Below are 57016 nucleotides of genomic sequence, written 5' to 3' on the forward strand. Positions count from 1 at the left end.
TCCAGGCGCACAATGCCTCGGTGCGTTTGCCGGTGAGTTTGCCGTCATGCTGCATGGTCCGCGGTTGGCGTCAGCGGTCGACGCGATCGAGCGGACTGCCGATGATGTGCTCAATCCTCTCGTTGGCACCACGCTCCGTTCCGCGATCGCGGTGCAGCCGCGTATCGACGGCGTCGAACTCGTCGGAACTGGACTCGCGTTCTCGACGATCAAGGAGAGCGAGGACGGTCAGTGGTTGGTGCTCCGTTGCGTGAATGTCCGCGACGATGAGGTGAGCGGCCTGTGGCGGTTGCCATTCGAGATTCGCCAGGCGCGATCAGCGAGGCTCGACGAAACGATCGTGAACGAGCTGAGCGTCACGGGTCGAGAGTTGGCATTCGTGGCTACACAACGCGCCGTCGTGACGCTGCTCGTGCGCTCCTAGGCCTCAGGCGCGGTCGCGAAGAGTCGAGTCCTGCTCTCCGGCCAAACGGTCGCGGAGGGCGTCGCCGAGCAGTGTGCAGGCCAGCACGGTTGCGACGAGCGCGAGTCCCGGAGCGATCGCCACCCACGGTGCGGCGACAATCAGATCTCGCCCGCCCGCGATCATGTTCCCCCAACTCGGCTGCGGTGGCTGAATACCCAGGCCGAGAAATGAGAGACCGCTCTCGAGCAGAATCGCATTGCCAACGCCGAGCGTCGTCGCGACGATCGCGGGCCCGAGTGCATTGGGAAGCGCGTGTCGCCACAGCACACGCGCCGACGATGCGCCCAGCGACGTTGCCGCGTCGACGAACGGTTGTGCTTTGACGCCGAGCAGTTCGGCGCGCACGAGACGCGCTACACCCATCCATCCAGTGGCAATCAATACGGCAACCACGGTGGACAGGCCCGGACGCCACAGCGCCGCACACACGAGCAGCAGCACGAGTCGTGGTAGGGCGAGCAATGCATCGCTGATCGCCATGAGCGTTGCGTCGACTGCGCCTCCAACCCATGCGGCGACCGCGCCGATGATTGTTCCCACAGCACTCGCGAGCAAGGAGCCGACCAACCCAACAGCGAGTGAGATCCGTCCGGCGAGCATCATTCGAACGAACAAGTCGCGGCCGAAGCGATCGGTGCCGAGCAAGTGAAAGTTGCCATGAACGTCGCGCGTCCACGGAGGAAGCAGGCGTAACGCGAGAACGTCGCCGATGCCGAGCGGGTCCTGGCTCGACAGCATCGGAACGAAGATCACCGCGAGCGTCAACGCGGCGAGAATTCCTAGTGCGACGGCGTCGATGCGGCGGAGCGATCGGAGAAATCTCATGCTCGTCGCCGCGGATCCACGAGCGGGAGTGCGATATCGCCAGCGAGATTCGCCAGCAGCACGAGAGCGGCGTAGATGGCTGCCGCACCCATGACGAGCGGGTAGTCGCGCGCCACGATCGCGTTCACCATCAGCCGCCCCATCCCGGGCCAGGCGAACACGGCCTCGACGAAGATCGATCCGGCAACCAGTCCGGGAAGGGAAAGTGCAAACAGAACGACGAGCGCTGGAAGCACCGTCGCCAACACATGCCGAAAATACACGCGCGCGGGGGACGCGCCCTTCGCGTGAGCCGTGCGCACGAAATCGCGCGACAGTACGTCGGCAATGCTCGATCGCGCGTACCGGGCAATTCCGGCGGCGCCAACCGCTGTGAGAATCGTTACGGGGAGAATGGCGTGGCGAATGAGATCGAGGAGGGCGGGGATGCCGTGTAGATCCGCGTCGGGAGACCGCATCGCGAATGCCGGAAGTCGTAGCGCCGGCGGCAGTCCCCACGCTGCGGCGCCGTAGGTGAACACAGCCACGAGCGCGAGCGCCAACCAGAAACTCGGTGCCGCGTACACAACGGTGGTTGCAACCGTGAGCACGTGATCGAGTGGACGTCCGCGCCGAATTGCCTGCAGCATTCCGATCGGGACGCCAATCAGGAAGGTCAAAATCAGCGAAGATGCACCGAGTCCGAGCGAGACGGGGAGCGTTTGCGCAAGCGCAGTCACGACGGGCTGTCGCAGCGAGAAGCTTTCGCCGAGGTCGCCGTGAAGCAGGCCCAGACCCCATCGTGCATATTGAACGGCGACGGATTGGTCGAGGCCGAGCTCGGTTCGCAGTCGAGCGACTTCGGCCGCGGACGCAGAGGGCGGTACCAGGAACACGGCAGCATCACCCGGAGCAAGTCGGATGAGCGCGAACGTGATTGTGAGCACCAGCCACAGAAGCAGCAGCGCGCCGGCAAGTCGGCGGAGCACAGCGGGAGGATGCACGCGTTGAAGCTGCACTCGCAGCGTCGCGTGTCAACTCTTGCGCTGCTCGCGATGGCCGTCGCGGTGTCGTGCACGCCGTCGCGAACGCCGAACGTCGTCGTCTATGCGTCGGGCACCGATCTCGAGTCGGGCAATCCGCTCGTCACGGTTCACTCCCTGTCGCGACAGATCCAACGCTTCGCCCTCTTTGTCACGCTCGCACAGTACGACTCTGCGCTCACGCCGGTTCCGTACGCCGCGCGCAGCTGGGAGTGGACGCCGGATCGGCGGGCGCTCGTCCTTCATCTCGACCCAAGGCTTCGCTGGCACGACGATTCGCTGACTACGGCGCGCGACGTCGCGTTCACGATCGACGCGGCGCGAGATCCTGCGACTGGCTATTGGCGCGCCACAGATCTCGCAATCGTCGACAGCGTCGTCGCGCGAAACGACTCCACCGCGGCCATTCACTTTGCTTCCCCGCAGGCAGAGTTTCCGCTCGTGTTCTGTGAGTTGCCGATCCTTCCCAAGCACTTGCTGGGCTCAGTCGCCCATACCGAGATGAAACGCGCGGCCTTCAACACGAACCCGGTCGGCAACGGGCCGTTTCGCTTCGTTGAGCGACGTCCCGGTGAGCGATGGGTGTTCCGCCGCAACGAGCAATTTCCATCGGGGCTCGGTGGACCGCCGCGACTATCCGGGCTCGTCGTGAGCGTCGTCGACGAGCCGACGACCAAGTTCGCCGGCCTCGCGAGCGGTGATCTCGACGTCGCCGGAATTGCGCCGAGCATGGCGTCGCTTGCCGCGCGCGATCGATCGCTGCGCGTTTTGGACTATCCAATTCTCTTCACAACGGGCTTGGTCTTCAACGTTCATAAAGCGCCATTCGATGATGCGCGCGTTCGACGCGCCATCTCGCTGTCGATCGACCGGTCGCGAATCGTGCAGGCCGCGTTGGCCGGTTACGGAACGCCAGCCGCGGGACCGGTGCCACCGGAAAGCCCTTTGGCCTTCGAGGCGAAACCCGTTCGTGATACTGCGCTTGCCGATTCGCTCCTCGACGCTGCTGGCTGGCGTCGGTCTGCTGGCCGCACACGTAGCCGCAATGGAAAGACTTTCGAGTTCGATCTTCTCACCGTCGGCAGCGGCGACAACGCGCTCGAGCAACTCGTGCAAGCCGACCTCGGCGCTCGAGGAATCGTCGTTCATTTGCGGCAAGTGGAACTCGGCACGTTTCTGACCGAAGCCCGTGCATCGACGAAGCAGTTCGACGTTCTTGTTTCCGGCTTTCCTGGTGATGTGGCGCTGGGCTTTCTCAGCGCGATGTTCGAATCGCGACAATCGGGCGGGGCATTGGACTACACAGGCTTTCATTCGCCAAAGCTCGATTCGTTGTTTGCGTCCACGCGCACCGCTCGCACAGAGTCTGAGCGCATCGCCGCCTGGGCTGCCGTTCAGCAATTGCTCGCCGAGCAAGCGCCGGTTGCATGGATCTACCACTCTCGCGGCCTGCAGGGACTGTCAGCGCGCCTACGCAATGTCGTGATGGACCTTCGCGGCGAGATGGTCACGTTGTCGCGTTGGGAAACAGGTCCGCTGCCATGAGCCTCATTCTCACGTCGGGCGCTCTTTCCGAGCGGGCAGCCGTCGTTGCCGGCCCGCTTCGATCGCTGGCCTCGTCTCTTGCGACCGATCTCGAACCGCTGTTCACGCACGAGCTGTATTTCCCAACGAGCAAGGCGCTGCTGTCGCGAGAGGGCGGCCGGTGCGCGCGCGACGGGACGCTCCTGGAGTTCGATCCATTCAAACCACGCGAGCATCAGTGCCCCGTTTGCGGCGAGATCTATCGCGGCGAAATGCACGACCGCTTCTGGATCTATTGGTATCAGCTGTGGCTCGCTGAGCGCGCGGTTCACGCGGCAGCACTCTTTCGCCTGGGCGTGGACAATCGATTCGCGAATTTGGCGACGTCGATTCTCGAAGGATATGTCGATCGGTACTCGAGCTATCCGAACATCGACAACGTGCTTGGACCCACGCGACTGTTCTTCAGCACGTACCTCGAGTCGATCTGGCTGCTGCAGATCTGTGTCGCCGCCGATCTGCTCGACACAACGCATCCCGCGCTCACAGCGAGGGTTCGCGAGCAAATCATCGAGCCGAGTCGCGCGATCATTGGCGAGTATGACGAGGGTTCGTCGAACCGTCAGGTGTGGAACGACGTCGCATTGCTTGCGAGCAGCCGACTGCTCGGTGACGAGCGTGGCGTCGAGGATGCCATCTTCGGACCGTCGGGGATCGTGTTGCACATCGGCGGCGGATTGCTGGCCGACGGCACGTGGTTCGAGGGCGAGAACTATCATCTGTTCACGCACCGTGGCCTGTGGTACGGCGTGACGATGGCTGAGCAATCCGGGATCGAGTTTCCCGCGGATCTGGTCGATCGCTTTCAACGCGGCTTCTCGGCGCCGTTCGCAACGGCGTTGCCCGATCTCACCTTTCCCGCGCGCCGCGACTCGCAGTTCGCCGTGTCGCTGCGGCAGTGGCGAATTGCCGAGCACTGTGAATTGGGCTACGCGCGTCGCGCGGATCCCGATCTTGCCGCCGCGCTCAGCCGCCTCTATCGCGATGACATTCCGCGACGCGACACGCGCCGCGCGACGTCGTCGGCCGACGCCGAACGCAATGGACCTCCGTCGTCGCTCACGCGAGCGGACTTGAGCTGGCGCGCGTTGCTCTGCGCGCTGCCGACGTTGCCAGAACTCGAAGCGGGCGGTCCACGGTCGGCTTTGCTGGACGGGCAGGGGATCGCGGTGTTTCGTCGCAACGAAGGGCGAACGTACGTCGCGCTGGACTACGGCCACTCAGGCGGCGGCCATGGTCATCCAGATCGACTCAACCTGCTGCTCGCGGATGGCGATGCGCGTTGGCTCGACGATGCTGGCACCGGCTCGTATGTCGATCCGTCGTTGCACTGGTATCGAAGCACGTTGGCGCACAACGCTCCGCTCGTGAATGGCGTGTCGCAGGCGCGAGTGAACGGAACGATCGACGCCTACGATGAACGAGGCGCAGCAGGTTGGATCGTCGCGAGCAGCGATGGCATTGCGCCGCCGACGCGACTCGTGCGCACCGTCGTTGCGATGTCGTCGTATCTCATCGACGAGCTCGTGTGGTCGAGCAACGCCGACGTGACCGTCGACCTGCCGATGCACGCTGACGTCTCGCTGAGCGGAGTGCATTCGATCGAGGCAGCCGAATTGAAGGGCAGCCAGGGCCTCGAAGATGGATTCCGTTTCCTTCGTGACACGATGCGTCAGCGGATCGCGGCAGGATCTGTCGTGCGTGGCGCGGCGTCGCTGCCGTCGGGGAGCCTCTCGGTCTGGGCACAGAGCGACCACGACACCGATTGGTGGCGTGCTACGGCGCTTGGGCCGCCGGGTACGGGCGACCGCGCGTTTCGTATTCTTCGAGCTCACGGGCCGGCCGGTCGTCATCGTTTTCTCATGACGTGGTCCAGCGACATCGTCGACGTCGAGTTTGGCGACGACATACGCGTGACGCTCGGCGACGGCACCACGCATATCCATCGGCCGACGAATGGCGGTTGGCAGATCGAGTTGCATGCGGGCGGGGCACGTAGCAGCATCGACCTCGGCGGACGAGTCGAACGCACTGAGGAAATCGCTCTTGTCGGTGCGGACCGCATGACGCCCGATGCGCTGTCGCTGTCGCGCGGCGGCCGTTCGGTGGTACAGCTCGGCGAGCACAGCTATCGGCGCTCCGAACAACACTGGCGCCACGCGGGTGAACCGGCCGGTTCTGTCGCGTTGGAGCGCGTTGGGGACGCGCTGCGCATCGTCATCGAAGTTGCCGTGAGCGAGCTGACGTTCGCGCCGGCGGACTCCACGAACCCCTACGACAATGAGCCGGCAGACGTCAACGGCGATAGCGTCCAGCTGTACCTGCGCGGCCAGCGAGGCCTGAGCGCCTGGATGCTCGTTCCGACGCTCGAATCGTTGGAGGTTCGCCAGCGCATCATCGAGGGCTGGGCTGCTCCATACCCGATCCGCGCCTCGTGGGAACGCACCGCGACCGGTTATCGTATCGTCGTCGAGCTCGATGAGATTCCGGAAGCGCTCGACGTGATCGTGAACGAGATGCCGCGCGGCCGCGAACGGCGGCGGGGGCAACTCGTGATGAGTGGCGCGCAGGGAGAGTTCGTCTACCTGCGCGGCGACCGACACGAACCCGGCCGACTCATTCCTCTTCGCCTTGTCGATGACTGATTGCTGATGACCGATACGCTCCTGTCGTCCGTTGTCGTTGTGATGTATGAACCCCAGAACCCGATCAACATCGCGGCGACGATCCGTGCGATGAAGAACATGGGCATTGGGCGGATTCGATTGATTCGCCCCGTGGAATACGAGGTAATTCGTCTCGAGGGCATTGCGCACGGGACGATGGATCTCATCGAACGGATCGAGCAGTACGACTCGTTCGACGCCGCGGTCGCGGACTGTGTGTGGGTGTTGGGATTCACCGCTCGCCGCCGCGCGGCCAAGTTGCGCGTCATCGATCCCAAGCAGGCGGCCGCGGAACTCCTCGAGCACGGGGTTGACGGGCCGGTCGCGCTCGTCTTCGGCCGCGAGGATAGCGGCTTGCCGAACGAGATCCTCGATCGCGTACATGGAACGGTGACGATTCCCACCACCGACCACGCATCGCTCAACTTGGCGCAGGCGGCGTTGATCGGGTTCTACGAATTGCACCTCGCAGCAGCCGACGCGACTCGGACAATCCCGCCACCGCGCAAGGACGCGCCTCCGCCAACGAACGAACAGTTCGAAATGTTCTTCGGCGACGCCGAGCGGTCGCTGATGGCGATCGAGTTCTTCAAGACGCGCTTTCCTGAGCACATCATGCGGACGCTTCGGTCGCTCACCTTTCGCGCGGCCCCTAATGCGCGAGAGCTGTCTCTACTGCGGGCGATGGTCATCGAGGTGACGAACTACTTGCAACGCAAGCTGAAGTAGTATCTTCTCGCATGCCATTTCGCCGATTCTTCGATCGCGGCGCGAAGGAAGCGCCTGCCCCTGCGGCTGATGCTGCGACTCCGTCTTCCGACGACGTCGAGTCGGGCGAGGGAGAGCCCGAGGCGATAGTCGACACCGAGCGCGACGACGTTGACTGGCGCACGCGTGCGCAGGGCGTGCTTCCCACAGGCGCGTCGACCGGCAGCAAGCGTGTCGAGGCTCTCTACGGCTCACCAGACGCGGTGGGACCAACACACTTCACGCAGGCGGTTGGAGCGCGTGTCGTGGACGTCGACGGCAACGAATACATCGACTGCACCATGGCGCTTGGCTCAGTCGCGCTGGGGTACGCCGAGCCCAACATCACGCGCGCCGTCGTCGACGCAATTGCGTCCGGCAACGTCTCGGCGCTTTCGAGCTACCGAGAGGTCGAGCTGGCTGAACGGCTGTGCGGCATCATTCCGTGCGCCGACAAGGTGCAATTTCTAAAGACCGGTGCCGAGGCGATGGCCGCGGCGGTTCGCCTGGCGCGCACGTACACGGCGCGCGAGGTCGTTATTGGCTCTGGCTATTTCGGTTGGCTGGATTGGTGCGCCGACGATACCGGTGGTGTGCCCGAGGGGACGCGTCGCGCGTTCAAGCGCGTGCCGTTCGACGACATTGCGGCGCTGGAAGCGGCCGTCAGTGCGGCGGGCTCTGGCCTCGCCGCCATCGTACTCGAGCCGATCGTCGAACGGCTGCCGTCCAAGGAATGGATGACGCGCGCGAGAGAACTCGCGACGTCTGCTGGCGCCGTGCTGATTTTTGACGAAATCAAAACAGGCTTTCGCGTCGCGACTGGCGGATACCAACAGTACGCCGACGTGGTTCCGGATCTCGCGGCATTCGGCAAAGCGATGGCGAACGGCTATCCACTCGCCGCGGTCGTCGGCGACCGTGACGTAATAGATGCGGCGAAGAAGACATGGATCTCGTCTACGTTGGCGAGCGAAGCCTCTGCGCTCGCGGCGGCCGGCGCGGTGCTCAGCTGGCACAACACCGCGGAGATCTGCGAATCTCTGTGGGCCATCGGGGCGGACACGCGCCGAGCGGTTGCGGCAGCGATCGAGGCGAGCGGCGTCGAGGGTGTGACGACCGACGGCATCGATCCGATGTGGATGTTCCGGTTCGATCGTCCAGAGCGCGAGCACCGGTTTCTCGAGCTCGCGGCGGCGAACGGCGTGCTCTTCAAGCGCGGAGCATATAACTATCCCGCGCTAGCGCACGATGACGACGCCATTCGTGAGATCGAAGGCGGAGCAAGCGCCGCGTTCGTTGCGCTTCGCGACGAGGAAGACGCGCAGTGACGGCTCGTGTCGTGAACGCACCACTCGGCGGCACGGAGCCGCTGATCGATGCGCACGCGCATTTCTATCACGCCGCCGCTGGTCGATCCGATTGGAAGGACGTGAACGACGCGCGCTTTCGCGCCGGTGAGCAGATCGGAATCACGTACCACGTGGCGTCAGTGCTCGGCAGCTACGGTTTCTCGTCGCCGACGTACTTTCCGTCGCCCGCTGACGTGACGCATGGGAACGACGTGATGCTCGACTTGATGGACCGCGAGTCACATCGGGTGCGGATGTTCGCCACGGTCAATCCCAACTACACGCAACACGCCGTCGCCGAAATCGAGCGATGCGTCGCGCGCGGCGCGATTGGCGTCAAACTTCTCGCAAGCCGGCGCGCCGACGATCCGCTACTTGATCCGATCGCCGAGTTGGCGGCTGAACACGGGTTGCCGGTGTTGCAGCACATCTGGCAGCATCGCCGGCGCGAATGGCCGTCACAAGAGATCTCTGATGGCGCCGATCTCGCGCGACTTGCCGTACGGCATCCGACCGTGTCGTTCATCCTCGCGCACATCGGCGGGGGCGGCGACTACATGCATACGTTTCCGGCCGTTGTCGACTGTCCGAACATCTTTCCGGATCTCTCCGGCAGCGGTGTCGACCGTGGCATGCTCGACGCAGCGCTCGAGGCGCTTGGCGCAGAACGTCTGCTCTGGGGTTGTGACCTGACCATGTGCACCGGCCTCGCCAAACTTCGCGCGTTGGAAGTCATCGGCCTCAGTGCCGATCAACTTGCCAACATTCGTTGGCGCAACGCTGCCCAGATCTTTCCGAAGGGAAGTTTCCCGCGCTGTGCAGAGCTGGTTGCCGCGAATGATTGACGTCAACGCGCTGGTCGGCCCGTATCCGTTTCGGTACGTCCCGCATCCGGACCCTGAGATCCTCGTACGCGTGCTCGACCGTGAGGGCATCGACGGCGCGTGGGTCGGACATCTTCCGTCGGCGTTCTATCGCGATCCAACGGCGGGAAATACTGCGCTGTACTCGATGCTCGCGCCGTATTCGAAGACGCTCAAGCCAGTTCCGTCAATTCGTCCGGATTGGCCCGGGTGGGAAGCGGCGCTACAACGCGCCGCGGCCGAGGGCGCTCCCGCCATTCGTGCGTATCCGCCGCAGTGGGGCATGGGACCGCACGATTCACAGTTGCGCGAACTGGCAATCGCCGCGGGAGAGCAGGGAATCGCAACTCTGCTCACGGTGCGCTTTGAAGATCTCCGACAGCGTCACTCTATGGACAGTGCCGGCGACCTCAGCGCGGCGGCGATTCGCGCACTGGCTCGCGCGGGCGAGTCGGTTCGCCTCGTCGTCACCGCGGCTGGGCGAGAAATGATTGAAGAAGTGCATTGGGGCCTGACCGAGTCCGAGCAGCAGCGCGTCTTCTGGGACATCTCGTGGATCTGGGGCCCTCCCGAAGATCATTTGGCCAAGCTGTTTCGCACGATCGGCGCGTCGCGCTTCGTATTCGGGACTCAATGGCCGTTGCGGTTGACCCAAACTCCTCGCGCCACGCTCGACCTTTTGCCCGACGATGTTCGCGGCGCGCCGCTTGCTCGCGCGGGCGAAATCTTTACGCGCGTGACTCATCACAGTGGATCGAGTCGATGAACTCAGCGGACGGCGAGAGTAAAAGGGGACTGTTCCAATCGGGATTAGCTCCGTATCGACAACGAGTTGCGCACTTGCGTGCGCTTCCTGTCCCGTTCAAATTTCTCGGCTGGTCGGATGCTTGTGAATTTGTTCACAAGCTTTCGGCCACTCGACATATCACCCCATCGCGATGACCAAGCGAAGGAAGTGGACCGCCATTCCGGGGCTCCTCGCCCTGGCCGCCGGTGCCGTCATGCTTTCCGCATACAGCGGCGCCTCCTCCTCGCAACACCGTTCGCCCGTTCAGCCGATCGCGTTTCCGCACCCAGTGCACGTGCAGAAGCTCGGCATGAACTGTCTCTATTGTCACAATGCGGCGAACAAGTCGATGGATCCGGGTCTCCCGGCCGTGTCGACTTGCGTCGGTTGCCACAACTTGATTGGGCCGGATCGTCCCGCGACGGACCTCGGTCCGAAACGGCATTCTGAGGAGCTCGCAAAGCTCTATAAGTATGCTGATATCGCGGTTCCCGGTGCCGGCATGGGACCGAACGCGAAGCCCATTCCGTGGGAGCGAATTCACAAGCTCCCCGAGTACGTCCACTTCCCGCACACGCGTCACGTCAACGCAGGCGTCACCTGCCAGACGTGTCATGGACAGATCCAGAAAATGGATCGTGTCTATCAGTTCGCGAGCCTGAACATGGGCTGGTGCGTGAGCTGTCACGTCAACGGCTATAGCCCGAAGGAAGGGCTCGAAGCCGCGGGATACTCGGAGCAGCAGGGTACGCCGAACACGCCCGCGCCTGCGGCGGTCGCCACGACCGAACGCAAGAAAGCGCGTTACGATTGCGCGAACTGCCACTACTGACATGAGCCAGGATACGAAGCCAACTGGCGTCAAGCGCCGCGAGTTCCTCAAGGTCCTCGGCGCGTCGGGTGCAGCGCTCACCGCGGCCGCATGTTCGGAGCCGACGGGCAAGCTGATTCCATATCTCGTCTCGCCCGACGAGACGGTTCCCGGCGTGTCGACGTACTACGCAACGACCTGTCGCGAATGCGGCGTCGGTTGCGGTGTCATCGCCGAAACGCGCGACGGTCGCGCGATCAAGCTCGAAGGAAATCCGGATCACCCGCTGAACCACGGCGCGCTCTGCGCCCGCGGCCAGGCGTCGCTCCAGGGTCTCTACAATCCAGATCGCTTCCGCAGCCCGATGGTCAAAGAGGGCGGTGCGTGGAAGGCCACGACGTGGGATGACGCGCTCAATCGCCTCGCGACCGGTGTTGCCGGCGCCAAGGGCAAGGGCTCGGTCTTCCTCAATCAGCACGAGAGCGGAAGCTTTCCGCGCTTCGTTGATTCGTGGCTCGGCGCATATGGATTCTCGCAACACCTGAGCGTCGACTCCGAAGCGGATACCGCGGCGATCGAAGCCAACCGTCGCACGTACGGTGTGGCGTGGCCGTCGCTGAGCTTCAAGGACGCAAAGCTCATCGTTTCGTTCGGCGCCGACTTCCTCGACGGTTGGGGCGCGAGCGTTCCGCAGCAGCTCGACTTCGCCGACGCACGCGCGAAGCTCGATAGCGCCCCTCGGTTCATCTACATCGGACCGCGTCGCTCGCTCACCGGATTGAACGCGGACGAATGGATTGCCTGCAAGCCGGGCACCGAGCTCGCGATCGCCAACGCACTCGCGGGCAAGGGAAGCGTTCAGCAGGCAGCAACGGACAGCGGCGTCGATGCCGGTGCGCTTCAGCGTCTGGCAACGGAGCTCGCAGCGTCCAAGCCGGCGTTGGTTGTTTCGGGCGTCAGCGGCGACAACGCACTTGACGTCGCACTTGCGGTCGCGGCGATCAACGCGGCGTCCGGCGCAGTCGGCACCACGATCAAGCCTGCGCTGCCGATCCTCGGTTTCGAAGGCATCGCAACGACTGGGCAGGTGCTCAACGCAGTCGAGCGCATGGCCGGCGGACAGGTTGGTGTCGCCTTCGTACGCGGGACCAATCCGGCTCACTCGCTTCCCAAGGCTGCGAAGTTTGCCGAATCGTTTAGCAAAGTCCCATTCAAGGTTTCGTTCTCTGCGTTCCCCGACGAGACGACGGAACTCTGCGACCTGATCATTCCGGACCTGCACTCGCTCGAGTCATGGGGCGACGCTGAAATCACGCGCGGCGTGATCGGCCTGCAGCAGCCGGCTATGGATCCGGTTTATCCGAACATCGATCCCAAAACAACGTCGCCGCGCAACATCGGCACGGCCGAGGCGCTGCTTCTCGTCGCCAAGAAGGATGCGGCGGTCGCGCCAAAGTTTGCGGCGGCGGATTATCGCACCTGGGTCACCACGAGCTTCCCGGGCGGCCCAACGGCATTCGCCGCGGCACTGCCCAAGGCAATCGCCAGCGGTACGCTTCCGGCACGCACGGTCGCTGCGGCGCCGTCGTCGTCACCGAAGTCTGCGCCGATCGCCAGCGCACAGGGCGATCTGTTCCTCATCACGTATCCATCGCCCACGCTCGGCGACGGACGCGGCGCGAACAAACCGTGGCTCCAGGAACTTCCGGATCCCGTCACCAAGATCTGCTGGAGCTCGTGGGTCGAGTTGCATCCGGAAACGGCGCAGCGACTGAACATCGATCGCGGCGACATCCTCGAAGTGAAGACGGCGAATGGAACGGTGCGCGCACCGGCCTTCCCGTTCCTCGGAATTCACAAGGACGCGATCGCGATTCCGCTGGGTCAGGGTCACAAGGCGAGCACGCAGGTGCCGACCTTCGATCCGCTGCACCATTCCGGTATCACGCAATGGGGCTACGGCCGCTATTCGCGTGACATCGGCATCAACGCGCTCGACCTGGTTCCGGTGGGCACCGACTCAGCCGGCGGTCTCGCATTCACCGTAACGAAGGCGTCGGTCTCCAAGACGGGCGATCATCGCACGTTGCCGAGCACCGAAGGTTCGGCGCGACAGCACGGTCGTGGTATCGCGCAGGCGATCACCGCCGCTGAGCTGAGCAAGCCGCCGGTCGAAGAGCACGAAGAGGCGCTCCCTGGCGGCGCGGATCACGCATTCCTTCCGGGCCTTCGCTCGCCCGTGGCGGCGGATGCGCAGGGTCAGCTCGGCGCGCCAACGGCGGCCGATCAGGGAACTCATAAGGGCATGTATCGTCCTGACAACCCGCTCGGCATGACGAAGCGGCGTTGGGCAATGACGATCGATCTCGCGCGCTGCACGGGCTGCTCGGCCTGCGTCACCGCGTGCTATGCTGAAAACAACATCCCGACCGTCGGCGCGTTCTGGCAGAACGCCACGTACTTCGCCGATGCGCGTCCGGGCTTCAACATCGAGCGCGGCCGAGAGATGAGCTGGCTGCGACTCGAGCGCTACTTCGAGGGCAACCCTGACGGCAAGTTCGGCGAAGACTTCGAAACGCGCTTCGTACCGATGCTCTGCCAGCACTGCGGCAACGCACCGTGCGAACCGGTCTGCCCAGTGTACGCGACGTACCACGCGCCGGACGGCTTGAACGTTCAGGTCTACAACCGTTGTGTCGGAACGCGCTACTGCTCGAACAACTGCCCGTACAAGGTTCGCTACTTCAACTGGTTCGGCTACGGCGAAGTCGATCGCAAGCAGTACGCGTTCCCGGAGCCGTTGAACTGGCAGCTCAACCCAGACGTCACGGTTCGCGGTAAGGGCGTCATGGAGAAGTGCAGCTTCTGCGTGCAGCGCATTCGCGAGGCGGAGAATCGTGCCGCTTCGGAGCATCGCGATCTGCAGCCGGACGAGTTCACGTCAGCGTGCGCGCAGGCGTGTCCGTCGCGTGCCATCACCTTTGGTGATGCCGCGGATCCAAACTGGAGTGTTGCGCAGTTGGCGCACGACCGGCGCGCGTATCACGTGTTCGAAGAGCTCAACACCTTCACCGCGGTGGTCTACTTGAAGAAGGTCAATCACCCGGCGGCCGGCGCAGCAGCGCCGGTGGCGAACTAAGGAGGCGCGGACATGGCAACGACTGCGACTCCATTGCCCGGCGGTCAGCGTCCGAACATTCCGTCGGCTGCCGTTCGCTTTCCGGCGGTTCGCGATTACGAGCAGGTCGACAACGAGATCGCCGGTACGCTTCGGCCGACGCTCGGTTGGTTCGCCGCGCTCGGCATCGCAATTCTGTGCCTGCTCATCGGCGCAACGACCTGGATCTATCAGATTCATGAAGGGCTAGGCGCGGCGGGTTACCAGCCGCCGGTGATGTGGGGTGTGTACATCATCACCTTCGTGTTCTGGGTCGGTATCGGTCACGCCGGTACGCTGATCTCGGCCATTCTGTATCTGTTCCGCGCAGGCTTTAGAACGAGCATTTACCGAGTGTCCGAGGCCATGACCGTGTTCGCGGTCATGACGGCAGGATTGTTCCCAATCCTGCACTTGGGTCGCCCGTGGAAGTTCTTCTATCTGATTCCGTATCCGAACTGGCGACTCCTTTGGCCGAATCCAAAGAGCCCGCTGGTGTGGGACGTGTTCGCGATCCTCACGTACCTCACGATCTCGAGCACCTTCCTCTACATCGGATTGATTCCGGACATCGCGATCCTGCGCGACCGCGAAAAGAATCCGGTGCGTAAGGCGATCCTCGCGACCATGGCGCTCGGTTGGCGCAACTCGGATCGCGAATGGCGTCACTTCACGCGCGCGTATCTGTTCCTCGCCGCGTTCGCCACGCCGCTCGTGCTGTCGGTGCACTCGGTGGTGTCGTTCGACTTCGCAATGGCGCTGACGCCGGGTTGGCACGCCACGATCTTCCCGCCGTACTTCGTTGCGGGCGCGATCTTCTCCGGTATCGGAATGGTGTTCACGATCGCCATTCCGCTACGCAAGTTCTTCAAGCTCGAGCACTACATCACGCTCAACGACATCGACGCGGCCGCCAAGCTTTGCTTGTTCACGTCGTGCGTCGTCGGCCTCGCGTACCTGACCGAGTTCCAGGTCGCGTGGATGAGCGGCAACAAGGTCGAGCAGGATTACTTCTGGAACCGTGTGTTCGGCCAGTGGGCGTGGGCAGCGTGGGTCATGTTGATCTGCAACATGGTGCTGCCGCTGTCGCTCTGGTCGCAGAAGCTGCGACGCAATCCGACGTGGCTCTTCATCCTGTCGATCTTCATCAACATCGGCATGTGGTTTGAGCGCTTCGTGATCGTGGTGCCGTCGCTCTCGCACGAGTTCGAGCCCTGGCAGTGGGGCACCTACCGCCCGACCTGGGTCGACTACGGCATTCTCCTCGGCAGCTTCGGCTGGTTCTTCATGTGGTTCCTGCTGTTCATCAAGCAGCTGCCTGTGATGGCCATGGCTGAGATCAAGGAAGTTGTGCCGCCGCGGCTCAAGCATCCGCACGACATCTCGCACGATCTGACGGAAGGCAACCCCCACCCAGACGAGACGGGAGTCCAGCACTGATGCAAGGCGTCCTGGGAGCATTTCATCATATTGATTCGGCCGTCGAGGCCGTCGAAGAACTGAAGAAAGAGCGCATCGGCGACATCACCGTGTACACGCCGACGCCGCGCCACGAGTTCGAGCATGCGCTCCAGCATGCACCGAGCAAGGTGCGCCTCTTCACGCTCATCTTCGGTCTCTGCGGCGTGACGTTCGGCTACTGGATTCCGGTGTGGATGTCTGACTACTGGCCCCTGGTCGTCGGCGGCAAGGCGATCGCGTCGTGGGTGCCATTCACGATTCTTGGATTCGAGGTCATGGTGCTCGTCGGCGGTCTGGCGACGGTGTTCGCGATGTTCGGCTTTGCCGGCATTCCGCGACTGACGATGACGGTTGGCTACGATCCGCGCTTCAGCGCCGGTCACTTCGGCGTGTGGGTCGCGACGGAACCGGACGAGGTGGACCGCGCGATGAATGTCCTCAAGAAGCATGGAGCCGAGGAGGTTCGTCGTGAGCGCTAAGATCAGTGTGAAAGCACTGCGCATGGTGCTGGTCGCGCCGGTGGTCGTGTCGCTCGCCGCCTGCTCATGGTTCACCGACTTCAAGCAGCAGCCGAAGATCGATCCGTGGGAAACGCCGGCGGACACGATTGCCTTCCGCGGCAATCCGCAGAACTCCGTGCCGATTTATGGCAGCGTGGCGCCTGGCTTCGTGTACGATCGCACGCCGTCGCCGCAGGCCATCACGGCCATGGCGTCGATTCCGAATCCGGTTCCGGTCAATGAGAGTTCGGTGAACGCCGGCCGCATTCAATACCAGATCAACTGCGCCGTCTGCCACGGACCGCTCGGCAAGGGCGATGGCGTCGTAATGAAGTACGGAATGTTTCCGCCGGCCATTGGCACGGCGCAGAGCGCGGCAGCAGGGTATACCGACGGCTACATCTTCGGCGTGATTCGCAACGGCAAGGGCACGATGCCGTCGTACAATCGAATCGAAGAGCCGGACCGTTGGAGCATCGTGAACTACCTGCGTTCCTTGCAGGGCAAGATTGCGATTGCGGCCGACACGTCGCACGGACGTCCGGGTGAAACGGGCACGCTTGTGCCGGGCGCCTCGATGATGGGTCCGACGCGACCCGCGCCGTACTACCATCCGTCGTCTGCGGCGGCCGCACCGGCCGCGCCCGCGACTGCAGCAGATACCGCCAAGAAGCCCTCGACTGAGACGACGAAGCCGGAGCACCAGCCGTGAGCTTTCATCCTCCCCGCGTTCCGACGCCCGCTGAAGTCCTCGCCTCGTCGAACAAAGAGATTCCGAAGTCCATCAAGACCGCGATGCTCGCGCTGTTCGGTATTGGCGCGCTGATCTTTCTTGCCGGTGCCGTGCTGGATGGGGATCGCGCCTGGCGCGCCTTCCACATGAACTGGCTGTTTTTCACGACGCTGTCGTGCGCTGGCGTCACGTTCGTCGCGGTGCAGCGCATCACGACGGCGCGCTGGTCGCGCGGCGTCATTCGCTTCATGGAAGGGTACGTCGCGTTCCTTCCGGTGGCGTTCGTGTTCTTGCTGCTGATTCTCTCGGTTGGGCGTGGCCACATCTTCCCGTGGACGCACGAAGCGTTTCCGAACCCTGAGAAGGCGACGTACTACAATCCCGCGTTCTTGACGATCCGCGATATCGTGATTTTCGCTGCGTTCGTCGCGCTGGGGATCTACTACATCTACACATCGCTTCGACTCGACGTCGGTCGCGTGCCGGAGTGGGGCGCCAAGTGGGCGGCCAACATCCGCGCCGGCATGCGCAACGGTTTCGGCGAAGAGCGTCGCGAGATCCACTCGACGCACTCGCGTCAGGGCCGCTTGGCCGTGTTCGTCGTCGCTCTGTTCGCGATCGGCTTCTCGGTGTTGGCGTGGGATCTTTCGATGGGGCTGTCGCTCCACTTCCAGAGCACGCTGTACAGCTGGTGGTTCTTCATGGGCGGCTGGCTCTGCGCGCTCATGCTGTTCTCGATTCTTGTCCGTGCATGGAACGCGCATCTGAATGGTGCCGGCGGTTTGATCACCGAAACGCACTTCCACGACATCGGTAAGCTGTGCTTCGCCTTCACGGCGTTTTGGGGCTACCTCACCTTCGGCCAGTACCTCGTGATCTGGTACGGCAACCTGGGCGAGGAAACGTTCTTCATGCGCCTGCGACTCCTTGCGCCGTGGGTTGGCGTGACGATCGCGTCGGTGGTGATGGTGTTCTTCGCGCCGTTCTTCGGCCTGCTGTCCCGCTCCGCAAAGGTGAATCGCTCGGCGATGACGATTTTCGCGGTGTCGAGCCTCACTGGTATGTGGTTGATGCGGTACATCGAAGTCTATCCGTCTGGCTACGGTACGACGGTGACGTCGCTGCCGTTCGGCATCTGGGAGATTGGCTGCCTGATGCTGTACGCCGGTGCGTGGGGCTGGTGCTACACGCAGTTCATGGATGCCTTCCCGCGCATGCGCGTGACGCTGCTTACGTCGCGCTTCCGCGATGAGGTCCAGGTGCCCGTGAATCCTGAGACGATGGAACCGCTGCCGGCGCACGAGTAGTTCATGAGCGTCGCAGCAAACGAAAGGGGCCGGCATTCGCCGGCCCCTTTTTCGTTTGCCATCGCCACTCACGCCGAAGTCGCTCACGCCTTCGCGAGCAATTCCTCGAGCACCTTCTTGGGGACGGCGCCGGACTGGCGCGCCATTTCCTTGCCGTGGTGGAAGACGATCGTCGTTGGAATTCCGCGAATCGCAAAGCCGGAGGCCGTGTGCTGCGCGCGGTCGGTGTCGAGTTTTGCGATGAGCGCGACGCCCTGCTTTTCGCGAGCGAGTTCGTCGATCGACGGCGCCATCATCTTACACGGGCCGCACCAGTCGGCGTAGAAATCGACGAGTACGGGGACGTCGGTTTCAGCGATCGTGCGCGCGAACGTTTCGTCGTTGAGCGCGACCGGGCGATCGAGCAGCATTGGTTTTGCGCACTTGCCGCACTTGGGGCGGTCGGCGGCACGGGCGGCGTCGACGCGGTTCCAGGTATCGCAGAATTGGCAGCGAATGGTCAGGTGCTGCGTCGCCGTGCCTGCTTCCGTTGTGGTCACGATAGCCTCCCGTTGTTCTCGCCTTGCATCGGAGTATTCATACCCCGTTCCACGCGGAATCGCGCGTAGGTAGATTTGAATCTCGTTGGTGTGGGAAGAGTTGGGGCGTTAGCTCAGCTGGGAGAGCGCCTGGTTTGCAACCAGGAGGTCATCGGTTCGATCCCGATACGCTCCATGCGCGAAGGCAGACAGCAAGCACAAGGGTCGACCGTCATCTAAGCGGTCGGCCCTTTTGCGTTCGCAGCGAGAGGGTCGACGTGAACTGGCATACGACTACCCGCCGGAGCAGGGCGGGAGTCCATCATTCCAGTTCTCTAAACACTGCAAGCGGGTGGGCCTGCCGATTCCCATGCTCGCCACTCTCGCAAACTGCGAGGCCCGTCGTCGCTTAATGCCACGACGCAGCAGCGAATCCTCAAAGATTAGAGCGCTTTAATGTTCGGGCTCAACACGCGGGAACGGTTCCGACGGGGAATGCGTACGTGTGGCATGGGACTCGACACCGACGACAACGTCGACCGCGCATTCGAGTGGCATTGGACCGAGCTCGTCGCCGCACTCACGACGCGGATCGGCGATCGTCAGCGCGACGTCGATGCGGTTCTGGAGCACTCGCTCGAACGGCGTGAGATTCGGCTCCTCGTCGCGCCGCCGGCCACGATTACGAGCTGGCATGTGTCGCCGCGCGCCTTCGTCGACATGTCGCCCCGTGCGGTGGCGAACGCCATGATCGCATCGTGGGAGCGCCAGCACCGTCGGGATGCGGACTAGGTTTGCGAGGTACGCAGCCTGCAAGAGAGCGTCACCGAACCGTTACCGTCCACGCCTCGCTTCACCAGGTGCACGCCGAACATCCTTCGGAGACCCCACCTTGCCACGGCGCCAATGAGAATCGTCACGGCCTCGACAGCATGCCCCTTCTGCGGAGGCGGAATCTCGCTTCTCGACGAACCATCCGAGCTGACCGCTGTGGAGATCACTGAAAAGTTCGCCGGTCAGCGACTCCAATGCGTCCACGCGGGCTGCGGAAAGGAGTACGCCGTGCGAAAGGGCGATGTGAGAATTCGAATGTCCGAGGAATAGCTGCTGGCGCGTCAGGTCAGATGTCAGGCGCCGGCGGCGCGCGTCGACGCTGATCGACGACATAGACCCCGGCAATTGCCGCGATCGCGACGAGAATGATCGCGACGCTCGTCGAGCCGAGTCGGTCCGTGAGCCACTCCCAGAGATGGAGTGCGGCGGTGAAGGGGATCACCAGCAGCTTTGCCACGAGCGCCAGGCCGACGAATCCCCATACGAGAAGTCCTGGGATCCCGAGCCATTTGATGAGATCGTCCGCGTTGAACGCCTGCCTCCGACGCTGATACGTCACGAAGGCGACCAATACCATGGCGCCGCTCAGGAGGAGGTACAGCGCGCCAGCAAGTCTCAACACCGAGGCTGCTCCGGTCGACGGAAGGCGATAAGATGGCCCGCCGATCGCGCGCCCCTCAAGAGGCCGCCGGAGAAAAACTCTCATTCTGGCGGTTAATGATCCGCATGAGTCGCACGGCGGCGCTTTCGTGAGGGCGCACGGCACGTCGCGTGTCCCTTGATCGAATCCCTCAATCCCCGCGACATCCTTTGCACAGGAGTACAGATGCGAACGCGTACGACTGAAAGGCCCGCGATCAAATCGATCGCTCGGATGGTGCTCGCGCTCGGCTGCCTTGCGGCGCTAGGTGCGTGCGCCTCGATTCCACAACGTGCCTGGAGGAATGGAGAGGCGATGAGTCAGAGCCGCGCGTATCAGGCGGCCCTGAGCGGCAACACGAGTTTTCAGGTTCACCGGCAGTTGCAGTCGAGTCTCGATCCGCTTCGGCTGAACTATCGCGAGCAGGCGTTTCCACCCTTTGGCCAGTGGTGGTAGCTCGCGCGGTCTAGAAGACCGACCGTAGCTCCATCTCGAATACGAGTACCGCATTTGCTGGAATCTCTCCCGCCCCTCGCGCTCCATAGGCGAGCGACGGGGGAGACACCAACCGCCGACGACCGCCAACGCGCATCCCCAGCAGGCCTTCCTCCCACGCGCGGATCGTCTTGTTCGCCCCGATGATCACGCTGATCTCGCCGGAGTCGAACTCCTTGCCGTTGGGCAGCCATCCCGTGTAGCGAACTACGACGGTGCGCTCGCGGGCCGCAACTGCGCCGGTCCCCGTCACCAAATCCTGGACGTACAGCCCGGACGCGCGCCGCGTCATCTTGTCGAGATGAATATCGAGCGACGGGTTGAACGACGTGCGCTCGACATCGCCAGCGAGCGGCTGCGGATTCGATGCCGGCGTCGGTGGTGTCACCGCCGTACTGCTGCCGCCGCCACCGCCGCAGCCAACCGCCACGACGGCGCAGACGACGATCGCGAATCGGCGATACGAAAGGAGGGGTATAAGTTTCGTCATCCTTCTTGGGTCACGAGGCTCTGTTTCCAATGACTGCGATCGAATCTCACGCCGTGCCGGCCGTTGGCCAAGTCGCGCCGGATTTCACGCTCCCCTCCACATCCGGCGAAAAGCTGACGCTTTCGTCACTGCGCGGCAAACCGGTGCTGCTCGCCTTCTTTCCGCTGGCCTTCTCAGGCACGTGCACCGAACAACTCTGCGAGATGCGCGATGACCACGATCTCTTCGCCAACCGCGGTCTGACGGTGCTCCCGATCAGCGTCGACCATACGTACTCGCTCAAGGAGTACAAGGCAAAGTACAACATGAAGGTCGACATGCTGAGCGACTTTCGTCGGGACGTGTCGCGCCTCTATGGAGTGATGCTCGAGGATCGGTTTTACTCGAAGCGCGCGTACTTCCTCATCGGGCCCGACGGCGTGATCCGCTGGGAACACGTCGAAGACAACCCGAGCAACCGTCGTTTGGACTCGGAGCTATTGGCGGCGATCGACCGGATGTAGGGCCGGCAAAGGCCGGGAGGGTAGGGCGTTGCGAACCGGTTTCCGGCGCGTCTTACAGGGGAATTCGGTCATCTTGTCCCCTCGCCCTACTCCCGGCCAGACGTCGTGTCCGAGGCTCCTCTCTCCGCTCCTCCGCAGCATCGGCCCTCTCGGCCGATCCCTCGCGCTCTCACGGCCATCGCCGAGATTGCCGCGGCCCTCGCGACCGGCGATTCGGTCAGCGCGGTCATGCCTGGCATTCTCGCGGCAATCGCGAGCGAACTCGATGGCGCGCATGCGAGCCTCTGGCTCCGCGGCGTCGACGGACTTCGTCGCGCATGGGCTGCCGCCAACGATGATACGGCGGCGTCCACCGTCGAGGAATTGCTCAAGCTCGACGACGGCGGAGCGCTCGACGGCGTCGTCGCCGCGCCACTGCTTGCGGGTCGCCAAACGCTCGGCGCCGTCTCGGCCAGGCCGGGACGAACGCTTGCTACGGAAGATCAGGTCTTCCTCTCAACGGCGGCGGACCTGCTTGCGCCGGCGCTCCGCGGTGCGGAGTACGCGCATCGGTTGGAGTCCGAGGTCGCGGCGCGCACGCGCGAGATCAACGAGCAGCGTCGATTCACGGAAAAGATCATCGATTCGCTGCCCGTCGGCCTGTACGTCATCGATCGCGCCTATCGCATTCAAGCCTGGAATCGCAAACGCGAAACCGGGTTGCAGGGCGTGTCGCGCGAAGAGGCGATTGGCCGGACGATTTTCGAGATCTTGCATCGCCAGCCGGCCGAGTTGCTGCGGAGTGAGTTCGAGGATGTGTTTGCGACGGGCGTGATGCAACAGTTTCCGATCGAGTCGCAGGCGTTCGGCGAACCGCGTACCTATCGAATCACGAAGATCCCGATGCACGTCGAAGGCCGCGAGGTCTCGCACATCATCACGATCGGCGAAGACATCACGGAGTGGCGGCAGGCCGAAGCACGTTTTGCCCAAGCCGAGAAGCTCGCCGCGATCGGTACGCTGGCCGCCGGTGTGATGCACGAGATCAACAATCCGCTGGCGACGATCGGCGCGTGTGCGGAGAGTCTGGAGCTCGGAATTACCGAAGGGACGTTGAACCTTCCGACTGATGGTCCAGAGCTCAAGGATTCACTGCTGCTCATTCAGCAAGAAGTCCATCGCTGCAAGGGCATCATCGACGGTCTGCTCGACTTCAGCCGACCGAAGTCCACGGCCAAGGTCAACGTCGACTTGAATGTCGTCGTAGAAAAGACACTGCGCCTCGTGAAGCACCATCCTCGCTTTCGGCGCGTGGTCGTTGGCGTCGAACCGGATGTGGGTATCAAGCCGGTGTTGGCCAACGAGGAGCAGATGGTTCAGGTCTTCATGTCGCTGCTCCTCAACGCGCTCGATGCCATGGAAGACAGCGGCATCATCACGCTGCGCACGCGCGCCGACGAGCGAGACAACACGACGATTGCCGAGGTCATCGACCGCGGACACGGAATTCGAATGGCCGATCAGAAGAAGATCTTCGAACCGTTCTTCACGACCAAGCCGCCGAGCCGCGGTACTGGACTCGGATTATCGATTTGCTATGCCATCGTCACCGAACACGGCGGCCGCATCGAAGTCGACAGCGTCGTGGGTGAGGGCAGTGTGTTCCGTATTCTCCTTCCCTCGGCGGTCGCATGACGGACATCGAACCAACCGGACGCATTCGCATCCTCGTGGCCGAGGATGAGGAAAATCTCGGACAGATCCTGTGCGCGTTCTTGCGCGGGCGCGGCCACCATGTCGTGTACGTCGGCGACGGCAAGGCGGCGCTACAGGCGGTTCGCGACGAGGCGTTCGACGTCGCCCTCGTCGACATCGTGATGCCGGAGATGGACGGTCTCGAGACGCTCAAGCATTTGCGCACCGAGCCTGATCCACCGCAGGTCATCATCATCACGGGCAACGGCACGGTCGAGACAGCGATCACCGCGATGAAGCTTGGCGCGTACGACTACATGTCGAAGCCATATCGTATGGCCGAGATCGACGTGCTGGTGCGGCGCGCGTGGGAGAAACATCAGCTGGCGCGCGAGAACCGGTATCTCCAAGCACGACTGTCGCGCGTGGACGCCACGCCGGAAGTGATTACCCAGTACGCGCCGATGCACGCGGTGCTCGCATTGCTCGAGCGCGTGGCGACGACCGATTCACCAGTACTCATCACCGGCGAGTCGGGTACGGGCAAGACGCTGCTCGCGCGCGCGATTCATCGATTGTCTGGCCGACTCGGTCCAATGGTCGAGGCGGACAGCACTGTCTTTGCCGAATCGATGCTGGACGTGGAACTCTTCGGCCATGAACGCGGTGCATTCACTGGAGCGATTGCGCGAAAGGCGGGACTCATCGAGCTCGCGTCGAACGGCACGCTGTTCATCGACGAAGTTGGCGTGCTGAGCTCGAAGCTGCAGTCCAAGCTCGCCCGCGCGCTCGAGCACGGGAGCTTCTTCCGCGTTGGCGGAACGCAGAAGGTCGACATCGCGGTTCGGCTGGTCGCCTCGAGCAATCGCGATCTCGAAGTCGCCGTGGAAGAAGGACGTTTCCGTGACGACCTCTTGTATCGGCTGAACGTCGTGACGGTATCTCTGCCACCGCTCCGTGAGCGTGTGGTGGACATTCCGCTTCTCGCGCAGCACTTCCTCACGCACCTCGCCGGCGCGTCGGCGCCGGTGCTCACTCCGGATGCGCTCGCGCTCATGCAGGCGTATCCGTGGCCGGGCAACATCCGCGAGCTGCGGAACGTCATTGAGCGACTCGTGCTGTTGTCGCGCAACGGCGAGCGCGAGATTCGCGCGCAGGACCTGCCGCTCGTCACTGCGCCGTCGGCCAGCCGTCCCGCGGTTGGCTCGGCAACGACGCTCGCCGAGTTGGAGCGACAGCACATCGACGCTGTCCTGTCGCAGACGAACTGGCATCAGGGTCACGCCGCGAGAATCCTCGGTATTTCGTCGAAGACCCTATATCGCAAGATTCGCGAATACGGGTTCAGGCGTCCGCGCGGTCAGCAGGATCCGGTGACAGCCGCGGCGGACTGACTTGGGTTCGTCATCGAACCCTAACCGAACGCGACTGCCCGAGCGCGCCTCCGTGAAATAGGTTGTAGCGTATGCGCATTCTCGTGATCGAGGACGATCCCACCGTTGGCCAGTACGTCAAGCGTGGGTTAGAAGAGCAGCGCTGGTCGGTCGATCTAGTTGCCGACGGCGAGGAAGGGGAGCGCCGAGCGTCGTCGGAGGCGTACGATCTCATCGTCCTCGACATGCGGTTGCCGGGCAAGTCCGGGCTCGAACTGCTGCATGTCCTTCGTGCGCGCGGCTTCGAACGACCGGTGTTGGTGCTCACGGCACAGGATGCGGTCGACGCGAAAGTCACGGCGCTTCGCGCTGGTGCCGACGACTACGTGACGAAGCCGTTTGCGTTCGAGGAACTGCTCGCTCGCGTCGAGGCGCTTGCACGACGTCCGCGGGCGCTCGCGTCGCCTACGCTGGTCGTCGGCGATCTCGTCCTCGATCAAGCCACGCGCGAAGTGCGGCGCAACGGCGATCTCATTGATCTCACCCCGAAGGAGTACACCGTCCTCGAGTATCTCATGCGCCACGCGGGGCGCGTGATGAGCAGGACGCTGATCACCGAGTATGCGTGGGGATATCACTTCGATCCGGGCACGAACATCGTGGACGTGGTGATCAACCACCTGCGTAAGAAGGTGGATTCGAAGCACACCAATCGCCTGATCACGACCGTGCGCGGCGTCGGATACATGATCAAGGACGAAGCAACCGACGCGAAGAAGCGCGAGCCGGCATCAAGGGAAAAGCGAAGTTAAATGTCGACGCGTGGCCGGCTCACCGTGGCGTACGCCGCGCTCCTGCTGGCCACCTTTGTCGTGTTCGGTGTCGCGGTGTCGGCGATGCGCGACAGCAGCGCGAACACCGTTGGCGCCGGCGTGCAGCCGATGACCGACACGCTGGTGACCACGATCCGCGATCTGCAGCGCCAGTTTCTGCTGCAGCCGGATAGCCAGCCGCTGACGCTCACCGTGATCGACACGGCCAGCGGAACGCCGGTGGCGCATCCGAGTCGCACGCTGGTGAAAGTCCTCGATCGCCTGCAGGGCTATTTCCTGGTCTTCAACAACCAGAACCAGCTTCTATACGCGTCGCAGCGGATGCGCGATCTGTCGGCCGACGACCAGGACGAGGTCAACCGCGTGGCGGCGAAACTCGCGCGTCGGACGGAGATCACGCGTTTGAGTTTGCGCGGCGACTCGCTGCACCTATTCATGATGGCCGACACCGTTCCGACGGCGGCGATCCAGGTGCCGAATATCTCGCGGGTGGTGGTTGGCGCGCCGATTCAGTACGCCGATCTACTTCCGACCGCGGTCACCGGGTCGATCATCGTCCTCGCCCCGGTGATTTTTCTGCTGTCGATCGTCGCTGCGTATGCGGTTCTCGCCAGCGTGTTTCGTCCCGTCGATCAATTGATCAACGAAGTCGAGGCGATCACCGACGGACGCAGTCTGCATCGGCGTCTGCCGACGGATCCGACGAGTAGCGACGAACTGGTTCGTCTCGGACTGACGCTGAACGCGATGCTCACGCGCCTCGAGACATCGTTCGCGGCGCTGCGGCGATTCACCGCCGACGCGAGCCACGAACTCAAGACGCCGCTCACCGTGCTGCGCGCGGATGTGGAGCGCGCGATGCATCCGGGAACGAATCGTTCCGACAAGATGGTCGCGCTCGAGGAAGCGTTGCAGGAAACGGCGCGCATGTCGGATCTCGTCGACAGTCTCTTGACGCTTGCACGCGCCGACGAGGGTCGCTTCGATCTCTATCGCACCCCGATCGAGCTCGAGCCGCTCGTGCGCGAGGTCTATGAGACGGCTGTCATCCTCGGCGAGGATGCGGGACTCAAGCTCGCGCTGACGACGTTGGAGAGCGGGATCGTGATGGGGGATCGCACACGGTTGCGACAGCTGTTGCTGAACCTCGTGACGAACGCGATCAAGTACACATCGGCCGGCGGTCGCGTGGAAGTGGCGGTGACGCGCCGATCGAGCGACGAAATCGCGATTACGGTGCGCGATACGGGCATTGGTATTTCGGCCGCGGACCTGCCGCACGTCTTCGATCGTTTCTGGCGCGCGGACCGGGTTCGGTCGCGCGCATCGGAGCGTGGCGGTTTCGGATTGGGATTGGCGATCTCGCAGTGGATCGTTCAGGCTCACGGGGGTACGATCACCGTCCAATCGCGACTGGGGCGCGGCAGCCTGTTCACCGTGGCCCTTCCGACGGTCCCGGCGACGTCCGAAGCGAGTGAGCCTTTTGCCGATGGGACAAAAGTTCCGGATGTCGCTGGGGGATGAGTTTCGAAGTTGTCACTTCGCCTTCATCGACTCTTAATCTTCAGGGCATTCCGCCCACCCCGCCCGGGAATAGCTTCCCCTCCTGATAGTTCGCGCGTTCTTTTCCTGCACCCGATCAGGCCACCGAGACATGTTCGACAACCTTATCGAGTCCAAAGCTGCAAAGCAGAAACGTGCGGGTGGGGCCCTCCTGAGTGCTGGTGTACACGCGATTCTGATCTCTGCTGCAGTGATCGGAACGCTTCACGCCAGCCAGGAGCTCAGCAAGCCGAAGGCAGAGAAAGTGGAATTCGTTCAGGTCAAGAAGGACGAGCCGCCTCCGCCCAAGGAAGAGCCCAAGCCACCCCCGCCGGAAGTGGTCATGAAGGCACCGCCGCCGAAAGGCTTCCAGGTGCTGACCGCTCCCATCAAGATCCCAGACGTGCTTCCCGACATTGACCTTTCCAAGAAGGTCACGAATGAGGAGGACTTCTCGGGCAAAGGCGTCGCTGGCGGTATTGCCAAGGGCGTCGTCGGCGGTACGCCGACACCGGCGAACAGCAACGAGACGTTCTTCGACTTCCAGGTCGAGAAGCAGGTCTCGCCGTTCCCGGGTAATTCGGCACCGCGGTACCCCGACATGTTGCGGTCGGCGAACGTCGAAGGAGAAGTGCTCGCCCAGTTCACCGTCGACACGACGGGCCGGGCCGAGATGTCCACCTTCAAGGTTCTCAAGTCGACGCACGATCTGTTCACGAACGCCGTGAAGGCGTCCTTGCCGAACATGAAGTTCTACCCTGCTGAAGTCGGCGGCAAGAAAGTGAAACAGCTCGTTCAGATGCCTTTCCAGTTCTCACTCACCAAGTCCGAGTAGTACTCGGATCACGCCGGAGAATAAGTCGATATGGATCTCTCACTGCTTGGCATGTGGCACTCGATGGGCGCGTTCGCCAAGGGCATCGTTATTACGATGGCGATCATGTCCATTTACTCGCTGACCATCACGGTGTCGAAGTGGTGGAATCTGCGTAAGGCGCAGAAGGAAACGATCAAGTTCGCGCCTGAGTTCTCGCAGTTCCTCGAAGAGGACAACCTCACGGAAGCGATCCGCCTCGCGGAGAGCTACAAGAAGTCGCACGTCGCGCTCGTGCTCGGTGGCGCACTTGGCGAAGTGAAGCCGTTGATCGCCGATGGTTCGGTCACGGTGTCGGACATCAACTCGGCGGAACGTGCGGTCGAGCGCAACATGCTCCTCGAGATCACGAACCTGAAGCGCGGTATGGCCGTGCTCGCGACGGTCGGTGCAACGGCGCCGTTCGTCGGACTGCTCGGCACCACGATGGGCGTCGTGAACTCCTTCACGGGTATGGCCGCGTCCGGATCCGGCGGTCTTGCCGCGATCGGCGGTGGTATCGCTGAAGCACTCATCACGACGGCGTTCGGTCTTCTCGTCGCCATCCCGGCCGTGTGGGCGTACAACTACTTCACGACCAAGATCGACAACCTGACGGCCGAAATGACGTACGTCTCGAAGGAAATGATCGACTATCTCATCAAGGGCGTTTCCGGCGAGTTCGGTCGCTCGCGCTTCACGCGTGAGTTCAACACGGCTGGCGGCGCCGGCCCGATCAACACCTGATCGACCGTCCACTCGCCCATCCGTTGAGGAGGTAGGCCAATGGCAATGGCAGCAAGTAGTGGTGGTGGTGTTGCATCCACGCCGAACGTGACGCCGATGGTCGACGTCATGCTGGTGCTCCTGATCATCTTCATGGTGGTCGCACCGGCACTGTTGGCGGGATTCAACGCGGATCCGCCGCAAGCGCAGAACATCAAGGACCATCCGGAAGACGATAAGACCGACCAGGTCTTGGGTATCGACAAGGATGGCAATTACTACCTGAACAAAAAGCCGATCAAGTCTGAAGATGTTGCCGCTGCACTTCGGCACATCTACAAGGATCAGCCGCGCGACGACTACGTCATGTATTTCAAGGCGGACAAGAACCTGGACTACAGCAAGGTTCTCGATGCCATGGATATCGCCATGCACAATGGCGTGACGGTGGTCGGCATGATCAGCGATCAGAAGCCGGGTACGATCTCCACGGTTGCGGGCGACACCAAGTCGACCGTTCCAGTGGGAGCACCGGCTGCCCCACCGGGAGGAGCTAAATAATGGCGATGTCAGGTGGCGGTAGCGGCGCGAGCTTGTCGAACGACATCAACGTCACGCCGATGATCGACGTGCTCTTGGTGCTCCTGATCATCTTCATGGCGGTGCTGCCGTCCATGCGGAAATCGATCGACATTCAGCTCCCCGATCCGAATCCGTCGGTGGCTCCGGCCAACGCGAATTCGAATCAGATCGTGCTCGAAGTGAAGGCAGGCGGACAGTTCTTCATCAACAGCGAAGCACAGACCCGCGATCATCTCGCGGCGCGGTTGAAGGAGATCTTCGATCCACGTCCGGAAAAGATCATCTTCGTGAAGGGCTCACCCGACGTGAAGTACGCCGACGTGATCTTCGCGATGGACGTGTCCCGAGGTGCTGGCGTGAAGGTCATCGGCATTCCGCCGAAGGACACACCCGGCGGTGCCGCGGCTCCGGCCAAGAAGTAGCACGACGTTCTGGATCGTTGAAACACCCCTCGGGCGCACCGCGCTCGAGGGGTGTTCTCGTTTGTAGCGCCCGCCGGCTCGAGACTCCCGAGCGCTGACCGGCGCACGGACCGGGTCGTCAAAATTGGGCCGGGGGAAGGGAACCCTTTTCCCCGCAAGTGCCGTATAACTTGCCATGTCGTGTCGCGTCGTTTGACAGCGGCAATCCTGAATGCCCGAATCCGCCCAGCGTATCCCAGCTCCTGTTCCGCCTTCGCCGGCTAGTCGCCGGCGGTCTTTGCCCGCGACCGGACTCCCGGTCAAGGGAGAGGATCGTCGCGTCTCCGGGGCCGTTTCCGCGCTCATCCACCTCCTGATCATTCTCCTTATCGCAATGCCGGTCGCGAGTCATGTTGGGGATGTGGTCGAGCGCGCGCAGGGGGCAGGAGGTCCGGGCCCCGCGGGTGGCGGCGGCGGCGGCCACAAGGGCACCGGTGGCATCCGGGAGCACGTCCAATACGTTCAGGTCACTCCGCCGCCACCGACGCCCACACCAAAGCCGGTCGCTGTTGTTCCGCCTCCGGTGGTCCAGCCGAAGCCGCAGCCAGTGATTCCGCCGCCGCAGGTCGTCAAGGCGCCGGAACCCATGCCGGAGCCCAAGGTGGCCGAGGCAAAGGTCGAGGCGCCGAAGGTTGAAGCCACGGCGTCAACGCCGGGCACTGGGGGCGGTACTGGGCGCGATGGAACGAACGGCAATGGTCCAGGCACCGGCGGCGGTACGGGCTCGGGAATCGGGACGGGACGCGGTTCTGGAATCGGTCCTGGAACGGGTGGCGGCACGCAGGCCAATTATCCGCCGACGCCGACCGAGCTGTTCATTCCGCCGCTTCCGATTCCGGACAAGGCAAAGGGTTTTCACCTCGTGGCTGAGTACGACGTCGACGAGACCGGCAAGGTGGTGGGATTCACCTTCACCGGCACCCGCGATGGCGGTTACAACAGGCGCCTCGAAGAGGTTCTGAAGAGCTTCAAGTTCCGACCGGGCACAACGCCGGACGGGACGCCCATCCGCATGAAGGCGCAGATCGTCTACGACTTCTGATCCGCCGTCGGTCGATCTGACGGAACGCGATCGATTTGGTGGCTAGACGCGCGTCGGTCACATCCATATAATTGCGCGATCCCCCGCAGGGCCCATGACTTACACCGTGGGCTTTTTTGCTGTCTTGGTGTCGCGTCGGTTTTGAATTTTGTGACATCGGGATGCGTCGCGCTCGCCGAATGGCGGTCGGACGGTCGTTGTAGTTGCGTCGGCTCGCCCTAGTCCCCCTGGAGATCTGAACCGATGACTCTGATGGAGAAGGTGTTTCGTCGTACGCTTCCAACCTTCCTAACGCTCGCCATGGTAGTGCTCGGCGGCTCGTTGCGCGCTTCGTCCCTGCGTGCGCAACAACCCGAGTTGGCGGCCGCCGCAGTAGCGGCGTCGGCGCCCCAGGCTGCGGCCGTTCAGCATGCTGGTGGTGAGGCCAACCTCGTCATCCCCGATTTGTCGTCCGTGAGCTTCATGGGCATCGCGGGCAGGACTCTGTTGCTCGCCGGCCTCGTGGTCTGCGGCCTCGGGTTGCTGTTCGGCTTGACGATTTATACACAGCTCAAGAACATGGCAGTGCACAGCTCGATGCGGGCGATCTCCGAGCTGATTTATGAAACGTGTAAGACGTATCTCGTGACGCAGGGCAAGTTCATCCTGATTCTCGAGATCTTCATCGGTGCCGTCATCGCGCTGTACTTCGGCGTGCTGCAGCACTTCTCGCTGGATCGAGTAATCATCATCCTCGTATTCAGCTTGATCGGTATTGCCGGCAGCTACGGCGTGGCGTGGTTCGGTATCCGCGTCAACACCTTTGCCAACTCGCGCACTGCGTTCGCTGCGCTCCGCGGCAAGCCGTATCCCTGCTACGAAATTCCGCTGTCGGCGGGTATGAGCATCGGCATGCTGCTCATCTCGGTCGAGTTGGTGATCATGCTCGGAATTCTGTTGTTCGTTCCGGGTGATTACGCGGGTCCGTGTTTCATCGGATTCGCCATCGGTGAATCGCTCGGTGCCGCCGCGCTTCGAATTGCCGGCGGCATTTTCACGAAGATTGCCGACATCGGCGCTGACTTGATGAAGATCGTCTTCAACGTGAAAGAAGACGACGCGCGCAATCCTGGTGTCATCGCCGACTGCACGGGCGACAACGCCGGTGACTCGGTTGGTCCGAGCGCCGACGGCTTCGAGACCTACGGCGTGACGGGCGTCGCGCTCATCTCGTTCATCGTCCTCGCAGTGCACGAACCGAAGGTGCAGGTCCAGCTCCTCGTCTGGATCTTCGTCATGCGCATCATGATGGTCGTGGCGAGCGGTGTGTCGTACCTGATCAATCACGCGATCGCGAAGGGCCGCTATGCCAACGCCGACCGCATGAACTTCGAAGCGCCGCTCACGTTCCTCGTGTGGCTGACGTCGATCCTCTCAGTGGTGCTGACGTACATCGTGTCCTACCTGATGATCCCCGATCTCGGCGACGGCACGCTGTGGTGGAAGCTCTCGAGCGTCATCACCTGCGGCACGCTCGCAGGCGCGATCATTCCAGAGCTCGTGAAGGTGTTTACGTCGACGGAATCGCGCCACGTGAAGGAAGTCGTCACGTCGTCGCGCGAAGGTGGCCCGTCGCTCAACATTCTCTCGGGCTTGGTAGCAGGTAATTTCAGCGCGTACTGGCTGGGCATCACGATCATGCTCCTCATGTCGGTGGCCTACCTGATCAGCAACACCGGCCTCGGCACGCTCATGGTTGCTCCGGCGGTGTTCGCGTTCGGTCTTGTAGCGTTCGGCTTCCTGGGCATGGGCCCGGTGACGATCGCCGTCGACTCGTATGGTCCGGTAACGGACAACGCGCAGTCGGTGTTCGAGCTCTCGACGATCGAGCAGATGCCGAGTGCTCCGGCCGAGATTCAGCGCGACCACGGTTTCGCGGTGAACTTCGACAAGGCCAAGCACTTCCTCGAGGAGAACGACGGCGCGGGCAATACGTTCAAGGCGACCGCCAAACCGGTGCTCATCGGAACGGCAGTCGTCGGCGCCACGACCATGATCTTCTCGATCATCGTTGGCCTGACGAGCGGTCTGACGCAGAACATCGACAAGCTGTCGCTGCTGCATCCGCCGTTCCTGCTCGGATTGATCACGGGCGGCTCGATCATCTACTGGTTCACCGGCGCATCGATGCAGGCCGTGACGACCGGTGCGTATCGCGCTGTGGAGTTCATCAAGGCGAACATGGATCTCAACAGCACCGCGGCCGCGTCGGTCGAGGACAGCAAGAAGGTCGTTGAGATCTGCACGCGGTACGCGCAAGCGGGCATGTTCAACATCTTCCTCACGGTGTTCTTTGCCACGCTGGCGTTCGCGTTCGTCGAGCCGTTCTTCTTCATCGGCTACCTGATCTCGATCGCACTGTTCGGTTTGTACCAGGCAATCTTCATGGCCAACGCCGGCGGCGCCTGGGACAACGCGAAGAAGATCGTCGAAGTGGAATTGAAGCAGAAAGGCACGCCGCTCCATGCCGCCACGGTTGTCGGCGATACGGTCGGCGATCCATTCAAGGACACGTCGTCGGTCGCACTCAATCCGATCATCAAGTTCACGACGCTGTTCGGACTCCTCGCTGTCGAGCTCGCGGTTTCGCTCACGGAGCAGAATGGTTCTGGCCTGAGCCACGCATTGGCCGCCGTGTTCTTCGTCATCTCGGCGTTCTTCGTGTACCGCTCGTTCTACGGCATGCGCATCGAATCCAAGCAGCGCACGGCGTGAGTTCATGACTGCGAGAACGGCGGGGCTCTTGCCCCGCCGTTCTCACATCGCCGACCATCGCGGAACCGGGCGGTCGGCGTCGCGTTTTTCATCAACGCATCTTCAGCAACGGCTCAATGCCATCTCTGTTTTCGCGTAAGCCCATCAGTGATCTGGTTTCCGATACGGAAACCGGATCGTTGAAGCGGGCACTCGGCGCCGGCGACCTGATCATGTTGGCGATCGGCGCTGTCATCGGCGCCGGAATTTTCGGTTCGATCGGATCGGCCGCGGCCGGGCAGATCGGACCAAACGGGGAAGTGATTCGTGTCGGCGCCGGACCGGCCCTCGTCCTCTCGTTTCTGTTGCTCGGCGGCGCGTGCGCGCTGGCGGGCCTCTGCTACGCCGAACTGGCGTCGATGATTCCCCAAGCAGGCAGCGCGTATGCGTACACGTATGCCACGCTTGGCGAATTCGTCGCCTGGATCATCGGCTGGGATCTGATCCTCGAGTATGCCGTTGGCAACGTCGCGGTCGCGATCTCGTGGGGTGACTACTTCAAGTCGCTCGTCGGAGATTGGATCGCGATACCCGACTGGCTTACAACAGGGTATCGGACCGCGTTGCTGAGCTCCGATCCCAAGATCCACGGAATGCTCGACTCCGCGCCGCACATTGCCGGAATTCCGATTCTGATCAACGTGCCGGCGTTTGCGATCGTCATGTTCATCACGTGGTTGCTGCTCCGCGGTGTTCGCGAGAGCGCCCGCGCGAACAACATCATGGTCGCGGTGAAGCTGATCGTCCTCGCACTGTTCATCGTCGTTGGCCTGACGCACATCAACACCGCGAACTATCACCCCTTTGCGCCGAACGGCTTCAAGGGTGTGCACCAAGGCGCGGCAATCGTCTTCTTCGCGTACATCGGCTTCGATGCCATTTCTACGGCGGCCGAGGAGACGAAGAATCCGCAGCGGAATCTGCCGATTGGTATCCTTGGCGGATTGGCCATTTGTACCGTCATCTACATCATCATCGGCGCGGTACTGACCGGGATGGTTCCGTCGCAGGACCTCGGAAAGGCTGCTGATCCGCTTGCATACGCGCTCAAGGCGACCGGCATGACGGGCATCGCCAAGATCGTTGCACTGGGCGCGGTGTTTTCGATGGCGGCGGTGCTGTTGGTCTTCCAGTACGGCCAGCCGAGAATCTTCTACGCCATGGCGCGCGACGGCCTGCTTCCGAGATGGGCGGCGCGCGTGAGCGGAAAGTCGCACGTTCCGTATGCGACGACGCTCTTTACCGGCGTGGTCGTCGCCGTCTGGTCGTTGATCGGCGACGCAGGCGAGACGTACGATCTGACGAACATCGGGACCCTGTTCGCGTTCGCGCTGGTATGCATCGGCGTGATCGTGCTTCGGTACACTGATCCTGAACGTCCGCGGCCCTTCCGCGTCCCATTCGTGCACGTCGTTGGCGTTCTTGGTGCAGCGCTCTGCGTATTCGTCATGAGGGGTCTGCCAGGCCTCGCATGGGTCCGCTTTGGCTGGTGGCTCGTGATCGGACTGGTGTTGTATTTCCTGTACGGGTATCGCAACTCGACGCTGCGCCGCGGGACAGGTCCCGTGGTGGTTGAGTCTTCCCCTTAGAGTATTCTGATGCAGAATCGCCCTTCCACACCCTCCGTGGATCCCACCCTCGGAAGTGCAGCGGCCCCAACGCCGCCAAAGTCGTTTTTTCGTCGCATTACGCTGTCGCAGTGGATCGTCATCTCGATGGTCGTTGGAATCGCGGTCGGCTGGGCGTTCCCCGAAGCCGCGCGCTCCGACCATGGCGGTTGGGCTGCGACAGATCTGAACGTGCTGTCATCCGTGTTCCTCCGGATGATCAAGTCGTTGATCGTGCCGCTGTTGTTCGCGACGCTCGTGGTTGGAATCGCCGGGCATGGCGACGACATGAAGAAGGTCGGACGCCTCGCGTTCCGCTCGATCATCTACTTCGAGATCGTCACGACGCTGGCGTTGGCGGTTGGATTGATTGCCGTCAACTTCGTGAAGCCGGGCCGCGGCGTGGACCTTGGTGCGGCGTCGACGAAGGAAGGCACCGAGTTCGCGGCGACGCATACGTCGCTCACGGGCGTCATTGAACACACCGTACCGACGAGCTTCTTCGATGCGGCCGCCAAGAACGAAGTGCTGCAGATCGTGTTCTTCGCGATCATCTTCGCGGTGGCGTTGTCGAAGGTGCAGGGGCCGAGCAAGACGTTCATGCTCAGCGCGTGCGAGAGTCTGTCCGAGGTGATGTTCAAATTCGTGAACATCGTGATGTCGTATGCGCCGATTGGTATCGGCGCGGCGATCGCGGTTACGGTATCGAAGGGCGGTCTCGGGATTCTCAAGAATCTCGGGATACTCGTGGGCACGTTGTACGGCGCGTTGATCGTGTTCGTGCTCTTCGTGCTGCTTCCAGTAGCGTTGCTCTTCCGTGTCCCGCTCAAGCGGTTCGTGCGGGCGGTTCGAGAGCCTTGGCTCATCGCGTTCACAACGGCCTCATCCGAAGCGGCATTCCCGCTCGCGATGGAGCGAATGGAACAGCTCGGCGTTCCTCGCCGGATCGTGTCGTTCGTGCTTCCCACGGGGTATTCGTTCAATCTCGACGGAAGCACGCTGTATCTCGCTCTCGCGTCGGTGTTCGCCGCGCAGGCGGCGGGAATCGATATGCCGATCTCGAAGCAGCTCGTCATGATGCTGACGCTGATGCTCACCAGCAAAGGCGTTGCTGCCGTTCCGCGTGCCTCGCTCGTCATTCTCTCGGGCGCGCTGGCACAGTTCGGCTTGCCTCTGCAGGCTGTAGCTGTCATTCTCGGTGTCGACGCGCTGATGGATATGGCGCGCACGTCGCTGAATGTCGTGGGCAATTGCCTCGCGACAGTGGTGATGGCGCGATGGGAGGGGGTATTCGAAAACGGGTCGTCGACGCAGGCCATCGATGCCGTTGTTGGAGAACCGTTGCGAGTTCCATCGGTTCGTACGCCCGTTGGGTGAGCGTAGTCATCCCCCGCGAGCGAAGCGAGTGGGGATCTGCTGGAACGTGCGAGTGGCAGGCCATTGAGTAGGACAATAGATCCTCCGCGCGCTTCGCTCGCGGAGGATGACAGCCGAGGAGACAGCATGGCGATCACGTTCAAAGTGAATGGGAAGTCCCAGACCGTGGATGTCCCCGCGGACATGCCGCTCCTCTGGGTTCTGCGCGACGTGCTGGATCTCAAAGGCACGAAGTTCGGCTGCGGCATCGCGCAGTGCGGCGCGTGCACGGTCCAGATCAACGGGACCGCCACTCGCTCGTGCAATCGTCGAGTGTCGACGGTTGCAGGCGCCGAGGTCACGACGATCGAGGGACTCTCGTCGGACGGAACGCACCCGCTGCAGCGCGCATGGGAAGAGATCGACGTCCCGCAGTGCGGCTACTGCCAGGCGGGCCAGTTGATGTCCGCCTCGGCGCTTCTGGCGAATAAGCCGAATCCGACGGACGCCGATATCGACGCCGCGATGAACGGCAACATCTGTCGATGCGCGACGTACCTGCGAATTCGCCAAGCGATCCACCGTGCCGCAGCGATGCCGTCCGCAGTGGGACAGCGCGAAGGCAAATCTGACGACGAGGGAGGCGCCCAATGATTAGCTCAACTCCGGTTGATCGCCGCTCATTCCTGCGCGTTTCCGCCATCGCCGGCGGCGGTGTGTTGCTCGCTGGATACGTCAAGCTGCTCGAGCCGACCGAAGCGTTTGCCGCTGAGTCGCTCGGTGGAGCAGCGGCGGAATTCGCGCCGAACGCCTTCATTCGCCTCACCCCCGACGGTCTCGTCACGATCATCGCCAAGAATCCTGAGATCGGTCAGGGCGTGAAGACGATGCTTCCGATGCTGATCGCCGAGGAGATGGACGTCGATTGGAAGAACGTGCGCATCGAACAGGGATTGTTCGATCCGACGAAGTATCAGAGTCAGGGGGCCGGCGGCAGCACGGCAACGCCGACGAACTGGATTCCGATGCGACAGGTCGGCGCTGCCGCGCGAGCGATCCTCGTCACCGCAGCCGCTCAAACGTGGAACGTTCCGGAGTCCGAGCTCGAGACGGCGGCCGGCGTCGTCCGGCACTCCAAGTCCAATCGCACGATTCCGTACGCGCAGTTGATCGACAAGGCAGCCGCGATTCCGTCGCCAGATCTGGCAACTGTCAAGCTGAAGGATCCGAAGGATTTCAAGATCATCGGCACGCGGATCACCGGCGTCGACGTGCGCGACATCGTGCGCGGCAAGCCAATGTTCGGCATCGACGTCACGATGCCGGGAATGCTCTATGCCAGTTTCGTAAAGTGCCCGGTGTTCGCCGGTAAGGTCCTCAGCTCGAACGTCGACGAGATCAAGAGCGAGCCTGGCATCAAGCACGCGTTCCATGTCGAGGGCAGCACCCAGGGCGGCCTGATGGGGCTCATGCCCGGCGTTGCCATCATCGGCGACAACTGGTGGCTCATTCAGCAGGCGCGAAAGAAGCTCAAGGTCACGTGGGACGAAGGCGTGACGGCGACGCAGAGCAGCGCCGGCTTCGCGACGAAAGCCGCCGAGCTGTCGAAGCAGCCGCCGCAGCGCAACGTGCGCAAAGACGGTGACGTCGACGAAGCGTTGAAGAGTGGCGCCAAGGTCGTCGAGGCATCGTACTTCTATCCGTTCATCGCTCACGCGCCGCTCGAGCCGCAGAACACGACGGCGCTGTTCAAGGACGGCAAGCTCGAGATCTGGTCGCCGACACAGCAACCCGCAGGCGGACGTGCATTGGTCATAAGCACGCTCGGCATCAAGGCCGAGGACATCACGCTGCACATGACGCGCGTGGGCGGCGGATTCGGTCGTCGCTTGGCCAACGACTACATGGTCGAAGCGGCGGCGATCGCCAAGCAGGTTCCCGGCGTGCCGGTCAAGCTGCTCTGGACGCGCGAAGACGACATGCAGCATACGCCGTATCGCTGCGCCGGTTATCACAACTTCACGGGCGCCGTCGACGCGAGCGGCAAGCTCGTCGCGTGGCGCGACCACGTCGTCACGTTCGAGAACGCATCGAGCGCGGCTCCTGGTGGCGGCGAATTTCCGGCGCGCTTCATCGCCAACTATTCGCTCGACACATCCGCAATGCCGCTCGGCGCTCCGACCGGACCGTTGCGCGCACCGGGCAGCAATGGCTTCGCCTTCGTGGTGCAGTCGTTCATCGACGAGTTGGCGGCAGCAGCGAACAAAGATCCCGTGCAGTTCCGACTCGACCTGTTGGCAAACGAGCAGCCGGCACCGGCCCCTGCGCCGACCGCCGCTGGTGCGCCTGCGGGACGCGGCGGACCACAGCAGCCCGGGTTCGACGGCAAGCGTATGCGTGGAGTCTTGGAACTCGTGGCTGAGAAGTCGGGGTGGGGAAAGACGAAGCTGCCCAAAGGAACGGGCATGGGTGTCGCTTTCCACTTCAGTCATCGCGGCTATTTCGCCGAGGTGGTGCAAGCCACGGTCAGCAAGGCCGGCGACGTGAAGGTCGACAAAGTCTGGGTGGCCGGTGACATCGGCAGCCAGATCATCAATCCGAGCAACGCCGAAAACCAGGTGCAAGGCGCGGTGCTCGACGGAATCGCCGAAGCGCTCGATCAGGAGATCACGTTCGAGAACGGCCGCACGAAGCAGAGCAACTTCAACAATTTCTCATTGCTCCGCCTCCGACAGGCTGCGCCGATCGAAGTCCATTTCCTCAAGAGCGACTCCGCCGTCACCGGCCTAGGTGAACCAGCGCTGCCGCCCGTTGTTCCGGCGCTCTGCGGCGCGATCTTCGCCGCGACTGGAAAACGTGTACGGTCGTTGCCGCTGTCAAAGATCGATTTGAGTTGGAGCTGATCTTCAGGTCACGGGTCACTGGTCACAGGTCTGAGGGGAAGCCCAGAGACCTGTGACCAGAGACCAGTGACATCAGATCTCTATTCACGTCTAATCCTACCTCTCATGTTGCTCTCCACTCGCCTGCTGTCCGCCGCCGCGACCGTTCTGCTTCTTCCAGCAGCGGCCATGGCGCAGAAGCAGGTCGTCATTCCGCAGGGACAGAACGCATCGCCCACGCTTTCGCCGGCGGCGCGTGTTGGAGATCTGTTGTATCTGTCGGGCCAGTTGCCGGCCCGCGGTGATTCGACAATCGAAGGTCAGACGAAGAGCGCGCTGGAGAAGATGAATCCGATCCTCGCGGCGGCCGGCACGACATCGGCGAACATCGTGAAGTGCACGGTGTTCCTCGTCGACATCAAGGATTTTCAGGGGATGAACAAGGCGTATGCCGAGTTCTTTCCAAAGGAGCCGCCGGCTCGTTCGACGGTTGTCGTAGCGGCGCTCGTCACTCCGGGCGCGAAGCTGGAAGTGGAGTGTATTGCGGCGATTCCGAAGTAGTGTAGCGCCAAGGGTTTAGGGGCGGTCAGCTCCTAAACCCTCGAACCACATTCCTAGTTGCTTGTCATTGCTTCGCCGACGATGCGAAGCGCCGCTCTCACGGCGCCGCGAGCGGCGATGACGGGCTCCGATCTGATCGTTGCACCGGGCACCGCCGACTTGAGGCGGTGCTCGAGTCGTTTACGGAGTGTGCTGCCGCGCGAGAGCATGCCGCCGGACAGCGCGACCGAGAGCGCCGCGCGCTCGTCGCCGAACAGCTGGCGCGCGAGGGCGCGAATGTGGAGGGTCAGCTCTTCCACGGCGAGCGTCACGATGGCATTCGCGCGCAGATCGCCCTGCTCGGCGACGCTGAGCACCACGGGCGCGAGCGTCGCGAGTATTCCGGGCGTGGCGTTCGCGGACCACGCAATGAGGTCTGTCGTCTCGTTTACCTGAGCTGCGGTGAGGATCGCGCCGGTCAGTGCGGTCTCCGGCTCGCGACCGTCCGATGCGGCGGTGACCACCGAGAGAGCGCGCCGGCCAATCCATGCGCCGCTGCCTTCGTCGCCCGCCACAGGACCCCAGCCACCGCAGCGCGCTGTTGCACCGGCAGGACCTCGCCCAAACGCGACCGAGCCGGTGCCGCTGATCAGCAACACGCCTGGGCCGTCGCCGAAGGCGTCGTCGAGCGCGATGCTGTAGTCGGAGTGGATCACCAGCTCGGTGGCGAGATCGCGGCCTACGAGGGCCTGCCAGAGCTCCTGGCGCTCCGTCTCGCGACCCGCGCCGGCGACACCGACACAGAGTGCGCGGGGAACGACGTGCGTCATGTCGCACGACGCGAGCGCGTCACGCACGACGTCGGCAATCACATTCGCCGAGTGCTCCGCCTGACCGGGGCGCACCGCGCTACCTGGTCCGACTGTCTCGACGATCGTTCGGCCCTGTTCGTCTGCTACCATGGCGTGCGTCTTCGAACCGCCGCCGTCAATGCCAATCACGATGAACGTCATATCGATACGCCCGCCGCGCGCGCCGCCGGTGGAGGCGCAGCATGCGTCAACGAGGCAATAATTCCAACGAGAAGGGTGATGGTCGTGCCGATGAGCACGTACCAGGGAAAGGCAATCTGGGCGACGCCTGCGAGCTTGGGCGCCAGCGCGGGAATCGCCGCGCTGATCTGTTTCGCAAAGACGATCACGCTCATGCTGGCGATGCCGACGGACATGCCGATGATTGCATCCGATTGACGAGCGCGTCGCCAGAAAATAGCGAGAAAGAAGCCGCCGAGCAGGCCCCCGTATGTGAATGACGCAATCGACAGCGCGATGACAACCACTGGCGTCTTTGGATTCTCCGGGAAGAGCAGTGCACCGCCCGTCAGGACGATGCCCCAGAAGAGGGCGAACATTCTGCCCACGCGAAGCGTCGACGGATCGTCGGCCTTCTTTCCCGTGAGTGGCAGATAGATGTCGTGCGTTGCCGCGGCGGCGAGAGAGTTGATCGCGCCGGAGTGCGTGCTCATGGTCGCCGCGAGCACCGCCGCGAGCAGAAGACCGATGAGCCCATGCGGCATATGGTCGACGATGAACGTCGGAAAGATTGAATCGGGGCTGGCGAACGTCTTCGCGCCGTAAAATCCCCAGAGCCCAATGCCGAGCATGAGGAAGAGCGCGAACTGGAAGATCACCGCGACGCCGCTGCCGATGACCGCAGCCTGTGATGCTTTCAGCGAGCGCGCCGAGAGCAATCGCTGTACGATGAGCTGGTCGGCGCCATGTGACGCCATCGAGAGGAATGCGCCGCCAATCACGCCGGCCCACATCGTGTACGGCTTATCGAAACCCGTTGACCAGTTGAACAGCTGCAGCTTTCCCGCCGGCCGCGCAGCGTCGAGAATCGCGCTCCATCCGCCATGCGTGAGGCTACCGGCGATCACGATCGCCGAAATTCCGCCGATCAGGTACACCGATGCCTGCACGATCTCGGTCCACACGACCGCCCGCATGCCGCCGCGAATCGTATAGAGAATCGTCAACGTGCCGAGAACGGTGACGGCAACGGGCATCACGGCAGCCGGCGGCAGCAGCGGACCGATGATCAGGGCGATCGGAACGGCCGTCGCAAAGACGCGTACGGAGTCCGCCATGCCGCGCGTGACCATGAACACGATCGACGTGAAGCGCCGCGCCGCGAGACCAAAGCGCTGCTCGAGCAGTGCGTACGCGGTGACGAGATTGCCGTTGTAGTATCGAGGCAGCAGCGTATAGGCGAGCGCGATGCGGCCAATGAGATAGCCGAACGCCAGCTGCAAAAAGCCAAGATTCGTCGTGTACGCGAGCCCGGGAACGCTGATGAATGTCAGCGCGCTGGTTTCGCTGGCGACGATCGAGAACATGACCGCCCACCACGGAATTTCGCGGTCGGCGACGAAGTAGTCCTTTGCGTCGCGCTGCCGACGGCCGACCCACATTCCCAGGGCCGTGACGCCGATCAGATACGCGATGATGACGAGAAAATCGAGTGTGTTGAGTCCGCGCATAGTCATCCCCCGGCGCGAAGCGCCGAGGGATCTAGTGTGAGTTACCTAGGAAATTGCGAGCTACTGGCCACTAGCCTCGGACGATAGATCCTCCGCGAGCTTCGCTCGCAGAGGATGACCGGCCTACTCGACCACGTACGCTTCCATTGCGAAATACTCCGCCAATCCGAGTCGATCCAATTCAGCGGCCGTTCCCTTGTTACGCGCCTCGACGCGCTGCCAAAACTCGCGCTCGTCGTAGCCTCCTGGGAAGGGGGCGGAGTCCTTTTGCGACTGATGCTTGAAGATCGCCTGGATCTTGAGACGCAGTTCTTCCTGCGACAACGGCACGAGCCACGTGGCTTCGTGAATCGGCCACTCCTGCCACGCGCCGCGATACAACCACACTTCGGGTGGCGGCAGTTCCGTCGCTTCGCGTAGTGCGAGATCGATCGCTTCCTTGCACATCCGGTGCGTGCCGTGCGGATCAGAGAGATCGCCCGCCACGAAGATCAGATCCGGCTTCACTTCTTCGAGCAGTTGACGCACGATCGCGACGTCGGCAGGACCGATCGGATCCTTGCGAACTTTTCCAGTTTGATAAAACGGAAGGTTCAAGAAGCGCGCGGCGGTACGGGGCAGTCCAACGGTTTCAATGCCGCTCACTGCTTCCGTTTCGCGAATGATGCGCTTGATATCCTGAATCTCGGGAATGTCGACTTCGCCCGGATGCTTCTGCGCCAACCACGCATTCGCCTTTTCGGCAACCTGCGTCACGCGGTCGCCGTCGATCATTCCCTCGGCGGCTAGTCGCTCGAGGAAGTCGACGTAGCGGCGTACGTCGTGATCGAACACGGCGATGTTGCCACTCGTCATGTACGCGACGATGACGTCGTTGTCGTTCTCCGTCACCTTGCGGAGAATGCCGCCCATCGAGATGACGTCGTCGTCGGGGTGCGGCGAGAAGCAGATCATCGTGCGGCCGGTCGGCAGCTTGGACTTGCCGCGGATTTTGGAGCCGAGCGCATTGAACACCTTGCCGTTCACTTCGCCCGGCGAACCAAACTTGGCGACGAGCGACGACATGCGCGCATCGGCGTAGTCGCGCTGCGTGAGCTTGAGGATCGCTTTGCCGGAGCGCTGCGACAGCCAGATCACCGCGCGGACGATGAGGTCTTGCGTCCACACCACTTCGTCGATCAGCCACGGCGTCTTGATGCGCGTCAACTCGGCGCCAGCGGCGCGATCGACGTAGAACGTCGTGTTCGGGTGGCGCTGCAGGAAGGTTGCCGCTACTTCGACGTCGATGTCGCCTTCGACGGCGCGATGCACGATACTCGCCTTGTGCTCGCCCGTCGCGATGATCGCGATTTCGCGCGCATCGAGAATGGTGGCCACACCCATCGTGACCGCTTCGCGCGGCACGTACTCTTCGCCGAAGAAGTCAGCGGCGGCGTCGCGACGCGTGACCGCATCGAGCGTGACGAGACGCGTGCGACTGTCGGCGCCAGATCCCGGCTCGTTGAAGCCGATGTGACCCGTCTTGCCGATTCCAAGAATCTGAAAGTCGATACCGCCGGCGCGCTGAATCGCGAGTTCGTACCGCTGCGTGAGTTCGCCGACTTCCGTGCGTGAAACGTCGCCGGGCGGGATGTGCACGTTCTCCGGCTTGATATCGATGTGCGAAAACAGATTCTCCCACATGAAGCGGTGGTAGGAGTGAATGCTGTCTTTCGGCATCGGATAGTACTCGTCGAGATTGAACGTCTCGACGTCAGCGAAGCTGAGGTGCTCGGTGCGGTGCATGCGAATGAGCTCGCGATACACACCGATGGGCGTCGAACCAGTCGCGAGGCCGAGCACGGTGCGCTCGCCAGCGGCGGTTCGTTCGCGGATGAGCGTCGCGATTCGCATCGCCACGAGTCGGGCGATGTCCTCGTGATCTTCGACGACGACAGTACGGATGTGTTCGAGACCGGGCGAGTGACCAACGCGAGAAGGCCCGCGATCCATCGGATCGCGGGCCTTTCCTTCGTCAGTCACGACCGCGTCCCGGCGATTGCCAGCGACGGACCGTTCCATGTGATTTCGGACGAACGAAAGTTATGCGGAAAACGAGCTGCCGCAGCCGCAGCCGCCCGTAGAGTTCGGGTTCTTGAACGTGAAGCCAGAGCCCTGCATCGACGAGACATAGTCGATCGTAACACCGTTCAGGTATTGTGCCGAGAACGGATCGACGAAGACGCGCCAGTCAGCCTGTTCGACGATGAGATCGTCTTCGGCGGCTTCGTCCTCGATGAGGAGGCCGTATTTGAAGCCGCTGCATCCACCGGGCTGTACGCTCACGCGAAGACCGCCCTTGGCAGGATCGACATTCTCCGCCGCCATGAACTTCTTGACTTCGGCGCCCGCCCCAGCGGTGATCGTCACCATGACTTCCGGTTGATTCATCGTGCTCATTGCCAGCCTCCGTTTGAAAACGGCCAAGTGGCGATGGCCGCGATGGATACAAGATAGTGCCCCCGGAAGGGCCTTACAACGGTCCTAGTCGGCCGCGATGCGCTGCTCCGGAGCGATCGCCGCGCCCGGGGGCGCCGGCTCCGATCTGAAGGACCGCGCGATCCAGGCGAAGGCAACCGCGGCGATGACGATCAGAATCGCGCCCGCGCCGAGTTCGCCAAATATGACCTTACCGATGCCGAACAGTGTTGCGTACACCGCCACGATACCGGCGATCCAGTTCGTCCACGCAAGGGCACCGCCCGGGATCGATTCACGCCCAAACCCAATCCGCTCCGACACCCGAGCCCATCCCGGACCGCCCGGGCGAACTCGGCGATAGAACGCCTCCAACGTCGCGTCCGTCTCCGGTGCCGTCATGAACGTGACCGTCAGCCACACGACCGTGCTGAGCACAACTGTCACGATCATGATCACGGAGTCCGTTCGCGGATCTCCCTCGGGAAACCAGCGTCCTGGAATCGTGGCGAAGCAGAGCGCCGAGATCGCGAACGACGCGAGCATGGAGCTGATCTCCGACCACGCGTTGATCCGCCACCAGTACCAGCGCAGGATCAACACCAGGCCGGTGCCTGCGCCGATCGCGAGCAGGAACTTCCACGCGCCTTCGACCGACGAGAGCTGCCACGTCACGAGCGTCGACATCAGAAACAGGCCGATCGTCGCCCAGCGCGAGATGCCGACGTAGTGCTTCTCCGTCGCGGTCGTATTCAAGAATCGTCGATACACATCGTTCACGAGGTACGACGCACCCCAATTCAACTGAGTTGCGACCGTCGACATGTACGCCGCGGCAAAACCGGCCATCATGAAACCACGCCAGGGCGTCGGCAGCAGATCGACGAACGCCTGCACATACGCCGCTTCGTGATCATGATTGGGGCCGATGCCGCTGGGGTAGAGAATCACCGTCGCCAACCCGGTCACGATCCACGGCCAGGGGCGCAGGGCGTAATGAGCAACCTGGAATGACAGTGTCGCCAACACGCCATCTCGCTCGGAACGCGCGGAAAAAATGCGTTGCGCGACGTACCCGCCGCCGCCCGGTTCCGCGCCCGGATACCACGCCGCCCACCACTGCACGCCAAGGAACACGCTCAGCGTGAGCAGAGGCATCCACGCGTAGCCCACGATTCCACTCGGCGTGAACGACACTGGGAGCACGGAGAGTGCAGCGGTCTCGCTGCCGAAGTGCGTCGCCAATTTTGCCTTCATGACGTCCATGCCGCCGACGGCCTTCACGGCGAATACGGCGAGCACGATCACGGCGGTCATCTTGATCACGAACTGCACGAGATCGGTCCAGAGCACCGCCCACATTCCGGCGGCGACCGAGTACGCCATCGTGATGACGAAGCAGATGCCCACGGCAATCACCTGGCCCGACACGGTCACGCCGGCGATCTGCACGTCGCGCAAGCCGAGCGAAATCGTGAGGATCTTGATCATCGCGCGCGTCACCCAACCCAGAATGATCAGGTTGATCGGGATGGCGAGGTACAGTGCGCGAAAGACGCGGAGGGACGCTGCCGGTTTACCGCTGTAGCGAACTTCGGCGAATTCGACATCGGTCATGACGTTGGCGCGTCGCCAGAGTCGCGCGAAGAAAAACACGGTGAGCATGCCGCTCATCAGCATGTTCCACCACAACCAATTGCCCGCGACGCCGTGTGCCGACACCAAGCCTGTGACGACCAGCGGCGTATCTGCCGCAAACGTCGTTGCAACCATCGACGCGCCGGCCAACCACCACGGGACCGCGCGACCGGAAATGAAATACTCGCTGAGACTCTCGCCGCCCTTCTTCGTGAACGCGAACCCAATGCCGGCCGACAGGAGGAAATACGCGGCGACAATGGCCCAGTCGATCACCGTGAGGTTCATGGTCTCGCAGGTTTGGATGAAAACGCCGAATCGAGCACCGTGCTCATGACCGCATCGGCCAATGCCACGCGAACCTTACCGATTTTTGTGTTGGCTCGCGTCGGGTTGACGCGATTGGTGAGAAGAATGATGAACACATCGCGATCCGGATCCATCCAGATCGACGTGCCCGTGAACCCGGTGTGTCCGAATGCGTTCGCCGACATTAGATGGCCAGCCGAGTTGGTGCCGTCGGGCTTTTGCCATCCGAGCGCGCGGTCCTGCACCTGACGCGTGGTAAAGAGCTCGATCTCCTTGCGTGGCAGCACCGGCGTTCCATCGCTCACGCCGTGATTGAGGTACATCTGTGCAAAACGGGTGAGATCGTGTGCGTCGCTGAATAGTCCGGCATGCGCCGATACGCCACCGAGATAGTACGCGCGCTCGTCGTGTACTTTGCCGCGCACCAAACCGCCGCGCTTGGGGTCGACCTCGGTCGGGGCAATGCGCGAGAGCAGGGAAGCGGGCGGCTTGTACTGCGTATCGTGCATGCCTGCCGGTTCGAACACATGCGAATGCAGATACGCGTCGAGCGTCTGGCCGGTGACCTTCTGCAGCACGCGGCCCATGGTGTACGCGCCAATATCGCTGTACACCATCTTTGCGCCGGGCACGGTGTCCAGCGGAGTGCTGAGCATCAGCTTGGCCAAGCTGTCCGGGTCGTGCGTGATCTCGTCGTACGCCTTGAACGCCGGAAGCCCCGACGTATGCGTCAAGAGATTTCTAATCAGGACGCGGTCTTTGTTCTTGCCGGTCCAATCGGGGAGATACTTCTGCACCGGCGCGTCGAGGTCGATGCTGCCTTTGCCGACGAGCTGCATGACGCCACTGGTGAGACCGATGACTTTGGTCAGCGATGCCAGATCCCATAGCGTCCGATCGTTTGGCGCAGGGCTCTTGGCCCAGTCGAGGTGGCCGACCGCATACTGCGTGATGACACGGCCATGCGTTCCGACGACGGCGATGCCACCGGGAAAGGCACTGTCGGCGAGAGCGCGATCGAGGACGCGCCGAACCGAATCGCGAATGACGGCCACGCCGCGAGCAGACAGGGCGTCCGCGGATGGCTGCTGGGCTCGAACCGTGGAGACGCCAACGGAACCATGAATTGCCACCGCGCACGTGGCGGCGACAACCATCGCCCTCAGCGCGGGACCCGATGTAACCCTGTGCGTCGTCGGCATTGCTTCTCGTGTGTTGAGGCGCGCTCCGGTCGCCCGCCGGTGCGAGGAAAATCCGCAGGCATTATACGCCAACCTGTTGCGCGTCGGAACGTTCGGTGCACAGAATCCGGCATCCTCGTTCTATCCCCAAGCTCGAATGAGGGTTGCCAATTGCCTATGTCCGGGTGGACGTTACTGGCTGGCGATTGGCCGAGCGTCCGGTTTCGCTCGGCTTCGTGACAGGGATTTACCGACGAACAGGAGTGAGGATCATGAACAGACGCATCGCTGTTGCGTGGATGGCCGGGGCTCTACTTCTCTCGGCGTGCAAAGCGCGCCAGGTCGAGGTTCGGACGTCGCCATCCCAGGCGCAGCCGCAGGCGTCGGTCGAGGTCAAGAACACGCTCGCCCAGGCGGTGAACGTGTATGTCAGCCTCAGCGGAACGGATACCTTCCTGCGCCAGGTTGGGGCGAACAGCACCGCCACGCTCCCGGTTCAGGGGTTCACGGCCGGCTCATCGGTGACGCTCAAGGCGGTGACCGTGGACGGTGCGCGAACGTACAAGCGCGAGAACGTCGTGCTCAGTGGGACGTACGTATTTCCCCTGCCATGACCCTCGATCCAGGGCCGCTCGCGGTTGCTACAACTCTCTGGAGCAACTACCTTTACGCCAAGGGCAGCGCTCCTGAACTCGGCTGTCGGCGCTTCGCTGATTCGGTCGCGCCGGACCTCCGGAGCGGCATCGCGCCCCCGCGCACCCTTGGAGCCGCATGAAAATTCTCCCGGACTGGCTCAAGAACGGATATCTGAAGGTCATCGATCCGGTCGCCAATTGGCTGGTCCGCCGAGGAGTCCACCCCAACACCATCACCATCATCGGGACGATCTGTACCGTCGCCGGCGGGGTGATCTATGCGATGGGACACATTTCCATCGGGGGATGGTTTTTGGGTGCCACGGCACTGTTCGACGTGCTCGACGGCACTGTTGCGCGCCGCTCCAACAAGAGCTCGACGTTCGGCGCCTTTCTCGATTCGTCGTTGGACCGGGTAGCCGACGGCGCGGTGCTGTCGGGGCTCGCGGTGTTCTACGCGCTCAACCCGGTGCACCACAACGTTCCGATGATGGCGGTCTGTTTGCTCGGCCTCATCGGCGCGTATCTGACCTCGTATATCCGAGCCCGCGCCGAGGCGCTCGGCTTGGATGCGAAGGTTGGTATGTTGCAGCGACCGGAGCGCGTGGTGCTGCTGTCGGTCCCCCAGGCGTTTTTCGGGCTCGCCCTCAACGGCTGGGTACTTGGCGTTATCATCGTCATTCTCACGGTCACTGCGTGGATTACCGTCGTGCAGCGGGTGCACTTCGTGTATCGCCAGACCACCGCGCGCGGCGACGCCCCGCCGATTGCGCTCCCCACCGAAAAGACATTCTGGCTGCGTCGCCGTCGTAAGACGGGCACCCGCCATTAGTCAATTAGTTTTGAAAGGAGACTAATTCGTGGATTCGTCCACCCCCACCATTCGCCCCGCCAGCGGAAAGCTTGGCATTCTCACCCCGGGGCTTGGCGCTGTGGCCACGACGTTCATTGCCGGCGTAGAAAGCATTCGCCGCGGTCATACGAAGCCGATCGGTTCGCTGACCCAGATGGCGACGATCCGGCTGGGTAAGCGCACCGAAAACCGTGCCCCGTTGATCAAGGACTTCGTTCCCCTCACCGGGCTCGACGACATTGTCTTTGGCGCGTGGGATCCGATTCCGGATGACGCGTACACCGCTGCGAAGAAGGCTGGCGTGCTCGAGGATCGCGATCTCGAACCAATTGCCGATTTTCTCAAGGCGATCAAGCCGATGCCTGCCGTGTTCGACAACAAGTACGTCACGCGCATCAACGGCGAGAACGTCAAGAAGGGCAAGACGAAGCGCGATCTGGCTGAGCAGCTTCGCCAAGACATGCGCGACTTCAAGGCGAAGAACAAGTGCGATCGTCTGGTGATCGTGTGGTGCGCGTCGACCGAGATCTTCATCAAGCCCGGCCCGCAGCACGCCACGATTGCGCAGTTCGAAAAGGCGATGGAGAACAACGACGAGATGATCTCGCCGGCCATGCTCTATGCGTGGGCCGCGATCATGGAGGGCGTTCCGTACTGCAACGGCGCTCCCAACCTCGCCGTCGATACGCCGGCGCTGCAGCAGCTCGCGAACGAGAAGGGTGTTCCGATCTCCGGCAAGGATTTCAAGACGGGCCAGACGTGGATGAAGACCGTCATCGCGCCAGGCCTCAAGGCGCGTATGCTCGGCCTCGCCGGCTGGTACTCTACGAACATCCTTGGCAACCGCGACGGCGAAGTGCTCGACGATCCGGCGTCGTTCAAGACGAAGGAAGAGTCGAAGCTGAGCGTGCTGCACACGATTCTGCAGCCTGAGCAGTATCCCGACCTCTACAAGAACTTCTCGCACGTGGTGCGGATCAACTACTATCCGCCGCGCGGCGATAACAAAGAGGGCTGGGACAACATCGACATCGTCGGGTGGATGGGATACCCGATGCAGATCAAGATCAACTTCCTCTGCCGCGATTCGATCCTCGCCGCTCCGATCGTGCTCGACCTGGCGCTGTTCTCGGACTTTGCGCACCGCGCCGGGATGAAGGGCATTCAGGAATGGTTAAGCTTCTATTACAAGTCGCCGATGGCTGCTGCCGGACTCCAACCGGAACACGATCTTTTCATCCAACAGACGAAGCTCAAGAACACGCTTCGGCACCTGATGGGTGAAGAACAGATCACGCATCTCGGGCTGGAGTACTACCAGCAGTAAGGGAGGCGAGCATGCAACGCTGGGCGAGGAGTGCGCGAGTCGTTCCCTGGATCTCAGCAGTTGCACTCGCGGCGACCATGACGGCGTGTGGAGGCGGTGACAATCGGCCGCCTCCGCTCCGCCAGAATTCGTTGAGCTATTCCTACGTGATCCGTCCCGACGATTCGCCGCCGCACGCGCGTCAGGACATTCATTACACGATCCAGATTCTCGACAGCAAGACGCGACAGCCGATCGAGAATGGCATCGGACAGCTGTTCGCTGGAAAGCCCGTCTATGACGACGTACCGACTGGGCCGCAGACAAAGACGTGGGACGGTTTCGCGTACGGGCCCGAGCCGGGTACGTATCACGCGAAGGTGAACTTCGTCGTTGCAGGGCAGTGGGCCGTGGCCATTCGCTTCCAACGCGATTCGCTGCACCCGCTGGAGCGAATCGACTGGATGCAAGACGTACTCGATGAACGACCCTCAAAGACTCCGTAGACTCTGCAATGCGACACTTCTACCGCACGCATCTGTCTCCCGCCGACGTTCTCGCGTCGGCGGATAAGTTTTTCCCGGGTATCGCGCTGGCGCAGAACACCACCGCGCCGCGAACCCGCACGTACTCCGGCCCGCTGGGCGCGCTCAAACTGTCGGTTCGCATGGAGGGGGGACACTACACCTTCGTGCAAATCGATACCGATCAGATGGGCGAGAGCCGCATGGATCGCAACGTGAAGAAATTCTTCGTCGGACTCCACAAGCACGACGATCCGTCGCACGCGCTCGCTGCCAACTACTAGCGCGAGCGTCGAGGGTGTAGGGTTGAAGGAAGGTCTGCGGCGCTTCGCGCCGCTTTTTTTGAGGGTGCACACGGACGCTGCCTAACGCTGACATGCCGCGCGCTACGACGAAACCTGCGAAGTCCCCAGATACCAAGGCGGCCAAGCCGCCACATCAGTCTTCGACCTCGGACACCAAACCTTCGGCGCTGCTGTCTCGCGAGCAACTGCTCGACTTGTATCACTGGATGCGGCTGACGCGCACGCTCGAAGAGCGGCTCGTTGCACTGTATCGGCAAACGAAGGTCGTCGGCGGTCTCTTTCGCTCACTGGGCCAGGAAGCCGACGCGGTTGGCAGCGCGTTCGCGCTCGAGCGCCGCGACATCATGTCGCCGCTCATCCGCAACCTCGGCGCGATGCTCGTGAAGGGCGCAACACCGGTCGAGATCCTCAAGCAGTACATGGCCAAGGGGGATTCGCCGACGCGCGGTCGCGAGTTGAACATTCACTTCGGCGACACTGATCGCGGGTTCATCGGCCAGATCTCGCCACTGGGCGACATGGTTCCGGTGATGGCCGGCGTGACGCTGTCGTTCAAGATGCGCGGCGAGGATCGCGTCGGACTCGTGTATGTCGGCGACGGCGCAACCTCGACAGGCGCGTTTCACGAAGGCATCAACTTCGCCGCCGTGCAGCGCTGCCCGCTCGTCGTCGTCGTCGAGAATAACGGCTACGCGTATTCCACGCCCACGTGGAAGCAGACCGCAGCGAAGCAGTTCGTCGACAAGGCGATCGGCTATGGTATTCCCGGCGAGCAAGCTGACGGCAACGACGTTCTCGCGGTGTACGACGTCACCAAGCGCGCCGTGGATCGCGCGCGTCGCGGTGAAGGCGTGTCGCTGGTCGAATTGATCACGTACCGTCGCAAGGGACACGCGGAGCACGACAATCAGTCGTATGTCCCCGAGGGCGAGATCGAGCGCTGGGAGCGAGAGAACGATCCGCTCGCTCGCTACGTCGTTCGTCTGCGCGAGGAATTCAATTTCTCTGCAGCCGACGTCGAAGGCGTGGACGAGCGCGTGCGCCGTGAAGTGGACGAAGCCACTGACATCGCCGAGCAGTCGGGCCTTCCGCAGGCGCTAGATGCGTTGAACGGAGTGTACGCCGACCCGCCGGCCGAGAAGCCGCTCTGGTTCCGCGAGGGATCTGGGAACGTGGTCGACAAGCATGAACGTCCGGCTGGCTGGGGCGTATTCGAGCACACGCCGGAGATCGAGCACTAATGGCCGAGATCACGTACCTCGAGGCGATTCGCGAAGCGCTGTTCGAGGAAATGGAGCGCGACAAGGACGTCTTCTGCATCGGCGAAGACATCGGCGCCTACGGCGGCGCGTTCAAGGTCACCGATGGGTTGATCGACAAGTACGGCGAGTCACGCGTCATCGATTCTCCCATCTCGGAGATCGGCATCGTTGGCGCCGCGGCGGGTGCCGCGCACATGGGCATGCGTCCGGTCGTCGAAATGCAGTTCATCGACTTCATCGCCAACGCCTACGACATCCTGACGAACTACGTGGCCACGGCGCGCTATCGCGCATTTCTGCCGTGCCCCATGGTCGTTCGCGGCCCGAGCGGCGGCTACGTGCGCGGTGGGCCGTTCCACTCGCAGAATCCCGAGGCGGGATTCGTTCACACGCCGGGACTCAAGGTCGTGTATCCGGCCACGGCGGAAGACGCCAAGGGCCTGATGAAGGCCGCCATCCGCGACGACGACTGCGTGCTTTTCTTCGAGCACAAATACCTCTATCGGCGTATCAAAGCTGAGATGCCGAGCGGCGACCACGTCGTGCCGATCGGTAAGGCTCGGGTCGCGCGAGAGGGGAAGGACCTATCGATCATTACCTACGCGGCCACAGTGTGGAAGGCGTTGGAGGCCGCGGAACAGCTACAGAAGGAAGACGGACTGTCGGTCGAGGTGATCGACCTCAGGTCGTTGGCACCGTTGGACGACGAAGCGATTCAGGCGACGGTTCGGAAAACGAATCGCGTGGTGATCGTCCACGAGGATACGCGGACCGGTGGCCTGGCTGGCGAGATCACGGCGCGGATCAACGAGACGTCGTTCGCCTGGCTGGATGCGCCGGTGATGCGTGTGACGGCGCATGACGTCCCGTTGCCGTACGCGCCGTCGTTGGAGGATTTCGTGTTGCCGCAGGTTGCCGACATCGTGCGCGCGGCGCGCACGGTTGCGGCGTACTGACATGGCGGTAGATGGTCAGTCGCCGAATGGGGCGCAACCTGGGGCGGGGGAGACGGGCGACGCCCGTCCGCACTATCTTGGAGTGGGTTGTTTTTCCGTCATCGGCGGATTTGCTGCCGGCGGCATGGTTGCGGTATTGATTGCGAAGATCGTTGGCGCGGCGACGAAGTGCGCGGTCGAAACTGAGACGGGCGCGCCGTGCAACTGGTTCACGTATTGGTTTTTCGGGGCAATCATCGGTGCGGTGGTGTTCCCAATAGTGGCAATCTCGCTGCTTCGACGCGGGCGTCGGCGAGCGAACAACTCGGAACGAGGGTGATTCGGTGGCACGTGTAGATATTGTCATGCCCCAGATGGGTGAATCGATTGCCGAAGGCACGCTGTCGAAATGGTTGAAGAAGGTCGGCGACCAGGTGAAGCGTGACGAGCCAATCTTCGAGATCTCGACGGACAAGGTCGACGCCGAAATCCCCTCGCCGACGTCTGGCGTGCTCGCGGAGATCATCGTCACCGAAGGGCAGACGGTCGCGGTCCAAACGGTCGTGGCTCGCCTCGAGACCGACGTCAACGCTTCGATAGCGGCGCCGGCTGCGGCAGCTCCGGCCCCAGCTGCTGCTGCGCCGGCCGCACCTGCGCCAGCTGCTCCCGCCAGCGCGCCCGCGGCGGCAGCCGCTCCTCCGGCCGCACCAGCGCAACCCGCTCATGCGAACGGCAGTTCGTTCGAGGATCGTGTCCGCACCAAGTCGTCGCCACTCGTTCGGCGCATGGCCGCGGACGCAGGCGTCGAGATCAGCGCGTTGAGCGGTTCAGGAATCGCCGGACGCGTCACGAAGAAGGATCTGGTCGGCTTTCTCGAGTCGGGCGCTAAGGCTCCGCCGCCGCCGCCGGCCCGTACGGCCGCGCCGTCGGCTCCAGTGAGCCACGGTCCGCTTCCCGATCCGTGGGTTGGCGATCGCGTTGAGCCGATGTCGAAAATGCGTGCGCTCATCGCCGAGCACATGGTGGTGTCGAAGCACACGTCGGCGCACGTCAGCTCGATCTTCGAGGTCGACTTCACGCGCATCGCTCGCATTCGCGCGAAGAATCGCGCCGAATTCGAACGCACCACGGGCGAGAAGCTCACCTACATGCCGTTCATCATCAAAGCGGTGGTGGATGGGCTCAAAGCGTATCCGGTACTGAATGCCGCCGTGCGCGGTAACGAGATCATCTATCGCAAGCCGATCAACGTCGGCATTGCGGTGGCGCTCGATTGGGGCTTGATCGTTCCCGTCATCAAGAACGCCGACAATCTGTCGTTGACCGGGCTTACGAGATCTCTCAACGACCTCGCCGGCCGTGCGCGCAACAAGCGCCTCGACCCGCGCGAAGTGCAGGAAGGCACCTTCACCATCACCAATCCCGGCGTGTTCGGGTCGATGATCGGTACGCCGATCATCAATCAGCCGCAGGTGGGTATCCTGTGCATCGGCGGCCTCGAGAAGCGCGTGAAGGTCGTGCAGAACGAGGACGGCGACGACACGATGGCCATTCGCACCTGCGCCTATCTGTCGCTGTCCTTTGACCACCGCATCGTTGATGGTGCCGATGCGGATCGGTTCATGGCGCTCGTGAAGAAGACCTTGGAAAACTTCCCCGAAACCGTACTCTGACATGCCTCGGGCGCTGACCATCCAACGAACGCTTGTCACGCCGCCCGATCGCGAGCGGTTTCATGAGAAGCTGCGCCGCAAGCAGGAGTACTACACCAAAGCGAACTGTCGATTCTGGGCGTTCGAAGAGGCGGGGCTACCGGGCGCGTTCCTAGAGTTCTTTGAAGCGTCCGACCCCGCCACCCTCGCCAAGGCGCATGCGAATGCGCCCGAGCAGGTGCTCGACCCAAATCGCGTTTATATCGAAGTGGAGTTGAAATAGATGCCCACACGTTCTCTCGCCGCCGAAGGCAAGACTTGGCTGGTGTTCCCGTCGGGACGCGTCACGCAGTATGACCGCGACGAGTTCGGCCTGATCTTCGTCAGTGGCACCGGTGCCGATCGCATCGTTCGCGTCACTCGCTATTCCCCGGTGGGATCGCGATCGCGCGAACAGTCGCTGGTCGAGCTGACCGATGCCGACCTGCAGCGCCTGTTCGGATACTCGCAGCCGAGCGACACCTCGCCCGAAGCAGACTACACGGCGTGAGCGCGTCTTCGGTCGTAGGCGATGGCGCCGCCGCCTTCGTCGACCTCCACGCGCACTCCACGGCGTCGGATGGGTCGCGTTCGCCGGCAGATGTCGTACGTGAGGCAAAGCGGGTTGGGCTACAGGCAATTGCCCTGACCGATCACGACACCCTCGATGGAATCGCAGAAGCCGTTGCCACGGGCGCCGAGATTGGCGTTCGCGTCGTTCCCGGCGTCGAGCTCAGCGCCGTAGAGAACGACGTGGAGACGCACATTCTCGGTCTCCATCTCTCAGACATGCAGCAGATGGAGACGCAGCTCGTCGCGCTTCGGGAGATGCGTCGCTCACGCGCCGTTCGGATTGTCCAACGACTCAACGAGCTCGGCGTGCGTATCGAGCTCAGCGCCGTGCTCGAACAGGCGGCGGGCGGAGCGATTGGACGTCCGCACGTTGCGCGCGCAATGATCGCCGAGGGCTGGGCGGTCGATTTCCGCGACGCGTTCGACCGGTACCTTGGCAACGGCCGGCCAGCGTTCGTGTCGAAGGACCGCCTTGCCGTGCGCGACGCAATCGGACTCATCCACGCTGCCGGCGGACTCGCCGTGCTCGCACATCCGTCGCAGGGGGCGACGCGCGAACGCATTGCCGCGTTCGCCGCCGAGGGAATGGACGGTGTCGAGGTTCGCCATCCGAGCCACTCGTCCGAAGACATGGCTCGCATCCTTGCGCTGGTCGAGCATTTTTCGCTCGTACCAAGTGGTGGATCCGATTGGCATGGCGCCGCCGAAGGCCCGCGAATCCTTGGCATGATGAAGGTTCCGGCCGACTGGCTCCAACGTCAGGACGCTCGGGTTCGCGTTCGC

The 57016-nt window shown here is 62.8% G+C and carries 55 protein-coding genes and 1 tRNA gene (2 of these 56 cut by a window edge); 45 read left to right on the forward strand and 11 right to left on the reverse strand.

Going from position 1 to position 57016, the window contains the following annotated elements; all coding sequences use genetic code 11:
- Nucleotides 1-424, forward strand: partial view of a glycoside hydrolase family 38 N-terminal domain-containing protein gene (locus AC6H4Z_RS11370; RefSeq protein ID WP_497546869.1) — the final stretch only. Its footprint begins 2207 nt before the window's first position; the window shows 424 of its 2631 coding nt (coding positions 2208-2631); its start codon lies off the left edge, out of view; its stop codon occupies nt 422-424.
- Between the two features lie 3 nt (nt 425-427).
- Here the strand turns inward: AC6H4Z_RS11370 and AC6H4Z_RS11375 are convergent, their stop codons facing one another.
- Entirely contained in the window at nt 428-1291 is an 864-nt protein-coding gene (locus AC6H4Z_RS11375) for an ABC transporter permease (RefSeq protein ID WP_497546870.1), read from the reverse strand.
- Nucleotides 1288-2274, reverse strand: coding sequence for an ABC transporter permease (locus AC6H4Z_RS11380; protein ID WP_497546871.1), 987 nt, complete (start codon nt 2272-2274; stop codon nt 1288-1290). The genes AC6H4Z_RS11375 and AC6H4Z_RS11380 overlap by 4 nt, the downstream gene beginning before the upstream one ends.
- Before the next feature lie 27 nt (nt 2275-2301).
- Between AC6H4Z_RS11380 and AC6H4Z_RS11385 the strand changes: the two genes are divergently transcribed.
- The 12 genes from AC6H4Z_RS11385 to AC6H4Z_RS11440 all read left to right on the forward strand — a co-directional run bounded on the left by AC6H4Z_RS11385 (nt 2302) and on the right by AC6H4Z_RS11440 (nt 18278).
- On the forward strand, nt 2302-3858 hold the full coding sequence (locus tag AC6H4Z_RS11385) for an ABC transporter substrate-binding protein (protein ID WP_497546872.1): 1557 nt from the start codon (nt 2302-2304) through the stop codon (nt 3856-3858).
- Nucleotides 3855-6542 (forward strand): heparinase II/III domain-containing protein, encoded by a 2688-nt coding sequence (locus tag AC6H4Z_RS11390; RefSeq protein ID WP_497546873.1) that lies wholly within the window; start codon nt 3855-3857, stop codon nt 6540-6542. The genes AC6H4Z_RS11385 and AC6H4Z_RS11390 overlap by 4 nt, the downstream gene beginning before the upstream one ends.
- 6 nt (nt 6543-6548) lie before the next feature.
- The gene (locus AC6H4Z_RS11395) at nt 6549-7292 is read left to right on the forward strand and encodes an RNA methyltransferase (RefSeq protein ID WP_497546874.1); all 744 of its coding nucleotides are present in this window, start codon (nt 6549-6551) and stop codon (nt 7290-7292) included.
- Nucleotides 7293-7303: 11 nt separating this feature from the next.
- Nucleotides 7304-8638, forward strand: coding sequence for an aminotransferase class III-fold pyridoxal phosphate-dependent enzyme (locus AC6H4Z_RS11400; RefSeq protein ID WP_497546875.1), 1335 nt, complete (start codon nt 7304-7306; stop codon nt 8636-8638).
- Nucleotides 8635-9504: an amidohydrolase family protein gene (locus AC6H4Z_RS11405; protein WP_497546876.1), complete on the forward strand. Its 870-nt coding sequence runs from the start codon at nt 8635-8637 to the stop codon at nt 9502-9504. Before AC6H4Z_RS11400 ends, AC6H4Z_RS11405 begins: the two co-directional genes overlap by 4 nt.
- Nucleotides 9497-10288 (forward strand): amidohydrolase family protein, encoded by a 792-nt coding sequence (locus AC6H4Z_RS11410; protein WP_497546877.1) that lies wholly within the window; start codon nt 9497-9499, stop codon nt 10286-10288. The genes AC6H4Z_RS11405 and AC6H4Z_RS11410 overlap by 8 nt, the downstream gene beginning before the upstream one ends.
- Before the next feature lie 172 nt (nt 10289-10460).
- Complete coding sequence (locus tag AC6H4Z_RS11415) at nt 10461-11141, forward strand: cytochrome c3 family protein (protein ID WP_497546878.1); 681 nt, start codon at nt 10461-10463, stop codon at nt 11139-11141.
- A gap of 1 nt (nt 11142) precedes the next feature.
- A complete protein-coding gene (locus AC6H4Z_RS11420) occupies nt 11143-14259 on the forward strand; it encodes a molybdopterin-dependent oxidoreductase (protein WP_497546879.1) in 3117 nt (1038 codons plus the stop codon).
- A gap of 12 nt (nt 14260-14271) precedes the next feature.
- A complete protein-coding gene (nrfD, locus tag AC6H4Z_RS11425; protein WP_497546880.1) occupies nt 14272-15717 on the forward strand; it encodes an NrfD/PsrC family molybdoenzyme membrane anchor subunit in 1446 nt (481 codons plus the stop codon).
- Entirely contained in the window at nt 15717-16217 is a 501-nt protein-coding gene (locus AC6H4Z_RS11430) for a DUF3341 domain-containing protein (protein WP_497546881.1), read from the forward strand. Before nrfD ends, AC6H4Z_RS11430 begins: the two co-directional genes overlap by 1 nt.
- Nucleotides 16207-16950, forward strand: a complete 744-nt coding sequence (locus AC6H4Z_RS11435; RefSeq protein WP_497546882.1) for a c-type cytochrome — start codon at nt 16207-16209, stop codon at nt 16948-16950. The genes AC6H4Z_RS11430 and AC6H4Z_RS11435 overlap by 11 nt, the downstream gene beginning before the upstream one ends.
- Nucleotides 16947-18278, forward strand: coding sequence for a hypothetical protein (locus tag AC6H4Z_RS11440; RefSeq protein WP_497546883.1), 1332 nt, complete (start codon nt 16947-16949; stop codon nt 18276-18278). Before AC6H4Z_RS11435 ends, AC6H4Z_RS11440 begins: the two co-directional genes overlap by 4 nt.
- An 83-nt stretch (nt 18279-18361) precedes the next feature.
- Here the strand turns inward: AC6H4Z_RS11440 and trxA are convergent, their stop codons facing one another.
- Nucleotides 18362-18817: a thioredoxin gene (trxA, locus tag AC6H4Z_RS11445; RefSeq protein ID WP_497546884.1), complete on the reverse strand. Its 456-nt coding sequence runs from the start codon at nt 18815-18817 to the stop codon at nt 18362-18364.
- Between the two features lie 102 nt (nt 18818-18919).
- On the opposite strand from trxA, the gene AC6H4Z_RS11450 reads away from it, so the two are divergent.
- Both AC6H4Z_RS11450 and AC6H4Z_RS11455 read left to right on the forward strand, forming a co-directional pair.
- Nucleotides 18920-18992, forward strand: a tRNA-Ala gene (locus AC6H4Z_RS11450).
- Nucleotides 18993-19306: 314 nt separating this feature from the next.
- Nucleotides 19307-19588: a hypothetical protein gene (locus AC6H4Z_RS11455; protein WP_497546885.1), complete on the forward strand. Its 282-nt coding sequence runs from the start codon at nt 19307-19309 to the stop codon at nt 19586-19588.
- A 328-nt stretch (nt 19589-19916) separates the two neighbouring features.
- Here AC6H4Z_RS11455 and AC6H4Z_RS11460 read toward each other — a convergent pair whose 3' ends face one another.
- Nucleotides 19917-20252, reverse strand: a complete 336-nt coding sequence (locus AC6H4Z_RS11460) for a hypothetical protein (protein WP_497546886.1) — start codon at nt 20250-20252, stop codon at nt 19917-19919.
- 333 nt (nt 20253-20585) lie between these two features.
- Between AC6H4Z_RS11460 and AC6H4Z_RS11465 the strand changes: the two genes are divergently transcribed.
- Nucleotides 20586-20726, forward strand: a complete 141-nt coding sequence (locus AC6H4Z_RS11465) for a hypothetical protein (RefSeq protein WP_497546887.1) — start codon at nt 20586-20588, stop codon at nt 20724-20726.
- A 10-nt stretch (nt 20727-20736) separates the two neighbouring features.
- Here AC6H4Z_RS11465 and AC6H4Z_RS11470 read toward each other — a convergent pair whose 3' ends face one another.
- Nucleotides 20737-21255, reverse strand: a complete 519-nt coding sequence (locus tag AC6H4Z_RS11470; RefSeq protein ID WP_497546888.1) for an FKBP-type peptidyl-prolyl cis-trans isomerase — start codon at nt 21253-21255, stop codon at nt 20737-20739.
- Between the two features lie 29 nt (nt 21256-21284).
- On the opposite strand from AC6H4Z_RS11470, the gene AC6H4Z_RS11475 reads away from it, so the two are divergent.
- The 16 genes from AC6H4Z_RS11475 to AC6H4Z_RS11550 all read left to right on the forward strand — a co-directional run bounded on the left by AC6H4Z_RS11475 (nt 21285) and on the right by AC6H4Z_RS11550 (nt 40043).
- On the forward strand, nt 21285-21758 hold the full coding sequence (locus AC6H4Z_RS11475; RefSeq protein WP_497546889.1) for a redoxin domain-containing protein: 474 nt from the start codon (nt 21285-21287) through the stop codon (nt 21756-21758).
- A 105-nt stretch (nt 21759-21863) separates the two neighbouring features.
- A complete protein-coding gene (locus AC6H4Z_RS11480) occupies nt 21864-23432 on the forward strand; it encodes a two-component system sensor histidine kinase NtrB (protein WP_497546890.1) in 1569 nt (522 codons plus the stop codon).
- Nucleotides 23429-24826 carry a sigma-54-dependent transcriptional regulator gene (locus tag AC6H4Z_RS11485; protein ID WP_497546891.1) on the forward strand — a complete coding sequence of 466 codons (1398 nt, stop codon included), beginning with the start codon at nt 23429-23431 and terminating at the stop codon, nt 24824-24826. Before AC6H4Z_RS11480 ends, AC6H4Z_RS11485 begins: the two co-directional genes overlap by 4 nt.
- Before the next feature lie 71 nt (nt 24827-24897).
- Nucleotides 24898-25617, forward strand: coding sequence for a response regulator transcription factor (locus tag AC6H4Z_RS11490; protein ID WP_497546892.1), 720 nt, complete (start codon nt 24898-24900; stop codon nt 25615-25617).
- Nucleotides 25618-27162 (forward strand): sensor histidine kinase, encoded by a 1545-nt coding sequence (locus tag AC6H4Z_RS11495; RefSeq protein ID WP_497546893.1) that lies wholly within the window; start codon nt 25618-25620, stop codon nt 27160-27162.
- A gap of 130 nt (nt 27163-27292) precedes the next feature.
- Complete coding sequence (locus AC6H4Z_RS11500) at nt 27293-28015, forward strand: TonB family protein (RefSeq protein ID WP_497546894.1); 723 nt, start codon at nt 27293-27295, stop codon at nt 28013-28015.
- A gap of 30 nt (nt 28016-28045) precedes the next feature.
- Nucleotides 28046-28780, forward strand: a complete 735-nt coding sequence (locus AC6H4Z_RS11505; protein WP_497546895.1) for a MotA/TolQ/ExbB proton channel family protein — start codon at nt 28046-28048, stop codon at nt 28778-28780.
- Nucleotides 28781-28819: 39 nt separating this feature from the next.
- On the forward strand, nt 28820-29320 hold the full coding sequence (locus AC6H4Z_RS11510; protein ID WP_497546896.1) for an ExbD/TolR family protein: 501 nt from the start codon (nt 28820-28822) through the stop codon (nt 29318-29320).
- A complete protein-coding gene (locus AC6H4Z_RS11515; RefSeq protein WP_497546897.1) occupies nt 29320-29763 on the forward strand; it encodes an ExbD/TolR family protein in 444 nt (147 codons plus the stop codon). The genes AC6H4Z_RS11510 and AC6H4Z_RS11515 overlap by 1 nt, the downstream gene beginning before the upstream one ends.
- 373 nt (nt 29764-30136) lie before the next feature.
- The gene (locus AC6H4Z_RS11520; protein ID WP_497546898.1) at nt 30137-30844 is read left to right on the forward strand and encodes a hypothetical protein; all 708 of its coding nucleotides are present in this window, start codon (nt 30137-30139) and stop codon (nt 30842-30844) included.
- 300 nt (nt 30845-31144) lie between these two features.
- The gene (locus AC6H4Z_RS11525) at nt 31145-33598 is read left to right on the forward strand and encodes a sodium-translocating pyrophosphatase (RefSeq protein WP_497547034.1); all 2454 of its coding nucleotides are present in this window, start codon (nt 31145-31147) and stop codon (nt 33596-33598) included.
- A gap of 116 nt (nt 33599-33714) precedes the next feature.
- A complete protein-coding gene (locus AC6H4Z_RS11530) occupies nt 33715-35226 on the forward strand; it encodes an APC family permease (RefSeq protein WP_497546899.1) in 1512 nt (503 codons plus the stop codon).
- Nucleotides 35227-35235: 9 nt separating this feature from the next.
- A complete protein-coding gene (locus AC6H4Z_RS11535) occupies nt 35236-36621 on the forward strand; it encodes a dicarboxylate/amino acid:cation symporter (RefSeq protein ID WP_497546900.1) in 1386 nt (461 codons plus the stop codon).
- A 126-nt stretch (nt 36622-36747) separates the two neighbouring features.
- The gene (locus AC6H4Z_RS11540; protein WP_497546901.1) at nt 36748-37254 is read left to right on the forward strand and encodes a (2Fe-2S)-binding protein; all 507 of its coding nucleotides are present in this window, start codon (nt 36748-36750) and stop codon (nt 37252-37254) included.
- Nucleotides 37251-39503, forward strand: coding sequence for a xanthine dehydrogenase family protein molybdopterin-binding subunit (locus AC6H4Z_RS11545; protein WP_497546902.1), 2253 nt, complete (start codon nt 37251-37253; stop codon nt 39501-39503). The genes AC6H4Z_RS11540 and AC6H4Z_RS11545 overlap by 4 nt, the downstream gene beginning before the upstream one ends.
- Before the next feature lie 105 nt (nt 39504-39608).
- Nucleotides 39609-40043 (forward strand): RidA family protein, encoded by a 435-nt coding sequence (locus tag AC6H4Z_RS11550; RefSeq protein ID WP_497546903.1) that lies wholly within the window; start codon nt 39609-39611, stop codon nt 40041-40043.
- A 53-nt stretch (nt 40044-40096) separates the two neighbouring features.
- Here AC6H4Z_RS11550 and AC6H4Z_RS11555 read toward each other — a convergent pair whose 3' ends face one another.
- The 6 genes from AC6H4Z_RS11555 to AC6H4Z_RS11580 form a co-directional block, all read right to left on the reverse strand.
- Nucleotides 40097-41035, reverse strand: coding sequence for a BadF/BadG/BcrA/BcrD ATPase family protein (locus AC6H4Z_RS11555; RefSeq protein ID WP_497546904.1), 939 nt, complete (start codon nt 41033-41035; stop codon nt 40097-40099).
- Nucleotides 41032-42564, reverse strand: coding sequence for a sodium:solute symporter (locus tag AC6H4Z_RS11560; RefSeq protein WP_497546905.1), 1533 nt, complete (start codon nt 42562-42564; stop codon nt 41032-41034). Before AC6H4Z_RS11560 ends, AC6H4Z_RS11555 begins: the two co-directional genes overlap by 4 nt.
- 123 nt (nt 42565-42687) lie before the next feature.
- Nucleotides 42688-44625 carry a glucosamine-6-phosphate deaminase gene (nagB, locus tag AC6H4Z_RS11565; protein WP_497546906.1) on the reverse strand — a complete coding sequence of 646 codons (1938 nt, stop codon included), beginning with the start codon at nt 44623-44625 and terminating at the stop codon, nt 42688-42690.
- A 21-nt stretch (nt 44626-44646) separates the two neighbouring features.
- A complete protein-coding gene (locus tag AC6H4Z_RS11570; RefSeq protein WP_497546907.1) occupies nt 44647-45003 on the reverse strand; it encodes a HesB/IscA family protein in 357 nt (118 codons plus the stop codon).
- 84 nt (nt 45004-45087) lie between these two features.
- The gene (locus tag AC6H4Z_RS11575) at nt 45088-46947 is read right to left on the reverse strand and encodes a sodium:solute symporter family protein (RefSeq protein ID WP_497546908.1); all 1860 of its coding nucleotides are present in this window, start codon (nt 46945-46947) and stop codon (nt 45088-45090) included.
- Nucleotides 46944-48170 carry a serine hydrolase domain-containing protein gene (locus tag AC6H4Z_RS11580; protein WP_497546909.1) on the reverse strand — a complete coding sequence of 409 codons (1227 nt, stop codon included), beginning with the start codon at nt 48168-48170 and terminating at the stop codon, nt 46944-46946. Before AC6H4Z_RS11580 ends, AC6H4Z_RS11575 begins: the two co-directional genes overlap by 4 nt.
- Nucleotides 48171-48421: 251 nt before the next feature.
- Between AC6H4Z_RS11580 and AC6H4Z_RS11585 the strand changes: the two genes are divergently transcribed.
- From AC6H4Z_RS11585 to AC6H4Z_RS11645, 13 genes are all read left to right on the forward strand, one after another.
- Nucleotides 48422-48763 (forward strand): hypothetical protein, encoded by a 342-nt coding sequence (locus tag AC6H4Z_RS11585; RefSeq protein ID WP_497546910.1) that lies wholly within the window; start codon nt 48422-48424, stop codon nt 48761-48763.
- Complete coding sequence (locus AC6H4Z_RS11590; protein ID WP_497546911.1) at nt 48760-48924, forward strand: hypothetical protein; 165 nt, start codon at nt 48760-48762, stop codon at nt 48922-48924. Before AC6H4Z_RS11585 ends, AC6H4Z_RS11590 begins: the two co-directional genes overlap by 4 nt.
- Entirely contained in the window at nt 48921-49616 is a 696-nt protein-coding gene (pgsA, locus tag AC6H4Z_RS11595) for a phosphatidylinositol phosphate synthase (protein WP_497546912.1), read from the forward strand. Before AC6H4Z_RS11590 ends, pgsA begins: the two co-directional genes overlap by 4 nt.
- A 28-nt stretch (nt 49617-49644) precedes the next feature.
- A complete protein-coding gene (locus AC6H4Z_RS11600) occupies nt 49645-50964 on the forward strand; it encodes an inositol-3-phosphate synthase (RefSeq protein WP_497546913.1) in 1320 nt (439 codons plus the stop codon).
- Between the two features lie 11 nt (nt 50965-50975).
- Entirely contained in the window at nt 50976-51449 is a 474-nt protein-coding gene (locus AC6H4Z_RS11605; RefSeq protein ID WP_497546914.1) for a hypothetical protein, read from the forward strand.
- A gap of 8 nt (nt 51450-51457) precedes the next feature.
- Nucleotides 51458-51751 (forward strand): hypothetical protein, encoded by a 294-nt coding sequence (locus tag AC6H4Z_RS11610; RefSeq protein WP_497546915.1) that lies wholly within the window; start codon nt 51458-51460, stop codon nt 51749-51751.
- A gap of 92 nt (nt 51752-51843) precedes the next feature.
- Complete coding sequence (locus tag AC6H4Z_RS11615; protein WP_497546916.1) at nt 51844-53013, forward strand: thiamine pyrophosphate-dependent dehydrogenase E1 component subunit alpha; 1170 nt, start codon at nt 51844-51846, stop codon at nt 53011-53013.
- Nucleotides 53013-53990, forward strand: coding sequence for an alpha-ketoacid dehydrogenase subunit beta (locus AC6H4Z_RS11620; protein ID WP_497546917.1), 978 nt, complete (start codon nt 53013-53015; stop codon nt 53988-53990). The genes AC6H4Z_RS11615 and AC6H4Z_RS11620 overlap by 1 nt, the downstream gene beginning before the upstream one ends.
- A 1-nt stretch (nt 53991) precedes the next feature.
- Entirely contained in the window at nt 53992-54309 is a 318-nt protein-coding gene (locus AC6H4Z_RS11625; RefSeq protein ID WP_497546918.1) for a hypothetical protein, read from the forward strand.
- Nucleotides 54310-54313: 4 nt separating this feature from the next.
- Nucleotides 54314-55642, forward strand: a complete 1329-nt coding sequence (locus tag AC6H4Z_RS11630) for a dihydrolipoamide acetyltransferase family protein (protein ID WP_497546919.1) — start codon at nt 54314-54316, stop codon at nt 55640-55642.
- 1 nt (nt 55643) lies between these two features.
- The gene (locus tag AC6H4Z_RS11635) at nt 55644-55904 is read left to right on the forward strand and encodes a hypothetical protein (RefSeq protein ID WP_497546920.1); all 261 of its coding nucleotides are present in this window, start codon (nt 55644-55646) and stop codon (nt 55902-55904) included.
- A complete protein-coding gene (locus AC6H4Z_RS11640; protein WP_497546921.1) occupies nt 55905-56171 on the forward strand; it encodes a hypothetical protein in 267 nt (88 codons plus the stop codon). It abuts the gene before it with no gap.
- On the forward strand, nt 56168-57016 hold the 5' portion of the coding sequence (locus AC6H4Z_RS11645) for a PHP domain-containing protein (protein ID WP_497546922.1). The gene runs 9 nt beyond the window's last position; only the first 849 of its 858 coding nucleotides appear in the window; the start codon lies at nt 56168-56170; the stop codon falls past the right edge of the window. The genes AC6H4Z_RS11640 and AC6H4Z_RS11645 overlap by 4 nt, the downstream gene beginning before the upstream one ends.

Source organism: Leucogemmata humicola (genome assembly GCF_055379415.1).

What these genes read in the sequence shown, in the direction of transcription:
- AC6H4Z_RS11640 (WP_497546921.1), top strand. Translation starts at nt 55,905, where the DNA reads ATGCCCACACGTTCTCTCGCCGCCGAAGGCAAGACTTGGCTGGTGTTC.
- AC6H4Z_RS11535 (WP_497546900.1), top strand. Translation starts at nt 35,236, where the DNA reads ATGCAGAATCGCCCTTCCACACCCTCCGTGGATCCCACCCTCGGAAGT.
- AC6H4Z_RS11400 (WP_497546875.1), top strand. Translation starts at nt 7,304, where the DNA reads ATGCCATTTCGCCGATTCTTCGATCGCGGCGCGAAGGAAGCGCCTGCC.
- AC6H4Z_RS11465 (WP_497546887.1), top strand. Translation starts at nt 20,586, where the DNA reads ATGAGTCAGAGCCGCGCGTATCAGGCGGCCCTGAGCGGCAACACGAGT.
- AC6H4Z_RS11500 (WP_497546894.1), top strand. Translation starts at nt 27,293, where the DNA reads ATGTTCGACAACCTTATCGAGTCCAAAGCTGCAAAGCAGAAACGTGCG.
- AC6H4Z_RS11530 (WP_497546899.1), top strand. Translation starts at nt 33,715, where the DNA reads ATGCCATCTCTGTTTTCGCGTAAGCCCATCAGTGATCTGGTTTCCGAT.
- AC6H4Z_RS11505 (WP_497546895.1), top strand. Translation starts at nt 28,046, where the DNA reads ATGGATCTCTCACTGCTTGGCATGTGGCACTCGATGGGCGCGTTCGCC.
- AC6H4Z_RS11455 (WP_497546885.1), top strand. Translation starts at nt 19,307, where the DNA reads ATGGGACTCGACACCGACGACAACGTCGACCGCGCATTCGAGTGGCAT.
- AC6H4Z_RS11540 (WP_497546901.1), top strand. Translation starts at nt 36,748, where the DNA reads ATGGCGATCACGTTCAAAGTGAATGGGAAGTCCCAGACCGTGGATGTC.
- AC6H4Z_RS11420 (WP_497546879.1), top strand. Translation starts at nt 11,143, where the DNA reads ATGAGCCAGGATACGAAGCCAACTGGCGTCAAGCGCCGCGAGTTCCTC.
- AC6H4Z_RS11415 (WP_497546878.1), top strand. Translation starts at nt 10,461, where the DNA reads ATGACCAAGCGAAGGAAGTGGACCGCCATTCCGGGGCTCCTCGCCCTG.
- AC6H4Z_RS11470 (WP_497546888.1), bottom strand. Translation starts at nt 21,255, where the DNA reads ATGACGAAACTTATACCCCTCCTTTCGTATCGCCGATTCGCGATCGTC.
- AC6H4Z_RS11585 (WP_497546910.1), top strand. Translation starts at nt 48,422, where the DNA reads ATGAACAGACGCATCGCTGTTGCGTGGATGGCCGGGGCTCTACTTCTC.
- AC6H4Z_RS11510 (WP_497546896.1), top strand. Translation starts at nt 28,820, where the DNA reads ATGGCAATGGCAGCAAGTAGTGGTGGTGGTGTTGCATCCACGCCGAAC.
- AC6H4Z_RS11375 (WP_497546870.1), bottom strand. Translation starts at nt 1,291, where the DNA reads ATGAGATTTCTCCGATCGCTCCGCCGCATCGACGCCGTCGCACTAGGA.
- AC6H4Z_RS11555 (WP_497546904.1), bottom strand. Translation starts at nt 41,035, where the DNA reads ATGACGTTCATCGTGATTGGCATTGACGGCGGCGGTTCGAAGACGCAC.
- nrfD (WP_497546880.1), top strand. Translation starts at nt 14,272, where the DNA reads ATGGCAACGACTGCGACTCCATTGCCCGGCGGTCAGCGTCCGAACATT.
- AC6H4Z_RS11515 (WP_497546897.1), top strand. Translation starts at nt 29,320, where the DNA reads ATGGCGATGTCAGGTGGCGGTAGCGGCGCGAGCTTGTCGAACGACATC.
- AC6H4Z_RS11545 (WP_497546902.1), top strand. Translation starts at nt 37,251, where the DNA reads ATGATTAGCTCAACTCCGGTTGATCGCCGCTCATTCCTGCGCGTTTCC.
- AC6H4Z_RS11525 (WP_497547034.1), top strand. Translation starts at nt 31,145, where the DNA reads ATGGTAGTGCTCGGCGGCTCGTTGCGCGCTTCGTCCCTGCGTGCGCAA.
- AC6H4Z_RS11550 (WP_497546903.1), top strand. Translation starts at nt 39,609, where the DNA reads ATGTTGCTCTCCACTCGCCTGCTGTCCGCCGCCGCGACCGTTCTGCTT.
- AC6H4Z_RS11520 (WP_497546898.1), top strand. Translation starts at nt 30,137, where the DNA reads ATGCCGGTCGCGAGTCATGTTGGGGATGTGGTCGAGCGCGCGCAGGGG.
- AC6H4Z_RS11610 (WP_497546915.1), top strand. Translation starts at nt 51,458, where the DNA reads ATGCGACACTTCTACCGCACGCATCTGTCTCCCGCCGACGTTCTCGCG.
- AC6H4Z_RS11430 (WP_497546881.1), top strand. Translation starts at nt 15,717, where the DNA reads ATGCAAGGCGTCCTGGGAGCATTTCATCATATTGATTCGGCCGTCGAG.
- AC6H4Z_RS11605 (WP_497546914.1), top strand. Translation starts at nt 50,976, where the DNA reads ATGCAACGCTGGGCGAGGAGTGCGCGAGTCGTTCCCTGGATCTCAGCA.
- pgsA (WP_497546912.1), top strand. Translation starts at nt 48,921, where the DNA reads ATGAAAATTCTCCCGGACTGGCTCAAGAACGGATATCTGAAGGTCATC.
- AC6H4Z_RS11570 (WP_497546907.1), bottom strand. Translation starts at nt 45,003, where the DNA reads ATGAGCACGATGAATCAACCGGAAGTCATGGTGACGATCACCGCTGGG.
- AC6H4Z_RS11575 (WP_497546908.1), bottom strand. Translation starts at nt 46,947, where the DNA reads ATGAACCTCACGGTGATCGACTGGGCCATTGTCGCCGCGTATTTCCTC.
- nagB (WP_497546906.1), bottom strand. Translation starts at nt 44,625, where the DNA reads ATGGAACGGTCCGTCGCTGGCAATCGCCGGGACGCGGTCGTGACTGAC.
- AC6H4Z_RS11495 (WP_497546893.1), top strand. Translation starts at nt 25,618, where the DNA reads ATGTCGACGCGTGGCCGGCTCACCGTGGCGTACGCCGCGCTCCTGCTG.
- AC6H4Z_RS11635 (WP_497546920.1), top strand. Translation starts at nt 55,644, where the DNA reads ATGCCTCGGGCGCTGACCATCCAACGAACGCTTGTCACGCCGCCCGAT.
- AC6H4Z_RS11615 (WP_497546916.1), top strand. Translation starts at nt 51,844, where the DNA reads ATGCCGCGCGCTACGACGAAACCTGCGAAGTCCCCAGATACCAAGGCG.
- AC6H4Z_RS11560 (WP_497546905.1), bottom strand. Translation starts at nt 42,564, where the DNA reads ATGCGCGGACTCAACACACTCGATTTTCTCGTCATCATCGCGTATCTG.
- AC6H4Z_RS11485 (WP_497546891.1), top strand. Translation starts at nt 23,429, where the DNA reads ATGACGGACATCGAACCAACCGGACGCATTCGCATCCTCGTGGCCGAG.
- AC6H4Z_RS11390 (WP_497546873.1), top strand. Translation starts at nt 3,855, where the DNA reads ATGAGCCTCATTCTCACGTCGGGCGCTCTTTCCGAGCGGGCAGCCGTC.
- AC6H4Z_RS11395 (WP_497546874.1), top strand. Translation starts at nt 6,549, where the DNA reads ATGACCGATACGCTCCTGTCGTCCGTTGTCGTTGTGATGTATGAACCC.
- AC6H4Z_RS11410 (WP_497546877.1), top strand. Translation starts at nt 9,497, where the DNA reads ATGATTGACGTCAACGCGCTGGTCGGCCCGTATCCGTTTCGGTACGTC.
- AC6H4Z_RS11590 (WP_497546911.1), top strand. Translation starts at nt 48,760, where the DNA reads ATGACCCTCGATCCAGGGCCGCTCGCGGTTGCTACAACTCTCTGGAGC.
- AC6H4Z_RS11625 (WP_497546918.1), top strand. Translation starts at nt 53,992, where the DNA reads ATGGCGGTAGATGGTCAGTCGCCGAATGGGGCGCAACCTGGGGCGGGG.
- AC6H4Z_RS11580 (WP_497546909.1), bottom strand. Translation starts at nt 48,170, where the DNA reads ATGCCGACGACGCACAGGGTTACATCGGGTCCCGCGCTGAGGGCGATG.
- AC6H4Z_RS11490 (WP_497546892.1), top strand. Translation starts at nt 24,898, where the DNA reads ATGCGCATTCTCGTGATCGAGGACGATCCCACCGTTGGCCAGTACGTC.
- AC6H4Z_RS11620 (WP_497546917.1), top strand. Translation starts at nt 53,013, where the DNA reads ATGGCCGAGATCACGTACCTCGAGGCGATTCGCGAAGCGCTGTTCGAG.
- AC6H4Z_RS11475 (WP_497546889.1), top strand. Translation starts at nt 21,285, where the DNA reads ATGACTGCGATCGAATCTCACGCCGTGCCGGCCGTTGGCCAAGTCGCG.